This window comes from Rhizobium sp. A37_96, from assembly GCF_053521765.1.
Genome location: NZ_JBNWDS010000012.1, coordinates 1 through 56,069, shown reverse-complemented (window position 1 = coordinate 56,069; position 56,069 = coordinate 1). Strand labels below are relative to the sequence as shown.

At 60.7% G+C, this 56,069-nt stretch carries 54 protein-coding genes and 3 pseudogenes (1 of these 57 running past the window's edge); 24 read left to right on the top strand and 33 right to left on the bottom strand.

Annotated features, from left to right (window positions below):
- A protein-coding gene (locus ACQZ6J_RS24440; RefSeq protein ID WP_449085979.1) for a hypothetical protein crosses the window boundary here: on the top strand, positions 1-1,206 show its 3' portion. It extends 9 nt beyond the left edge of the window; 1,206 of the gene's 1,215 nt are visible here — the last part of the coding sequence; its start codon lies off the left edge, out of view; it ends in the stop codon at positions 1,204-1,206.
- Positions 1,207-1,423: 217 nt separating this feature from the next.
- Here ACQZ6J_RS24440 and ACQZ6J_RS24435 read toward each other — a convergent pair whose 3' ends face one another.
- The 3 genes and pseudogenes from ACQZ6J_RS24435 to ACQZ6J_RS24425 all read right to left on the bottom strand — a co-directional run.
- Complete coding sequence (locus ACQZ6J_RS24435) at positions 1,424-2,380, bottom strand: hypothetical protein (protein WP_449085978.1); 957 nt, start codon at positions 2,378-2,380, stop codon at positions 1,424-1,426.
- 182 nt (positions 2,381-2,562) lie between these two features.
- Positions 2,563-3,639, bottom strand: a complete 1,077-nt coding sequence (locus ACQZ6J_RS24430) for an RHE_PE00001 family protein (protein WP_449086140.1) — start codon at positions 3,637-3,639, stop codon at positions 2,563-2,565.
- A gap of 190 nt (positions 3,640-3,829) precedes the next feature.
- Positions 3,830-4,141, bottom strand: a pseudogene (locus ACQZ6J_RS24425) (TSUP family transporter); the annotation flags it as partial.
- A gap of 142 nt (positions 4,142-4,283) precedes the next feature.
- Here ACQZ6J_RS24425 and ACQZ6J_RS24420 point away from each other — a divergent pair.
- Positions 4,284-4,562 (top strand): HIT family protein, encoded by a 279-nt coding sequence (locus ACQZ6J_RS24420; RefSeq protein WP_449085977.1) that lies wholly within the window; start codon positions 4,284-4,286, stop codon positions 4,560-4,562.
- A gap of 30 nt (positions 4,563-4,592) precedes the next feature.
- Here ACQZ6J_RS24420 and ACQZ6J_RS24415 read toward each other — a convergent pair whose 3' ends face one another.
- Positions 4,593-5,153: a Chromate resistance protein ChrB gene (locus ACQZ6J_RS24415; RefSeq protein ID WP_449085976.1), complete on the bottom strand. Its 561-nt coding sequence runs from the start codon at positions 5,151-5,153 to the stop codon at positions 4,593-4,595.
- 54 nt (positions 5,154-5,207) lie between these two features.
- On the opposite strand from ACQZ6J_RS24415, the gene ACQZ6J_RS24410 reads away from it, so the two are divergent.
- On the top strand, positions 5,208-5,804 hold the full coding sequence (locus tag ACQZ6J_RS24410) for a cation transporter (protein WP_449085975.1): 597 nt from the start codon (positions 5,208-5,210) through the stop codon (positions 5,802-5,804).
- Between the two features lie 136 nt (positions 5,805-5,940).
- Here ACQZ6J_RS24410 and ACQZ6J_RS24405 read toward each other — a convergent pair whose 3' ends face one another.
- From ACQZ6J_RS24405 to nirK, 5 genes are all read right to left on the bottom strand, one after another.
- On the bottom strand, positions 5,941-6,150 hold the full coding sequence (locus ACQZ6J_RS24405) for a hypothetical protein (protein WP_449085974.1): 210 nt from the start codon (positions 6,148-6,150) through the stop codon (positions 5,941-5,943).
- A 56-nt stretch (positions 6,151-6,206) separates the two neighbouring features.
- On the bottom strand, positions 6,207-6,680 hold the full coding sequence (locus ACQZ6J_RS24400; RefSeq protein WP_449085973.1) for a pseudoazurin: 474 nt from the start codon (positions 6,678-6,680) through the stop codon (positions 6,207-6,209).
- Positions 6,681-6,826: 146 nt separating this feature from the next.
- Positions 6,827-7,522 carry a Crp/Fnr family transcriptional regulator gene (locus tag ACQZ6J_RS24395; protein WP_449085972.1) on the bottom strand — a complete coding sequence of 232 codons (696 nt, stop codon included), beginning with the start codon at positions 7,520-7,522 and terminating at the stop codon, positions 6,827-6,829.
- Between the two features lie 94 nt (positions 7,523-7,616).
- Positions 7,617-8,519, bottom strand: a complete 903-nt coding sequence (locus ACQZ6J_RS24390; protein ID WP_449085971.1) for an SUMF1/EgtB/PvdO family nonheme iron enzyme — start codon at positions 8,517-8,519, stop codon at positions 7,617-7,619.
- A 118-nt stretch (positions 8,520-8,637) separates the two neighbouring features.
- Positions 8,638-9,768 carry a copper-containing nitrite reductase gene (nirK, locus tag ACQZ6J_RS24385; RefSeq protein WP_449085970.1) on the bottom strand — a complete coding sequence of 377 codons (1,131 nt, stop codon included), beginning with the start codon at positions 9,766-9,768 and terminating at the stop codon, positions 8,638-8,640.
- A gap of 248 nt (positions 9,769-10,016) precedes the next feature.
- Between nirK and ACQZ6J_RS24380 the strand changes: the two genes are divergently transcribed.
- Positions 10,017-11,228 carry an NnrS family protein gene (locus ACQZ6J_RS24380; protein WP_449085969.1) on the top strand — a complete coding sequence of 404 codons (1,212 nt, stop codon included), beginning with the start codon at positions 10,017-10,019 and terminating at the stop codon, positions 11,226-11,228.
- A gap of 69 nt (positions 11,229-11,297) precedes the next feature.
- On the opposite strand, the gene ACQZ6J_RS24375 is transcribed toward ACQZ6J_RS24380, so the two are convergent.
- From ACQZ6J_RS24375 to ACQZ6J_RS24360, 4 genes are read right to left on the bottom strand one after another with little or no spacing between them, the layout of a single operon-like run.
- Complete coding sequence (locus tag ACQZ6J_RS24375) at positions 11,298-11,615, bottom strand: metal-sulfur cluster assembly factor (protein WP_449085968.1); 318 nt, start codon at positions 11,613-11,615, stop codon at positions 11,298-11,300.
- Between the two features lie 4 nt (positions 11,616-11,619).
- Positions 11,620-12,141, bottom strand: a complete 522-nt coding sequence (locus ACQZ6J_RS24370; protein ID WP_449085967.1) for a DUF2249 domain-containing protein — start codon at positions 12,139-12,141, stop codon at positions 11,620-11,622.
- The gene (locus tag ACQZ6J_RS24365; protein ID WP_449085966.1) at positions 12,138-13,499 is read right to left on the bottom strand and encodes a hypothetical protein; all 1,362 of its coding nucleotides are present in this window, start codon (positions 13,497-13,499) and stop codon (positions 12,138-12,140) included. The genes ACQZ6J_RS24370 and ACQZ6J_RS24365 overlap by 4 nt, the downstream gene beginning before the upstream one ends.
- A gap of 37 nt (positions 13,500-13,536) precedes the next feature.
- Positions 13,537-13,812: a DUF2249 domain-containing protein gene (locus tag ACQZ6J_RS24360; RefSeq protein WP_449085965.1), complete on the bottom strand. Its 276-nt coding sequence runs from the start codon at positions 13,810-13,812 to the stop codon at positions 13,537-13,539.
- 218 nt (positions 13,813-14,030) lie between these two features.
- On the opposite strand from ACQZ6J_RS24360, the gene hemN reads away from it, so the two are divergent.
- Positions 14,031-15,383 (top strand): oxygen-independent coproporphyrinogen III oxidase, encoded by a 1,353-nt coding sequence (gene hemN, locus ACQZ6J_RS24355; protein ID WP_449085964.1) that lies wholly within the window; start codon positions 14,031-14,033, stop codon positions 15,381-15,383.
- 80 nt (positions 15,384-15,463) lie between these two features.
- On the opposite strand, the gene ACQZ6J_RS24350 is transcribed toward hemN, so the two are convergent.
- The 6 genes from ACQZ6J_RS24350 to ACQZ6J_RS24325 all read right to left on the bottom strand — a co-directional run bounded on the left by ACQZ6J_RS24350 (position 15,464) and on the right by ACQZ6J_RS24325 (position 21,026).
- Positions 15,464-17,362 (bottom strand): VWA domain-containing protein, encoded by a 1,899-nt coding sequence (locus ACQZ6J_RS24350; RefSeq protein ID WP_449085963.1) that lies wholly within the window; start codon positions 17,360-17,362, stop codon positions 15,464-15,466.
- 12 nt (positions 17,363-17,374) lie between these two features.
- Positions 17,375-18,187, bottom strand: coding sequence for an AAA family ATPase (locus ACQZ6J_RS24345; RefSeq protein ID WP_449085962.1), 813 nt, complete (start codon positions 18,185-18,187; stop codon positions 17,375-17,377).
- 69 nt (positions 18,188-18,256) lie between these two features.
- Positions 18,257-19,603, bottom strand: a complete 1,347-nt coding sequence (locus ACQZ6J_RS24340; RefSeq protein ID WP_449085961.1) for a cbb3-type cytochrome c oxidase subunit I — start codon at positions 19,601-19,603, stop codon at positions 18,257-18,259.
- A 21-nt stretch (positions 19,604-19,624) separates the two neighbouring features.
- Positions 19,625-20,077, bottom strand: coding sequence for a c-type cytochrome (locus ACQZ6J_RS24335; RefSeq protein ID WP_449085960.1), 453 nt, complete (start codon positions 20,075-20,077; stop codon positions 19,625-19,627).
- Between the two features lie 113 nt (positions 20,078-20,190).
- On the bottom strand, positions 20,191-20,472 hold the full coding sequence (locus ACQZ6J_RS24330) for a cytochrome C oxidase subunit IV family protein (protein ID WP_449085959.1): 282 nt from the start codon (positions 20,470-20,472) through the stop codon (positions 20,191-20,193).
- A 5-nt stretch (positions 20,473-20,477) separates the two neighbouring features.
- Positions 20,478-21,026, bottom strand: coding sequence for a cytochrome c oxidase subunit 3 (locus ACQZ6J_RS24325; protein WP_449085958.1), 549 nt, complete (start codon positions 21,024-21,026; stop codon positions 20,478-20,480).
- Between the two features lie 118 nt (positions 21,027-21,144).
- Here ACQZ6J_RS24325 and ACQZ6J_RS24320 point away from each other — a divergent pair, with 118 nt between their 5' ends.
- Positions 21,145-21,300 (top strand): hypothetical protein, encoded by a 156-nt coding sequence (locus ACQZ6J_RS24320; RefSeq protein WP_449085957.1) that lies wholly within the window; start codon positions 21,145-21,147, stop codon positions 21,298-21,300.
- 48 nt (positions 21,301-21,348) lie between these two features.
- The gene (locus ACQZ6J_RS24315) at positions 21,349-22,041 is read left to right on the top strand and encodes an NnrU family protein (RefSeq protein WP_449085956.1); all 693 of its coding nucleotides are present in this window, start codon (positions 21,349-21,351) and stop codon (positions 22,039-22,041) included.
- Between the two features lie 43 nt (positions 22,042-22,084).
- Here ACQZ6J_RS24315 and ACQZ6J_RS24310 read toward each other — a convergent pair whose 3' ends face one another.
- Entirely contained in the window at positions 22,085-22,660 is a 576-nt protein-coding gene (locus ACQZ6J_RS24310) for a UbiX family flavin prenyltransferase (RefSeq protein WP_449085955.1), read from the bottom strand.
- A gap of 408 nt (positions 22,661-23,068) precedes the next feature.
- Between ACQZ6J_RS24310 and ACQZ6J_RS24305 the strand changes: the two genes are divergently transcribed.
- The 5 genes and pseudogenes from ACQZ6J_RS24305 to ACQZ6J_RS24285 all read left to right on the top strand — a co-directional run bounded on the left by ACQZ6J_RS24305 (position 23,069) and on the right by ACQZ6J_RS24285 (position 27,475).
- Positions 23,069-24,580 carry a UbiD family decarboxylase gene (locus ACQZ6J_RS24305; RefSeq protein ID WP_449085954.1) on the top strand — a complete coding sequence of 504 codons (1,512 nt, stop codon included), beginning with the start codon at positions 23,069-23,071 and terminating at the stop codon, positions 24,578-24,580.
- Positions 24,581-24,622: 42 nt separating this feature from the next.
- A pseudogene (gene ric / locus ACQZ6J_RS24300) lies at positions 24,623-25,306 on the top strand (iron-sulfur cluster repair di-iron protein).
- Positions 25,291-26,463: an NnrS family protein gene (locus ACQZ6J_RS24295; protein ID WP_449085953.1), complete on the top strand. Its 1,173-nt coding sequence runs from the start codon at positions 25,291-25,293 to the stop codon at positions 26,461-26,463. The pseudogene ric and the gene ACQZ6J_RS24295 overlap by 16 nt, the downstream one beginning before the upstream one ends.
- Positions 26,464-26,547: 84 nt before the next feature.
- Entirely contained in the window at positions 26,548-26,964 is a 417-nt protein-coding gene (locus ACQZ6J_RS24290) for a DUF6522 family protein (RefSeq protein WP_449085952.1), read from the top strand.
- 34 nt (positions 26,965-26,998) lie between these two features.
- Positions 26,999-27,475, top strand: a complete 477-nt coding sequence (locus ACQZ6J_RS24285; protein WP_449085951.1) for a hemerythrin domain-containing protein — start codon at positions 26,999-27,001, stop codon at positions 27,473-27,475.
- A gap of 51 nt (positions 27,476-27,526) precedes the next feature.
- Here ACQZ6J_RS24285 and ACQZ6J_RS24280 read toward each other — a convergent pair whose 3' ends face one another.
- Positions 27,527-29,704 (bottom strand): methyl-accepting chemotaxis protein, encoded by a 2,178-nt coding sequence (locus tag ACQZ6J_RS24280; protein WP_449085950.1) that lies wholly within the window; start codon positions 29,702-29,704, stop codon positions 27,527-27,529.
- A 275-nt stretch (positions 29,705-29,979) separates the two neighbouring features.
- Between ACQZ6J_RS24280 and ubiT the strand changes: the two genes are divergently transcribed.
- The 7 genes from ubiT (at position 29,980) to ACQZ6J_RS24245 (ending at position 36,061) form a co-directional block, all read left to right on the top strand.
- Positions 29,980-30,489: a ubiquinone anaerobic biosynthesis accessory factor UbiT gene (gene ubiT / locus ACQZ6J_RS24275; RefSeq protein WP_449085949.1), complete on the top strand. Its 510-nt coding sequence runs from the start codon at positions 29,980-29,982 to the stop codon at positions 30,487-30,489.
- Positions 30,480-31,457 (top strand): ubiquinone anaerobic biosynthesis protein UbiU, encoded by a 978-nt coding sequence (ubiU, locus tag ACQZ6J_RS24270; RefSeq protein WP_449085948.1) that lies wholly within the window; start codon positions 30,480-30,482, stop codon positions 31,455-31,457. The genes ubiT and ubiU overlap by 10 nt, the downstream gene beginning before the upstream one ends.
- Positions 31,458-31,459: 2 nt before the next feature.
- Positions 31,460-32,398, top strand: a complete 939-nt coding sequence (gene ubiV / locus ACQZ6J_RS24265; RefSeq protein WP_449085947.1) for a ubiquinone anaerobic biosynthesis protein UbiV — start codon at positions 31,460-31,462, stop codon at positions 32,396-32,398.
- Between the two features lie 455 nt (positions 32,399-32,853).
- A complete protein-coding gene (locus ACQZ6J_RS24260; RefSeq protein ID WP_449085946.1) occupies positions 32,854-33,399 on the top strand; it encodes an iron transporter in 546 nt (181 codons plus the stop codon).
- Between the two features lie 66 nt (positions 33,400-33,465).
- Positions 33,466-33,807 carry a cupredoxin domain-containing protein gene (locus ACQZ6J_RS24255; protein WP_449085945.1) on the top strand — a complete coding sequence of 114 codons (342 nt, stop codon included), beginning with the start codon at positions 33,466-33,468 and terminating at the stop codon, positions 33,805-33,807.
- Between the two features lie 11 nt (positions 33,808-33,818).
- Entirely contained in the window at positions 33,819-34,670 is an 852-nt protein-coding gene (locus ACQZ6J_RS24250) for an FTR1 family iron permease (protein WP_449085944.1), read from the top strand.
- A complete protein-coding gene (locus ACQZ6J_RS24245; protein ID WP_449085943.1) occupies positions 34,667-36,061 on the top strand; it encodes a 4Fe-4S binding protein in 1,395 nt (464 codons plus the stop codon). The genes ACQZ6J_RS24250 and ACQZ6J_RS24245 overlap by 4 nt, the downstream gene beginning before the upstream one ends.
- A gap of 11 nt (positions 36,062-36,072) precedes the next feature.
- Here the strand turns inward: ACQZ6J_RS24245 and mog are convergent, their stop codons facing one another.
- From mog to ACQZ6J_RS24190, 11 genes are read right to left on the bottom strand one after another with little or no spacing between them, the layout of a single operon-like run.
- Positions 36,073-36,594, bottom strand: coding sequence for a molybdopterin adenylyltransferase (gene mog / locus ACQZ6J_RS24240; RefSeq protein ID WP_449085942.1), 522 nt, complete (start codon positions 36,592-36,594; stop codon positions 36,073-36,075).
- Positions 36,595-36,637: 43 nt separating this feature from the next.
- Positions 36,638-37,111: a hypothetical protein gene (locus tag ACQZ6J_RS24235; RefSeq protein WP_449085941.1), complete on the bottom strand. Its 474-nt coding sequence runs from the start codon at positions 37,109-37,111 to the stop codon at positions 36,638-36,640.
- Between the two features lie 3 nt (positions 37,112-37,114).
- Complete coding sequence (locus ACQZ6J_RS24230) at positions 37,115-37,690, bottom strand: DUF2478 domain-containing protein (RefSeq protein WP_449085940.1); 576 nt, start codon at positions 37,688-37,690, stop codon at positions 37,115-37,117.
- A gap of 58 nt (positions 37,691-37,748) precedes the next feature.
- Entirely contained in the window at positions 37,749-38,999 is a 1,251-nt protein-coding gene (locus tag ACQZ6J_RS24225; protein ID WP_449085939.1) for a molybdopterin molybdotransferase MoeA, read from the bottom strand.
- Between the two features lie 2 nt (positions 39,000-39,001).
- A complete protein-coding gene (locus ACQZ6J_RS24220; protein WP_449085938.1) occupies positions 39,002-39,289 on the bottom strand; it encodes a hypothetical protein in 288 nt (95 codons plus the stop codon).
- Positions 39,290-39,298: 9 nt separating this feature from the next.
- Complete coding sequence (locus tag ACQZ6J_RS24215; RefSeq protein ID WP_449085937.1) at positions 39,299-40,207, bottom strand: peptidylprolyl isomerase; 909 nt, start codon at positions 40,205-40,207, stop codon at positions 39,299-39,301.
- Between the two features lie 5 nt (positions 40,208-40,212).
- The gene (gene narI, locus ACQZ6J_RS24210) at positions 40,213-40,944 is read right to left on the bottom strand and encodes a respiratory nitrate reductase subunit gamma (RefSeq protein WP_449085936.1); all 732 of its coding nucleotides are present in this window, start codon (positions 40,942-40,944) and stop codon (positions 40,213-40,215) included.
- A gap of 13 nt (positions 40,945-40,957) precedes the next feature.
- Positions 40,958-41,671: a nitrate reductase molybdenum cofactor assembly chaperone gene (gene narJ, locus ACQZ6J_RS24205; RefSeq protein WP_449085935.1), complete on the bottom strand. Its 714-nt coding sequence runs from the start codon at positions 41,669-41,671 to the stop codon at positions 40,958-40,960.
- Positions 41,668-43,194, bottom strand: coding sequence for a nitrate reductase subunit beta (narH, locus tag ACQZ6J_RS24200; protein ID WP_449085934.1), 1,527 nt, complete (start codon positions 43,192-43,194; stop codon positions 41,668-41,670). The genes narJ and narH overlap by 4 nt, the downstream gene beginning before the upstream one ends.
- Positions 43,191-46,934, bottom strand: coding sequence for a nitrate reductase subunit alpha (locus tag ACQZ6J_RS24195; RefSeq protein ID WP_449085933.1), 3,744 nt, complete (start codon positions 46,932-46,934; stop codon positions 43,191-43,193). The genes narH and ACQZ6J_RS24195 overlap by 4 nt, the downstream gene beginning before the upstream one ends.
- 15 nt (positions 46,935-46,949) lie before the next feature.
- A complete protein-coding gene (locus ACQZ6J_RS24190; RefSeq protein ID WP_449085932.1) occupies positions 46,950-49,700 on the bottom strand; it encodes a nitrate/nitrite transporter in 2,751 nt (916 codons plus the stop codon).
- Between the two features lie 248 nt (positions 49,701-49,948).
- On the opposite strand from ACQZ6J_RS24190, the gene ACQZ6J_RS24185 reads away from it, so the two are divergent.
- The 3 genes from ACQZ6J_RS24185 to moaA all read left to right on the top strand — a co-directional run bounded on the left by ACQZ6J_RS24185 (position 49,949) and on the right by moaA (position 52,927).
- A complete protein-coding gene (locus ACQZ6J_RS24185; protein ID WP_449085931.1) occupies positions 49,949-50,668 on the top strand; it encodes a cyclic nucleotide-binding domain-containing protein in 720 nt (239 codons plus the stop codon).
- A gap of 730 nt (positions 50,669-51,398) precedes the next feature.
- Positions 51,399-51,725 (top strand): hypothetical protein, encoded by a 327-nt coding sequence (locus tag ACQZ6J_RS24180; protein WP_449085930.1) that lies wholly within the window; start codon positions 51,399-51,401, stop codon positions 51,723-51,725.
- A 212-nt stretch (positions 51,726-51,937) separates the two neighbouring features.
- Entirely contained in the window at positions 51,938-52,927 is a 990-nt protein-coding gene (gene moaA / locus ACQZ6J_RS24175) for a GTP 3',8-cyclase MoaA (protein ID WP_449086139.1), read from the top strand.
- 267 nt (positions 52,928-53,194) lie between these two features.
- Here the strand turns inward: moaA and ACQZ6J_RS24170 are convergent, their stop codons facing one another.
- Complete coding sequence (locus ACQZ6J_RS24170; protein WP_449085929.1) at positions 53,195-53,473, bottom strand: DUF6522 family protein; 279 nt, start codon at positions 53,471-53,473, stop codon at positions 53,195-53,197.
- A gap of 80 nt (positions 53,474-53,553) precedes the next feature.
- Here ACQZ6J_RS24170 and ACQZ6J_RS24165 point away from each other — a divergent pair.
- Both ACQZ6J_RS24165 and metB read left to right on the top strand, forming a co-directional pair.
- A pseudogene (locus ACQZ6J_RS24165) lies at positions 53,554-54,818 on the top strand (class I SAM-dependent methyltransferase).
- On the top strand, positions 54,788-55,945 hold the full coding sequence (gene metB, locus ACQZ6J_RS24160; protein ID WP_449085928.1) for a cystathionine gamma-synthase: 1,158 nt from the start codon (positions 54,788-54,790) through the stop codon (positions 55,943-55,945). Before ACQZ6J_RS24165 ends, metB begins: the two are co-directional and overlap by 31 nt.
- The last annotated feature ends 124 nt before the right edge of the window (positions 55,946-56,069 follow it).

Below are 56,069 nucleotides of genomic sequence, written 5' to 3'. Positions count from 1 at the left end.
GAGTTCGGGCCTTTTGCCTTGGCCGCGGCAGTCGCGCGAACGGCGACCCTGCGTGATGATGCACCGGTCGAAGTGCTCGATGCGTTGCAAAGAAGTACGTTCCCGATGCTGGAGACAATGATCGCGGAAGGTTCGATCTTTGCACTGTCAGGATACTTTTCGCACCTTGCGGATACAGAGCGCACCTTGTTTGCTACGCGTGTGGGTGGCGGTATCACCGACCTCTATATGAATGCCCTGGGTTATGCTTGGCGTGCGAATGCCGTTTGCCTCTCGTCCGCTCTCGATCCTCACGCAGACTTTATCTATGATGGCGGTAACGCCAGCGGTCATGGCGTCGTCCTTGCCGAGGCGCGTGGTTCGTTTTCTGATAGCTGTACGATCAGCAGTATTCGCAGCGCTTCGAAAAACAAATACTTGCGACAGGTAAAACCCTATCTTGGAAAACCGTCACCCTTTGGCGACGTTATACACGGGTATTGTATTGCTTTTGGTTCCGCTATTCGAACGCCAGGAGCATTTCTCGGGGTTTCGGAAACCAAAATCTCAAAGGCGGGTGGTTCTGGGGAAGGCACTCGTCCGAATGGTGTCGACGGCGACGAGCCTAGTGATGGAGCTTCAGCTGCTATCGCGTTGGCGGCTCATCGCTCGAACTTCTTTCTGATGGGCAGCAATCGGGTCGTCCAGTGGATCGACTGGTTACGGAGCGTGGACCGGTCGGCCCCACCTGATACTAGCCCTGTCGTATTCCTTCGCCTTCGATACGCAGGGCGAATTTTCCTCATATCCATACCTGCAATGTGGTGGCTGGACCCGCTCCGCAATTGGTGGACCGACTTCTATGACAATGCCCGCCAGTGGCGTCCCATTCTTCGATCGGCCCTCCGACCACGCGCCACGCGGTGGCCTGACCTGGGCTGTTTTGCAATGGAAGAGAGTGCTGGCATCGCATTTCTGAAAGCTCTTACCACTATGATTGGCCCTCAAACCTTGCGCTTCCCCTCCAGCCTGCAATTGCCGCAATTCGTACCTGCCGGTTTCGGGACGATCATTGACGATTCGACCCGGGACACACCCAGAGACGCTTACAACTATGCTCTCTTTCGTGATGGCTTGGCTCTTCTGGGCGACCCCCAGCGCGGTCGTCCTGTGGGCGTGCTGGAGTGGTCTCCAAAGAACGGCGTCACCATGCAGGACTGGCATTAGCGGGGAGATTGATTGGCGCAGCAGCGGCAGCCCCGCAGCCGTTCCGTTGCAATCGCCGCTGGCTGACTGGCCGGTCTGAAAACGGCTCTTTGAAAGCATGTTCGGCGCTCATCTCAACGCATTTGAAGTGGTCATAAAGGAAGCTTGACACCTAATCTTAAGCACTGTCGGTTTCGATCTGCGCGCGTTGGGCTGACCAGCAATCCAAAGATAGCAGTTAATCTGCGCGGCTCGACACGTGGTCACAGTAATCGCAAAGGTGCGGATTGTTGACGGACTGGGTAGACACCGTCAGAGGCGCGCTACAACGGGCACACTCGTCATCGATGCTATAGTTGCAGAAGAAGCAGCCTGTGAATTCTTCCGATTCTACATAGGCCTCGACAGCACACTCGGGGCAATGATGAATCACTTGCTCGCCCCCATCCTTCACCGCGACGTAGTCGTCAGCCCCGAACAGAGACTGCACGATCATTGCGGTGGTCTCTTCAGCGGGATACTCCTCTCCACACGCTTTGCAATGACCGCGCACCATCGCAGGATCCTTATTGTCGGCGTCGCTTTGGTAGATCAGCGACGAGTTACAGGCCGTGCATTGGAAGTGGCTGCTGTCCCAGACGTGGTCCCACCAAGGCAGATTCTCCAGTGTGGCGTCGCAAGCGGCCTTCTGCCTCTCAAAAAATGCACGTTCCGCCAACATGACGTCCCATGTCCCGCCGAGCATTGCCGAGGGGCTTAGCTCCAGTATGGCGAAGAAGCCCTCGACCAGCGGGAAACATGCTGCGATGGTCTGCCGGATTGTCTCTTTCGGCGCCTTCGAGTGGTAATGCTCGAAATCGTTGCGCAGCTTCTGCAAATCCTTGATGTTGCCGTCTGGCCATTTGAGGCTGAACCCACCGAACCGCTCGCGAAGCTCTTGCAGGTCGATGGTGGTCTGACCCTTCGGACCGATCACAAGGTTGCCGTCGCCATCAAGTCGCGGCGTGTATTTGGACGCAAGGATCTCCATCGGGTCCGCATCCGGTGCGGCCTGCAGCAGGCATTCCTTCCCGAGCAGGAGCACACCCGCATAGAAGTTTCGTAATGCACTGATAGGCCGCCGTTCATCATTGGACTGGTAGTCCTCAATGCCGAGCTGGATTGAATTGATGGCGTTGTCGAGTAGTTCGCTCATGTCTTTTCTTTACACTGAAACTACAAACCACGCGATGCGGACGATTGGCAGAGAACACAATCAATTTCGACGAGTTTACATTCAGTTCTCGACGATACTCACCTAGCGACCGGAAGGATGACGATCGACCTTCTCGCGCTACGCCAGCCGACTAGCAACAGCCTTTCGCCTTCACTTCACCTCTAAAGAATGCCCCACGCCCGAAACCTCCCCCTCCCCGTCATCTCCCTTAGCCCCAGCTCTCCGACAATCCTCAGCGCCGCCCGTTGCGTCACCTTCAGCGTCTCGGCGACCATGCCGGCCGAGACGAGCGGCCGGGACATCACCAGCTCGATCAGGCCCGGCAGATTGGAGGACGAGCGCCGGCCGACCAGCCGCCGCTCCAGCATCTGCTTTGCCAGCACCAGCCGGTCATGTTCCTTCAGACCAAGTTCGGCGGCCGCGATGTTGCCGTTGACGATCGCCAGCAGCCTTGTGTCGCGCGCGTGATGCCGACGCCGGTCGACGGCAATGGATTTCAGGCCAAGATTGACGGAGCTGAGATGCGCCGCCGTCGTGAGGCCCGCCTTCCGCAGCGTCGCGGCGGCAAGCAGCCGACCAAGCCACGGCGCGTGCTGCAGGACGGCCAGTTCGTTCCAGGCATCGAGAGCGATGATCGCCTGCAACATCGGCGGCAGACCATCGGTTTCCGCCAGCACGGCCCGCCACTCCTCCAGTCGTTTGTCTTCATCCCAGTCGAGATCATAGACCAGCGGATCTTTTTCCCGAGTGCCGGCGCGTCCAGGCGCCTTTGCTGTTTCAATAGCGGCGTTCGACCGCACCAACACAGCATCGATGGCGGCAAGCTCCGCGTCGAGGAGACCGGCACCGTCATCATCATCCCCCTCCCCTTCTTCGACAGCGTCCGCTTCCAGCGTATAGCCTTTCATCTCGACGCTGCCATCGCCTCCCGATGAGAATGCCGGCCCGCCGGTAACGCGGTTGTGTCCGCGCAGCGAACGGAGACCCTCCGGGCTGAGCGCCCAGCCGGGTGGCTGCGCAGCGATGCGCCTGCGGGCTTTCAAGACATCGCGGGCGATGGTGAGTTCGTGGGTCGGAGTGCGGATATCATGGCCGGCGTCGTGCAGCACCAAGTCCTCGAGGTGAACGAGCTCGCCGTCGATCCACAGCGACGCGCAGGCATCCGCGAAATGCGTCCGTTCGAGAAAGCCAGCGCCGACCGGCGAGCGGGCAACCCGCTCGTCGAGGCGCGTCAACAGCGAAACCGCTGTGGGTTTTACTTTCTGATTTCAAACCGGAAAACGTCATACGCCGGTTAGATTTAGGCGCGAAATCGGAGTGGATTTTACGCTAACGATTTCAGTGAAATCCTCCTTTGGCCTTTATCAGTACATGTCCTCAGGATAACGTTTTTAGCCGATGGTGGTCAGCCCTGCTGTCGCAGCGTCAGCCGGCGCCGAACCATGCGCCGATCAGGTTTCCTGCGAGGAGGTTGAGAACGATCGGCCAGTTATCGGCGATGGCGCCGAAGGGAACGGTCCCCGCCCGAAAGGGAAGCGCGGTCGCAACGACGACGAGACTCATGGCCTTGTTGAGGATGACCGCCTCCAGGGCTGCAAAATTGAAGAACCCGATCAGGATCGGAAGACGAAACTCGGCGCCTCCGAGACCTATGAGGCCACCGAGGGCGCCGATAACGGCACCTCCGCCGAAAGCAGTTGCAGGATGACGGGGAAGTGATGTGTTGGCGGCGTCGGTCATGGGCGATATGTATGCACAAATATCGCGAGAGTGGACAGTCGGTATGGCAGTGGCAGAGGAAAACATAGAAAATTGTCGGTGGTGCCTTGCGAATGGTTTGGCTGGCGCGTCGCCGGCCGCAAGCAATCGGTCACAATATCTGATGCTGAAGCCGACCATGCCGAACCCGTCGGCGATGATCATTCCGTTCCGTCATGTCGAGACGCCCTTCGAGTTCAGTTCGCAGGAGTGGTCCGACCTCGGCGATATGCTGGCGGAAGCGAAGCACCGTCTCGACCAGTTCCAGCCCGAGGGGTTCACGATCGGATGGAATGTCGGAACAACCGGCGGCCAGCATATCTTCCACGCGCATATGCATGTGGTGTGCCGCTACGAACACGATCCGAAGGCTGGCCAGGGAATCCGCGACTTTTTGCGGTGATCAGCGGCACGGAGGCTTGTTCTTGCCGGGCTACGCCTCCCCTGAGGAACCACGGTTCTCCTCCTGCAGCGCGAAAACCTGATTGGCGTAAGCGTCGAGGAGCACTTCGCATTTCGCCAGCCGTGCCTCGGCCTCGGCCGCCAGCGTCGCGCCATAAAAGTCGAGCCGGCGGATTTTCTCATACCAGGACCTGAGCTTCTTCAGGTCCTCGTCGTTCTCCTCGATCTCGGCATAGCTGAAGTGGTTTGAGGTCGTCTCCTTGGCAATCTCGGCCTCGAAATCGTCGCAGCGCCCCAGCAGTTCCCTATATTCCTCGTCTCGGTCGGCCCGGAAACGAGCCAAGACCTTGTCGGCTTGGGCCTTGTCGAGCGCCACCGTTTCCAGAAGGACGGCCTCGCCCTCCATCTCGGCGATTTCGTTTTCGATGACCTTCAGCGCCCGGCGATGATCGTCGGTTTTCGGAAGCAGGCAGACACCGCTCTGCAGGTAGACCGCCCCCATGCTCTTGAGCTTGCGCCACAGCGCGACGCGCCGGCGATTGGGTTCGGCAGGAACTTTATAGGTGAGCAGGAACCATGTTTCTGTAGCCATGTATGGCAGCATAGTGTAACGGTGGTTACAAATCAATCGCTACGGAGGCGATCCATGCTGGATCGATACCTCGATACTCCTCTTCACAAAATCGTCGCGCTGGTGGCACTGCTGAACCTCGGATATTTCGGGATCGAGTTCGTGGTGGCGCTTAAAATCGGTTCGGTGGCGCTGTTTGCTGACAGCGTGGATTTTCTCGAAGATGCCTCGGTTAATCTGCTGATCCTGCTCGCGCTCGGCTGGTCTCTCAAGCGCCGGGCGCGTGTCGGAATGGCGCTTGCACTGATAGTGTTGGCGCCAGGCATCGCAACGCTATGGACGGCCTACCGTAGCTTCATTGATCCAGCCCCGCCGCACCCCTTCCTTTTGACCATCACGGGCGCGGGCGCATTGGCCATCAACCTGTCCTGCGCTTTCCTGCTTGCGGCTTTCCGTCATGAGAGCGGTAGCCTTACAAGAGCCGCTTTCCTTTCCGCACGCAATGATGCGCTCGCCAATATCGCCATCATCGGCGCGGGCCTCGTTACCGGCTTTGTCTGGCGTTCGGCGTGGCCAGATCTGATCGTCGGCCTTGGCATCGCTGCGATGAACCTGGATGCAGCGAGAGAGGTCTGGGAAGCAGCAAGGGATGAGCATCGCGCGGCGGCGTAGTTTTTCACCATCAATTCCGTAGCCGCAGAATGCGGAAGGTCGAGGCGACTTTCGGGTAAGATATACGACATCGAGGGCGCTTTCACCTGCCGGTATGCCGGGAAATGACAACGCGACGAGCCTTGCAACACGCGCTTCAGATGATCTGATGATCCTTGGCTTTTCTGATTGCCTCGGTAAGTGATTTGGCATCCAACACCAAAGTTGCTTGGTCGAGATACGTCTGAATATCCTCTACATTCCCGCCCTCGATCGCCACGATCTCCGAAAGGCTTTTTCCCTGAGAGGCCCACCGGAGATAGATGATTTCGAGCGACGAAAGTTTCGTAGGATTCTCACCGAACAAGGACGCATCCCTCACGGCTATGGGTCAGCAATGCTAGACATCGCCTTCGGGCCGGATCATAGCGCCTGCGCGTGTTGTTGCGTATTTCCGCCGATCTGGTTGATTGCCGCGTCAATGCGTTGCTGCGCCATTTTCGGCAATTTTCCCGCCTTGATCGCCTCAAGATTGACCGGGTTTTGTCCGACTACGACGAGGCCGACCATTCCCATGCCAGCATGCGGTGCGCATTTGACGACATAGGCACCAGGGATGTCGAAAGTCACCTCGATGGTCTCGTTCATCTTGCCCTTGAAGGCCTTCGCGCCGTCGGGAATCATGTCCTTGACAGTTTCCGCATTATGACCCTTGTCGGTTGGAATGAATGTGACCGTGTCGCCCGGAGCGATCTGCGTGAGTACGGGTTCGAACACCATCGCGCCATCTGGACCTTTGTTCAGCATATGGACTTCGAAATCGGCCGCCATTGCAGGTACGGTCAATAGTCCGACAAGCGTCGAGACGACTGCTAATTTCGCGAAAGGAATATACATTATCTTTCTCCTTGATGCGGAAAAGCCTGGAAATGACTTTTCTTGTCAAAGAGATAGGCCGTTACACGCCGCGCATCTTTGCGAATTGGCAAACAACAAGACTGATCCCGCCGGTTGATGCCAAACGAGGCCATGCACGACCGTCATCATTCTCTGTCGCCATCGGCAAGATGCGTAAGTCCCTCAATATCGCAAACGAGAAGCTTCTGCCGACCCCCTTCGACCAGTCCTTTCGTCTCCCAGGCACTCAATATCCGGGAAACGGTGTGCAAGGTCGTTCCCGTCATTTCGGCAATATCCTGGCGCGAGATCTGGAAATCGATGCGGACACCATTTTCCTCCGGCCTGCCAGCCTGCTGGCAGAGGCGCAGGACGGCGTGAGCGACGCGACGCTCCACCTCCTGCGTCGACATTTCCCGGATGCGGGTATGCGCTTCCTCCAGCCTCTGGCCAATGGTCTGCATTGCGCTCACAGCGAGCCGGGGATTCTGCTCGACAAATTGCGGCCAGAGTTCCGTCGGCCAGCACAGGACCACGCTTTCGGCAGCCGCGGTCGCGGTCCCCGGATAGTCGGCGCGGCGCAACGCCCTGGCAAAGCCAAAGAGATCACCCGGATGCACCATACGGACGATGATCTGCTGGCCATCCTCTGTGACCTGCGTCACCTTCAGCCGGCCATGGAGAAGAAGATAGAAGCTTTTCGCTTCCTGGCCTTGCTCGAATACGGCTTCGCTCTGCGGGACGCGCCTCGATGTCGCGTGGTTCAGCAATCGGTCGACATCGTCGTCACTCATCCTGTCGAACAATTCCAGCGTCCTGACGACAGACCGATCAATCTTCACAACAGTCCTCTGTTTCTCCCGTCTTCCGGACGGAACCCAGCCGCGTGCCATTCTTCGCAGGGTAGACGATGCCCCTACCTTGATCCAGCGCAATCTAGGTTCTGCGGAAGAGTGGTCGGAGCAGTCGAGCATACCATTTCGTCTCCTCGACAACACGGAATCCGAGATTGTCGGGCGGTGTTCCGACCGAACAACCACCGCCCTTGGGATCTCGGACAAAGGAACTCATAGGCGCGCGATGCTTGCCGACCGCGAGATAGATCCCGCAGGATTCGACATCACGCGCCGCTTCGCCTTTCCCGTCCAGATCGACGCGCCGGCTGCAGGTCGTCGTCCATTCCCAGACATTGCCCGCAAAATCGGCCAGGCCGAACTCGCTTTCGTCGAAGCTCCCCTGCCGTTGTGGCGCCGGATTGACCGATGCCTTCCGATTCGCCTCGCGCTGATAGTCGGCAAGCCAGCGAAGTGCGGGATTGCCGCTCGTGGGGTCGATGCCGAGGGCATCGTCGGAAAAGCGCGAGCCTGCGGCAAAGGCCGTCTCCTCGTCGGTTGGCAGACGCCAGAACATGCCCTTGCGGCGTGACAACCAGGCGGCATAGGCCTCCGCGTCATCGTAGCTGACGCCAACGATGGGAAAATCCTTCCGGCGCTCCGTCGTCCGTTCCGACGGCAGGCAGGCTCCATCATCGACACAAAGTCCGTATTCGTATTCGGAGATCTGGTGTTTCGTGATCGTCAGCGGCGCACGGACAAATCGCGTCAGTATCGGCCCATCGACAGCATAGCCGCCTTTATAGAAATCGCCCGGGCTGCGGTAGGAAAAGCGGTGCGGAGCAATGGTGACGGTCTGCGGCACTTCAACCAGGCTCCCTTTTTTCCCCGGCGAAAGCACGTAGAGGCGCGTAACCAGCATTGCGCAGAGAGCGGCGAGGAGAAACAAGGGCACGAGCAGAGAGAGATCGAAAATAGTGGGCTTTGTTGGAGAAATCAGTGCCATCGCGATCATCTTTTCTTGTAGGGCGGTGAACAGAGGCCCTGGATGAGATGACAAGACGATGCCCAGGTCCGAGCGTGCCTCACCCAGTGTGGCGACACGCCCAGATCGGAACGGGACATCAACCTGTTGTTGCCGAGACCGATGTCATGAGATCATCGTTCCAGTCGCCGGTGACCGTAAAATGGCCGGCAGCTCCCAGTTCGAACGCCTCGATGAGGTTATGGTTGACATAGGCGTAGATGCCTGGCTGCAGGAAAGTATAGAAAGCCGCAGCCGCCATACCACCCGGGATAAACCAGGTTTCCAAATCGCGCTCCGGCGCGTTGCGGAACTTGCCGTACATCCAGACGTAATCGCCGTGCCCGCCGATCAGATGCGGTCTGGTGTCGCGATTGGCCTGCGAGTGGACGATCAGGACTCGCTCACCGACCTTGGCCTTCAAGGCATTGTCACCAGTGAGAGCGCCGACCGCGCCATTGAACACGATATGGCTCGGCGTCAATGTTCGCATGACGGCGAGCGTGTCCGCATAGGCGTCACCAGCGGTGTCATATTTCTTGAAGTTGCCCCTTTCGTCGCGCGGAACATAAAAGTCCTGCTCGCCGACGTAATAGACACGGTCATAAATGAGTTCCTCGCCGTTGCCGTCGGTCAGCCCCTCACGTGGCAGCACCATAATAGCGCCGTTCATGCCCGAAGTGACGTGCCACGGTACCATGCCGGGAGGTGCACAATGATAGACGAAGACGCCGGCCCGCGTCGCCTTGAACCGCAGCACGCTCTTCTCGCCGGGATTGACAAGGGTGAGGCCGCCGCCGCCGAGCGCGCCGGTCGAGGCGTGGAAATCGATATTGTGCTGGAGTGTATTGGTTTCTGGATTGACCAATGTCAGTTCGACATAGTCATCCTGATGCACCACCATCAGCGGACCCGGTACCAAGCCGTTGAAGGTCATGGCATTGATCTCGGTGCCCTTGTCATCGATGACCAGTTTCTTTTCCTGGATTGTCAGAGTGAACTCGACGATCTTCGGCCCGCCTTCTGCCTTCTGGCTATGGGCATGCACGAAAGGCGGCTTGACAAGCTCGACCTTCTGGCGCGGCAGGGAACGGATATCGACGGTGGGTGCGCGCGCATTCTTCGGCTCGTCGGCATGCGAAGGCGTCGCCGCGACGATCGGTGCGAGCGCGCCGGCAAAAGCCGCACCCGCAAGCATGGTGCGACGCGTCAACTGAAACTGGTCGGTCATCTTCATTCTCCTTCTTAAAAGACGGAGCGAACATCGCCCTGTCACTGAATTCCTAGGACGGCTGCGGCGGCTCTCTTTGTCGCGGAACAAACAGGCTTCCGGCCTCTCTGCGTCATTTTGGCATCGCCGCATTTCGTCTCGCCGCCGCTTCTCAATCGTCAAATCATGCAGCCGAGCTTGTTCCTGAGCAAAGAAAAGGCCGTTCCCGGAGGTTAAAGTTGAAGATACGCAATGCGAAGGAGTGACCAATGAGCGAGATTGAACATCCGTTGCGCATCAGGCGCGCCATCCCGAGAGGTCTAGCGACGACCGGGCTGGTGATCTTCTCCTACGGTTTCAGGCCATTTTTTCTCGGGGCCGGCATCTGGGCGGCCGCCGCGATGACGCTCTGGATCATAGCCTTGATGAGCGGCCTGCAGGTCGGGGGGAGCTACGGTGCGCTGCCCTGGCATGCGCACGAAATGTTGTTCGGCTTCGCTTCCGCCGTGCTCGCCGGCTTCCTGTTGACGGCCGTGCCGAACTGGACCGGTCGCCTGCCGGTTTCCGGGCTATCGCTGGTCTTTCTCTTTGCCCTCTGGTGCGCCGGCCGGATCGCGCTTCTCGCCCCCGACTGGCTTGGCGTCGTCTCCTCGACCGTCATTGACGGGCTTTTCCTGCCGACGCTTCTGCTCATCTGCGCCCGTGAGGTCATCGCCGGCCGAAAATGGAAGGATCTCAAGGTTCTCGCCGGTCTGTTTGCGCTGTCGATCGCCAATGGCTGCTACCATTTTGCCACGATCACTGGAGACCATCCGGAGATCGCCACCCGGCTTGCAATCAGCGCCTACGTCGCACTCGTGACCATCGTCGGCGGGCGCATCCTGCCGAGCTTCACCCGCAACTGGCTGAACCGTGTCGGACGGGTTGACTTCCCGGTCCCCTATAACCGGTTCGACACGATCGCCATTGTCGGTGGCGTTGCCGCTCTCGCGAGCTGGACGGCGCTGCCCCATTCCATTCTGACCGCCTCGCTTGCGCTGGCAGCGGCCCTATTGCACACGATCCGTCTGATCCGGTGGCGCGGCTGGACGGTTCACGCGGAAAAGCTCCTGCTCGTCCTGCATGTGGCCTATGCCTTTGTCCCCCTGGGCTTCGCATCGATCGCACTGGGCGCCCTCGATCTGCTCAATGACTACTCGGTCATGCATGTCCTGACCGTCGGCGCGATCGCCTCCATGATGCTTTCCGTCATGACGAGAGCGAGCCGCGGCCATACAGGTCGGCAGCTGACGGCCTCGCGGCTGACCGTCATCTCCTATGTCTTCCTCGTTCTTGCCGCGCTGGTGCGGCCGGCGGCCGAAATACTTCCCGACTTCGCCTCGCCGATCTTTGCGGTAGCCGGGATTCTCTGGATGGCGGCGTTTTCTCTTTTCTGCTGGGAATATGCGCCGATGCTGCTGCGCGCTCGCCGCAATGCGTGACCCTCTTGCGGCATGACAAACGGCGCTCCGAAGCTTTCCGCTTCGGAGCGCCGTCGCTATTGCCGAACCTCAGGAAAACCGGCGTACCTCTTCCGTATTCCTGATCATGTCCGGGCTCCATGGCGGTTCGTATGTCAGGCGGACCTCCACAGCTCCCACGCCCGCTACCTGCCGGGCGCGATCACGCACTGCTTCCCGAAGAAAGCCTGAAGCAGGGCATCCCCTTACGGTCGTCGTCATGGTGATTTCGACGGTGCCGTTTCCCGTTTCCTGGACCCCGTAGATCAGGCCGAGATCGACGAGGTTGCCGCCGATCTCGGGATCGATGATCGTGCGCAGCGCGTCCATAACGGTGTTGCGCAGTGGAACACTCCCCTGTTCCGCCATTGTCTCATCCTCGATGTGCAGAGATCCGGATCATGATCCGGAAAGTGGAGCCGGTTTCGTCGAAATTCCCCACCCATTGATGCCCCCGCCTCTCGAGTTCGGGAAAGAGGAAGATCGGCTCGCGCGCAAGCAGGGCGAACAGGACCGAGCCCGGCTTCATGCTCTCGGCCGCCGCCAGAATACGTGTCATCGGTTCGGGGGGATCGAGATCAGTAAGATCGAGGCTGCGTTCGGGATCCGGCCATGCTTCCGGCGTTTCGGCGTCGGGAGAGGCCACGACAGGATCGTCGGGCAAGATCTTCGGGGAAAAGACAACCTCCCAGTCGCCGTCGCCGATTTCCCGCGCCTCATGGTCGAAGCCGCGACTTGCCATGAGGTCGAACAGGGGTTGCGGCCGGAAGGTTGCGAGAAGGCGAAGCCCCTCCCCCGGCGACAGCGCCGTCACGGCCTGCATGATCGCCTGGAATGGCTCTCCGCCACTGCGCAGGATTGGCCGCACATCGAGTTCTCTGTGGGATGGTGTCATGATGACCTCCTTGAAACGCGAATGGGCAAAAAGAAGTTGGGCCGCGCACCGGCCGATGCGCGCTGCGCGGGGTCGAGCTCGGCAAGCCGCCGCGTTCGCCCGAACTCGACGATCAGGCCGAGGGTCGCGGCGACCTGGCCGGTAGCCGCCGCCCTGAAGAGGTTCGTCTCCGCAAAGAGGAGCGCGAGGGTGCCCGCGGTTACGGCGCCATAGTAGAGATAGAACCAGAGGACGGCGCGATCCTCCCTGACCAGGTCCTGGACTCGCGGCGTCGGCATTCGTCCGAGGACAGGCCCATAACATTCGAGCCAGGTCAGAAATGGCATGATCTTATAAAGCTGCGCGAGGCCGAGACCGGTCAGCCAGCCGAAGACGAACAGATAGGCGAGCGGCCCGATCATGCTTGCGAGATTGCCTGTTGCCGCCAGGATTGCAAAGAGGGCGGCCGACAGAAACAGGGCAGCGAAGGCGGCAAGGCTGGCACGACCATTGAGTTCGATCACCCTGCGCTTACGCCCACGATAGATGGTCAGGACATCGCCCGCATAGAGGACGAGAGCGGCGGCCGACAGGAGTGCGGCGATCAGGAGCGCATCATCGACCATCCTGTCGTCCGACAGGATCAGAAAGACGCCGACGGCGATGAGCGCGAGGGCGGCGGTGCCAACCCACCAAAGCATGGCGGTCGCTTTCCGCATCCGCTCCGGTGCCAGTAAAAACATCGTCAACAGGCGGTAACTCACCCCCATGGCCGTAAAGGTCATCCATCCGGCGAGCCCCAGCGAAGCGTGCAGTGGGATGCCCTCAATCAGGAGCGCCGTTGCAAAGTCCCCTACAAGGATTCCCGCCAGAACCATAGTGAAAACGAGGCCCAGCAGGATGGCAACGAGAAGGGAAAGAAGGCCGCTGACCACGAAGCGGGCGGGGAGCGGCAGCGGCCTTGCCTGCTGCAGCGTCGATCCGATCATAAGCACCACGAGCAGAAAGCCGGCCACAAGCAGCAAGCCGCCGCCCGGCAGGATATGGGCTGGGGCATCCAGAAATCCACGGAGCCTCAGAAAGCCTGCCGAAAGACAGGACAGGCCCAGGATCAGCAACAGCAGCGCTGGCCCCGCCGCCCATGCGCAGCGCAATGGCCGGGCGACCAGGACGGGAACGAACTGCAGGAGCGCGCCCGTCAGCAGCAGGCCCAGCCACCCGATGGCGATCACATGCACGAGGAAAAGCGTCTCCGGCGCCGCAATCGACGCCGACGGATAACCGAAGCCCAGGGCCATCACCGTCTCGCCGAAGAGCAGAAACAGCAGCGCGGCGGCAAAATAGGACATCGTCCAGCGGGAAAGCGTGGCACCGGGCATCGTTTTCACCTCGACAGGCGGCGTTTCAGGCTTGCCGTCAATGACCGCCGCAAGAGCACTCGCAGCCCGAGCCCTCCAGCCGGCCGATTTCCACCCGCCAGACATCCGGCCCCTCCTCCAGATAGTCCCACCGAAATTCGCCGGGATGGCTCATCTGGATCTGGTAGTGCAACGGCCTCGGTTCGTGATCGCTGGTGATCACCATGGCTTCCCCGGGCGCGAGCGCATGGAGCATCCCGAAGATCGCCGGATGGCGCTCCTGGGGGGCAAGGGTGCGGATATCGATAGCGTGTTTTTCAGCAGGGTTCGACATGGTTCAGGTCTCCGTATTGTTCATTGCGACCCCTTCGCGTCGGACGGATCAGGGTCCCAGATTCCTAGCCGATCACGCCCGCCGGCAATTTGCGTATGAGCAAATAATTCGCCAAAGGCCGGGCAGCCCCTCCGTTTGCCTGCTTGAGCTTCGGCAAAGAACGGATGGGCGAACCGCTCTATGAACTCGGTCTTTCGCAATCACAGGAAGGATCGCCAATGTCACGGGATCTGACGGAAAAATACGGCGAGGCGCGGCTGCCTCGCTATACGAGCTATCCGACGGCGCCGGGATTTTCGGCCACGATCGGGCCGGGAACCTACAGCGACTGGCTGACCGAAAACCGCAGCGATGCGGCAATCTCGCTCTACCTGCACATTCCCTTCTGTCGCTCGATGTGCTGGTACTGCGGCTGCCATACGACGATCACCCAGCGCGACCAGCCTATCCTCGACTATCTCGACATGCTGCGCAAAGAGATCGGTGTGGTTTCCAGCCTGCTGCAAAAACGGCAGAAGGTTCGCCATATCCATTTCGGCGGCGGCACGCCGACCATCATGAAGCCCCAGGAGTTCATCGATCTCGTCGCCCTGCTCCGCCGCTGTTTCGAGATCGGCGCCGCCGCCGAAATCGCGGTGGAAATCGATCCCCGGACACTCACTGACGCGATGACGGAGGCACTCGGCGACGCTGGTGTGACGCGCGCAAGCCTCGGGGTCCAGAGCTTCGATCCCAGGGTCCAGGAGGCGATCAACCGGATCCAGACGGCGGAACAGACACAGCGGGCAGTGACGGGGCTGCGCAATGCCGGCGTCGAGAGCATCAACTTCGACCTCATCTACGGGCTTCCTCACCAGACCGTCGATTCCTGCATCAGGACCGTGAAGACTGCGCTCGGCATGCGGCCGAACCGTTTCTCCGTCTTCGGTTATGCGCATATTCCGGCCTTCAAGAAACATCAGAGACTGATCGATGAAAAGGTGCTCGCCGATGCGGCCGGGCGGGATGCGCAGGCGGAAGCGATAGCCCGCGAACTGGTCGCCGCCGGCTATCTGCGCATCGGCCTCGACCACTACGCACTGCCGGACGACGACCTCGCTCTGGCGCTCAGGATGGGACGCCTGCACCGCAACTTTCAAGGATATACGACCGACAGCTGCAAGACATTGATCGGCTTCGGCGCATCCGCCATCGGCCATCTCGAGCAGGGCTATGTGCAGAACGAAGTGGCGCCGGGCCTTTATGCCCAACGGATCGCATCCGGGCGGTTTTCGACGGTGAAGGGATATCGCCTGACGGCCGAAGATCGATTGCGTGCCGCTGTGATCGAGCGGCTGATGTGCGATTTTCGCGCCGATATCGGCTCGATTTCGAGGGCCCATGGCTTCGATGCCGGGCTGCTGTTCGAAGGCAACCAGAAACTCAGGATGCTGGAGGCCGATGGCGTCGTGGAGCTGAAGAATGGCATCGTCGAGGTTTGCCAGGAGCGCCGCTTCATCATCCGCGCGGTTGCGGCGGCCTTCGATGCCTATATCGACCGGCCGGGCCGCACGCATGGCAAGGCGGCTTGACCCCGGCCGGCAAGAGCAATGCAAAGAGGCCCGGCCTGCATCTCGGCCGGGCCCCTCCACCGTAATCCTTCCGACCCCGTTTATCCGGAAAGACTGCGATAAAGTGCGGGCAATGCCGCGGGAAGCCGTGCGATATGGCCGACGACGGCATAGCCGTTCTGGCCGAACATCGCCGGCACATAGGCTTTCGCGTCGCGATCCACGGTGACGGCGAACACGCTCATGCCCGCACGCCGCGCCTCGATGACCGCACGGCGGCTGTCCTCGAGGGCGAAACGGCCTTCATAGTGATCGACGTCGTTCGGCTTGCCGTCTGTCAGGACGAGCAGCAGCTTCCGGCGGTTCGGCTGCTTCTGGAGACCCGCGGCTGCGTGACGGATCGCGGCGCCGATCCGGGTGTAATATCCCGGCTTCAAAGCTGCGATCCTCGCCTCGACCTTCGAACTCATCGCTTCGCCGAAATCCTTGACCGTTTCGATCCGCACCCAGGAGCGGCGCCTGGACGTGAAGGTCAGGATGGCGTGATTGTCGCCGCAGGCGGCCAGTCCATGCGCCAGCACCAGCAGCGCCTCCTTCTCGACGTCGAGGACGCGGAGATTATCGACCCAGGCATCGGTGGAAAGCGACACGTCGACGAGGATGGTCACGGCCAGATCATGGGCCTGCGGACGGCTCATGAGGTGGATACGGTCGCTGCCTTGTCCGCCGGCGGTCAAGTCCGTGCGCGCCCGCACCACCGCATCGAGGTCGAGATCGGTACCGTCGATCTGCGCTTTCAGGAGTTCATGGCGCGGCCGCAGGACCTCGAACTGGCGCCTCACCCGGCGGATCAGGATCTGCGTGTGAGCGGCGGGATCGATGCCCGCGTCGGACGACGGGGCTGGCGAGGCCACGACCCTGCAATAATCACGCATGTAGGTGCCGCGCCGGTAATCCCATTCCGGATAGCTGAATTCGGCCATCAGCGGCGTGCGATCAAGCGCCTCCGGTGGCAGGTCGAGATCGAAGCGGAACCGCGCTGACGGCCTTCCCTTCCGCTCGCCAAGCGTCATGTCGTCCAGCTCTTCCGCGGCCTTCGCGTCATGGTCGTCGCTGTCGTCGCCCGGCCGGTCGACATTGACCATCTCGGCCATGGCGAGGATCTTCTCGAAGCGGTTGAGAATGAAGGAGCTGCGCTCGGTGTCGCGCTTCTCGGTCTTTTCGCGGATGGCGATATGGCGATCGGTTGCGGCACCCTGGCTATTGCCGGGCCGGGCCGGTTCATCCTGGTCCTTTCGCGCCTCCGTCTCCTCGCGCAACAGCGCTTCGGGCCAGAGCGGCACGGGCAGCATGGGGAGATAGCCGGGCGGCGCGCGATGGGGAAAGATCGCCGGCAGGCCGTCATCCGGCAATCCGGCACCGCCTTTCAGCAGGCTTATGGCGCGGGCTTCCACAAGCCGCTCGACGGAAGGCAGCGGGCGACCGCGGCGCTCGCGAAGCGTGGCGGTGCAGAGCCAACGATAACGCCGCTCCAGGCCAGGAAAGGCACGGATTACCGTCTTCACCGTCCTTTCGGCGCGAGCAAGGGCGGCAAGGTTGCGGCAAAGGGGATCGCCCAGCGCTTCCGGCTGCAGCGGCATGATGGCCATGGCGGCCGCAAGCCAGAGATAGAGATCGCGGTTGCGCTCCCTGTCGGGAAAGAGATCGATTTCGGCAGGAAGCATCAGAGTTGCATGGTCGCGACCCGGCTGAACCAGCTTTTCTTCACCAAGCCCGATACGCTGGCGCAGCTTCAACCGGTGCGTCGACGTGCGTCCCCAGGAGGGGGCGATCTGCACCGCGCCTTCGCCGCCGAAGCCACGAAAGCAGACGGCAAGCACCGGCTGGATGTCCGCCAGTCGGACCGCCGCACCCGGATACCGCGGCCAGGTGCGCGTGTTGCCGACAAGGCGATCCCAGGCACGGCCGACGGTTTCTTCCAGCTCCAGAAAATCGAACATCGACGTTTCCCTTCAGCGGATCACTGCTTCCGCAACTTCGACAAGCGCGGCCTTCACGTCCGGTTCGTCTGTCAAAGGCTCGATCATCGCCGAAAGCACGGCATCGCGGGTGGTCAGGCCGCTGTCGATCAGGCTGGCGCAATAGACGAGCAGGCGGGTTGACACGCCCTCTTCCAGATCGTGGCCCTTCAAGGCCCGCAGTCTTGCCGCAAGATCGACCAGCGGCGCGACACGCCCTTCGTCCAGGCCGCTCTCCCGGGATACGACGGCAATCTCCTCGGCTTTCGGCAGGAAGCCGAACTCGATGGCGACGAAGCGCTGGCGCGTGCTGGGTTTCAGCACCTTCAGGAGATTCTGGTAGCCGGGATTATAGGAGACCACCAGCATGAAGCCCGGCGGCGCCTCTAGCACTTCCCCGGTGCGTTCCAGCGGCAGGATTCGCCGGTCGTCGGTCAGCGGATGCAGCACGACGGTGACGTCCTTGCGCGCCTCCACTACCTCGTCGAGGTAACAAATGCCGCCCTCGCGCACCGCGCGGGTCAAAGGCCCATCGACCCAGACGGTGTCCCCGCCTTTCAGCAGATAGCGGCCGGTGAGATCGGACGCCGCGAGATCGTCATGGCAGGAAACCGTCGACAGCGGCAGGCCAAGCCTGGCGGCCATGTGGCTGACAAAGCGGGTCTTGCCGCAACCGGTCGGCCCCTTGAGGAGTAGCGGCAGCTGGCGTGTCCAGGCGCTTTCGAACAGGGCGCACTCATTGCCCAGGGGCGAATAGGCCGGGATGGCTGGATCGGGACGCAGTGCATCCTGCAGGACGAAATTCATGGCAAACCTCCGGGGATTATCGATGGAAAGGAAAACTGGCGGCCCCGCGACATCGTGGGGCCGCGCTGGTCATTCCGCGGGCTGGGCGATCCGGGCAGTGTTTCCCCGGCGCTCCCTGCCGGGAACGAAGATCGCCCAAAGGAACATCAGGACCGAAATCAGCACGAAGACGCCCGATCCCAGGCGGATCCAGTAGAAGAGGGCGAGCTGGTCCTGCACCTCCATGAAGCTTTCGCCGAGGACGCGCTGCAGGTGCGCCTGCAGAATGCCCGCAAAGGTCAGTGCGAAGGTCATGACCGACATTGCCGTGCACATCAGCCAGAAGCTCGCGATCGAAAGCCACTGATTGTAGGGCGCCCGCCCGCGGATCTCCGGGAAGGCATAGGCCATCATGGCGAGATTGAGCATCACATAGGCGCCGAAGAAGGCGAGATGTCCGTGGGCGGCCGTCAACTGCGTACCGTGTGTATAGTAGTTCACTGCCGAGAGCGTGTGCAGGAAGCCCCAGACGCCGGCGCCGAAGAAGGCCATCACCGAGCAGCCGATCGACCAGAGGAGAGCGGCCCTGTTCGGATGCTTGCGTCCGGCCTTCCACGTCATGACGAAGGTGAAGATGACCATGGTGAAGAACGGCGCGACCTCGAGCGTTGAGAATAGCGAACCGATCCACTGCCAGTAGCCCGGCGCGCCGATCCAGTAATAGTGGTGGCCGGTGCCGAGGATGCCGGAAAAGAGCGCCAGCCCGACGATGACATAGAGCCACTTCTCCACGACCTCGCGGTCGATGCCGTTGAGCTTGATCATCAGGAAAGCGAGGACCGACGCCATGATCAGTTCCCACACGCCTTCGACCCACAGATGCACGACATACCACCAGTACATCTTGTCCAGCGCCAGATTGGCCGGATTGTAGAAAGCGAAGAGGAAGAAGATCGCCACGCCCCACAGCCCGAAGATCAGGATATTGGTCACCGTCGTCTTGCGGCCCTTGAGCACCGTCAGCGTCACGTTGAAGAGGAACATCAGCGCCACGACGACGATGCCGACCTTGATGGGAAAGGGCTGTTCGAGGAATTCCCGGCCCTCATGAATGTGGAAGAGGTAACCGATGACCGCGAGGGCCGCGGCAATCAGGAAAAGCCAGAACTGAACGACGGCGATCTTCGTGCTGTAGAGCTCGGTCTCCGCCTCCTCCGGCAGGAGATAGTAGGTCGACCCCATGAACCCCATCAGCAGCCAGACGATCAGCGCATTGGTATGGATCATGCGCACGATATTGAACGGCAGGAGTTCGGACAGCGTATTGGGCAGAACATAGATCGTGCCGGCGAGAACCCCGAAAAGGATCTGTGCAAGAAAGAGGCCAAGCGCTCCGTAGAAATAGAGCATCGCGACCTTCTGGGTTTGGTATTTCATTTCCTTCTCCTTTGAGATCGCTCAGCCCGCGTCGTTCGGCGGCCAGCCCTGCGTCTTGATGCGGCTGGTCCATTCGAGGAAATCGGCAAGGTCGTTCAGTTCCTGGTCCGTCAGGTGGAACTGCGGCATCTGCCTGCGGCCCTCCACGCCGGAAGGCTGTGCCGCCATCCAGGCCTTCAGCGTCTCGCGCGCCCCTTCCGGATCGGTGTCCCCGCCCCAGCGCTTCCAGACATTGCCGAGCTCGGGCGCGAAATAGGCGCCCTCGCCGACCAGCGTATGGCAGTTGATGCAGGCGTTCTTTTCCCAGACTTTCTTGCCGTGCGCGACGGAAGCCGTCAGGGTTGTCTCGTCGGTAGAGACGGTTCTTATATAATAATGGCTGTGCGCCGTCAGCCCGACGAAGATGACGAAGAAGAAAATGGAGCCGCCGTAGAAGACATTGCGGGCTCCCGATTTGGTAAGGCGTTCTGTCATCCCGTGGTCCTTTCGATGCCGGGCGAACACCGTTTCGCATCCTCGGCAGAGATGTTTTGAGGCGACCGGGCCTGCCGTTCTTTGCGCATTGGCAAACAGCAGACAGATGGACGTCAGCCACCGATCCGCGCATCGACGAGGACCGCCGTTGCGATGGCGGCAAAGGCGAACAGTGCGGGCCAGGCCAGAAGTGCCATGCGCATAGGTGTCGACCTTTCGCGCATGCCGAGAAAATCAAGGACGATCAGCTTGGTCTTCAGCAGGCCGAGTAGAAAAATGGCGGAGAGCACGAGGACCGCGTCTCCGGCCAGACCGGACAGAAGGACCGCTGCACCCGCAAGGACGATGAGCTGGAAATAGACGCGGTTCAACCGCCCGGGACTGCAATGGATCATGAAGGTCAGGCCAGATAGACGAGCGGGAACATGACGACCCAGACGAGGTCGATCACATGCCACAGCGTGGTGATGAGCGTGATGTTGGACCTGCTCGGCCGCCAGGCGACCAGCAGCAAGACGAATGCACCGAATAGGACGTGCAGAAGATGAAAGCCGGTGGTGAGTAAATAGAGCTCGAAGAAGGAGCCGAACGATGGATCGCCGGCGAACGGAAGCTCGCCGGCATATTCGGCGACCTTGACGAGTGCGAAGGCAAGACCAAGCAGTGCCGCAAAGAGCAGAGCCCGCCGGCTCTGGCGGTGGGACGCCCCGGTGCGGGCAGCCAGTGCGGCCTGCCATCCGCTGGTCAACAGGATGATCGTGTTGAGGGCGGCAAGCTCCGGGTTGAGATGCAGCCGTGCGGCCGCAAAGACTGATTGTTGCAGCAGCGCCGTCACCAGGAATGCGCCGAAGAGCACCCCGAAAGCGACGAGCTCGCTCCAGACGAGGATCCACAACAGGAGTTCGTCCGCCGGATCGTCTCCAGCGTCTTGAAGGGCCGCCTGACTCATGCCTTCCTCCGTATTCGTACCGAAGGCGACATAGGCTCCTCACAGGGGAACTTCTTTGCGCAGACGCAAAGACAGGGAGCGATGCGGGACTAGGTTCGCTGCAACCATGGAGTATGACATGACGGACGCGCAAATCGGTCTTTCGATCGCCACGCCTATTATCATCATCTTCGCGCTTGGCCTTTACAGGATGGGGGTCCTTCAACGGGGCGGCGCGGTTTCGGCGGTATTGTTTTCCGTGGCGATCGCCGCCGTTCTCCTCCTGGACCGCTAGACGGCGGGCAGGTCTCCGTTACCCCGACAGCAGCAAGGATTGAGAAACATGGTGCAATTTTTGTCAGCTTTCAGCGCTTTCCTGCTGATGCATTCCCTTCCCGCCGTTCCGGCCGTGCGCGGGCGCCTCATTCGACGCTTTGGCCGACGGGCCTATCTCGGCCTGTACTCGCTGGTGTCCATTGTCCTCCTCGCATGGCTCTCCCACGCGGCGCTCGCAATTGATTACATTCCGCTCTGGGAACCGGCCCCTTGGCAGGCATGGATCACGCTCGTTGCGGCACCAGTCGGCATCTTTTTCGTGCTGGCAGGCCTATTCAGCCGCAACCCGCTGTCGATCTCCATTCGGTCGGGAGACGGGGCCGGATCGGTCACCGCCATCACCCGCCATCCCGTCCTCTGGGGTTTTTCCCTCTGGTCAGCAGGTCATATCGTGCCGAACGGCGATCTTCGCTCGTTGATCCTCTTTGGCGGGTTTACCGCCTTTTCGCTGGCCGGGCTCTTCCTTCTCGACAGGCGAGCTCGCAAACGGTTGGGGACGGATTGGAAGACCGCAGCCGCAGGCACTTCGGTACTGCCCTTCGTGGCGATCCTTTCCGGCCGCGCGCATTTCGGGATCGACGGGGCAATGACCTCCGCCGCGCTTGTAGCGGCCGCCCTGACGGCATGGTTGCTTGGCGGCGGGCACGGTCAGCTTTTCGGCGTGGAACCGCTGCTGCTCGCTCTTTCCGGTTTCCGGTGAGCGGAGCCGGCTATCCGCCCGGCGCGCCCGCAGCCGCTTGATATCAGACTCCACCCCATTCCCCTGCAAAGCGCTCCATCGGAAGATCGAGCAGATCGATGGCGCGCGCCGCAAGATGGTCCACGATCTCTGCTGCGGTCGTCGGGCAACGGTAGAACGCCGGAACCGGTGGCATGATGATAGCTCCCATTTCGGTAGCGCTGCACATGTTGCGAAGATGTCCGAGATGCAACGGCGTCTCACGCGTCATGAGAATGAGCCTGCGGCGCTCCTTGAGATGGACGTCGGCAGCCCTGACGAGGAGATCGTCTGCAACGCCGGTCGCTATTGCCGCCAATGCCCTCATGGAACAGGGAGCCACGATCATGCCCGCGGTCCTGAACGACCCGCTGGCGATCGTTGCTCCAATATTTCCGATTGCGTGGCTACGGGAGACCAATGCTAGGATTCCATCGAGCGCTTCAGGTCCGACCTCATGCTCGAGTGTTCGCCGAGCCGCCTCCGAAACCACCAAATGGATTTCAACTTGTCCCGCCTCAACCAAGAGCTCAATGATCCGAACGGCAATGGCGGCGCCCGAAGCACCCGTTATACCGACAACAACACGCGCAGGCTTCATCGGATGGCTCCTTCGAGTAGGACGGCAGCCCGGAGGCGATCAATACAGACCGGCGTCGTCATAGTCACCGGACCCCATCGGCGGTCGGTCCCGGTACACAAGGCAGATCCCCCTTCGCGAAGTGCCCGCCTATGGATCTCCGTGATGTCGTAAATGAGAGAAACCGTCGGCGATAGAAAGTGCTCTTGCTGATTGAACATGGCCATGAATTCCTGGGTATCTGAAGCGCTGGATGACGAGCGCATCATTCATGCGATGTCTCTGATCGGTAGAAGCAACACTGTCTTTGAGCTGCCGCAAACAGCCAGAGGCTCCAGTCGCGGACCTCTCTCGCCGCAATGTGGACCGAGACCAGGCTGTTTGCGGCAGCTCAAAGACGACCGTCGTCTCCTTGCGCATAGCACGGCGATGAAAGAAGATATCGCCATTCCCCGTCGCTACTCCGGTCTACGGGATTTCGTCAGCCTCCTCGAAAGCAGAGGGCAGCTGAAGCGGGTATCCCAGCCCGTGTCACTGGTCCACGAGATCACCGAAATTCATCGGCGGGTCCTGGCGGATCATGGGCCGGCGCTGCTCTTCGAAAAACCGGTCAACGCCTTCGGCAACATTCACCCGATGCCGCTCGTAGCGAACCTCTTCGGTACCCGCGAACGGATCGAATGGGGTCTCGGGCTCAAAGCGGGCGGACTTCCTGGGCTTGCTGCCTTTCTGAGTGACCTTCGCGAGCCGCGTCCGCCGCGATCGGTTCGCGACGCCTGGCTGAAACTTCCGCACCTCAAGGCCGCACTTTCGCTGAACACCCGGTCAGTGTCGCGCCTGCCCTGCCAGGAAATCGTCTGGCAAGGGCCGGAAATAGACCTCGACCGGTTGCCGATCCAGTCCTGCTGGCCGGGCGAACCGGCACCCCTTGTGACCTGGCCGCTGGTGATCACCCGGGCGCCGGATGATCCTGACGACATCAATGTCGGCGTCTACCGGATGCAGAAACTCGGCAGCGATCGCCTGATCATGCGCTGGCTTGCGCACCGGGGTGGCGCAAGGCACCATCGGATGTGGCAGGGCCTCGGCCGGGACATGCCGGTCGCGGTGGTCGTCGGTGCTGACCCCGCCACGATCCTTGCTGCGGTCATGCCGTTGCCCGACACCATGAGCGAGCTGCGTTTCGCAGGACTGCTCAAAGGCCGGCGACAGGAAATCGCAACCGCGCTGTCGGTGCCGCTCCCCATTCCAGCAGAGGCGGAAATCGTTCTCGAAGGCATGGTGTCGGCTACCGAAGTGGCGGAGGAAGGACCTTACGGCGACCACACCGGATATTATAACGCCGTCGAGGCTTTTCCGGTTGTCTCGCTTTCGGCGATCACCATGCGCCACGAACCTCTTTATCTCTCGACCTATACCGGTCGCCCGCCTGACGAACCGTCACGGCTCGGGGAGGCGATGAACGATCTCTACATACCGCTGATCAAACGGCAGTTTCCGGAGATCCGTGACCTCTGGCTTCCGCCGGAAGCCTGCTCCTACAGGGCGATGATCGTCTCGATCGACAAGCGCTATCCTGGCCAGGCACGCCGCATCATGATGGGGCTGTGGTCCACCTTGCCGCAGTTCAGCTACACGAAGCTCATCATTGCCGTGGATCCCGATATCGATGTCAGAAGCTGGCCCGATGTGATCTGGGCGCTTTCCACCCGTTTCGACGCCAGCCGCGATCTGATGGTGGTGGATAGGACCCCCATCGACTACCTCGATTTCGCGTCCCAGCAATCGGGGCTCGGCGGCAAGCTGGGCCTCGATGCCACAACGAAGATCGGCCCGGAAACAGAGCGGGAATGGGGCCGGGTTCTCGGCATGTCTCCCGAAATCGTCGCAAGGGTCGACCGGATATGGACCTCCCTCGGCCTCGGGGAGGCTTCGCCATGAAGTCCTCGAGCGATCTTGAACATCACACCCAAGGAGAAAATCATGACCGAATTTAACCTGGACAAGACAGTCGCCGCGCTCGCTGCGGAACTGCGGGAGCCACCCAGCTCTTCCAGCGCCACGATATCAGCTTCTGCGGCGGGGACATCCCGCTTTCCCAAGCAGCCAGGCAGGCAGGGCTCGCTCCCGCGGCTCTGATTGCGGAGCTGGAGGCCCCCGAGCATGCAGCCAGGCGAAACGCTGGATGAGACATCGGCGCTCATCGCCCATATCCTCATGCGATATCACGCGGCACACCGCGAAGAGCTCGCCTGGCTCATTCCCCTGGCGCAGAAGGTGGAAAGCGTACATGGCACCCATGCTTCCGCACCGGTCGGGCTTTGAGAGATACGGACAAAGCTGCAGGATAGCCTCGAAAACCATATGGCGCGGGAGGAGCAGGTTGTCTTTCCGATGATGCAACAAGGGGGAAGCCCGACGATTGCAGGTCCGATCGCGAAAATGCGGCACGAGCATGACGAGGAGGCGCAGCATCTGCAGATGATCGAACACGTCACGCACGGCCTTGCACTGCCGCAGGGCGCTTGCGGCTCATGGACCGCGCTCTATACGGGGCTGCGCAAGTTCACCGACGATCTCGTTGTCCACATGCATATCGAGAACGCGGTCCTGTTTCCGCGCTTCGAGCCGTTGCGTAGCCGGGGGAGGCCATGCCGGAAGCGATGAGATGCCTCTGGCAGGCGCCGCACCGTCCTCTGTTCCTGGCCACGGGACTCTGGGCGATTGTCGCACCCTCCGTCTGGCTCCTCCCGCGCGAGATCGTTCCCGACAAGATCGCGTGGCATAGCCGCGAACTTCTATTCGGCATGGGTGGCGCCGCGGTGGGAGGCTATCTCCTCACCGCGCTGGCCGCATGGACGAAACGCGGTCCGGTTTCGTCTTCCGTCACTCTGTTCGTCACCCTCCTCTGGTGCCTATCCCGCCTATCGACTGCATTTTCGAGACACCTGCCGCCTATCGTCGAGACGTTGGGAGCTTCAGCCTATTTCTTCGCCCTGACCGTCATTCTGGCATGTGGAATCGCCTCCGCCAGAGACCGGTGCCGCGGTCGCGCATGGGCGCCGCTCGGTACGGCAGCGCTTGGCCTGACCGCGATCCTGTCCCGTCAGGTCACAAATCCTGTGGGCGACACCATCGGTCCGAGCACGGTGCCTCTGATGTTCGTCATGCTGATCGTTCTGGTCGGTGGTCGCGCGACGCCTGCGTTTACCCGCGCATGGCTCGACCGCACAGACGTCGAAAGACCGTTTCGCGATTGGTCCGCATTGTCCTATCCTGCACTGATGGCCATTCCCGCTGCTGCGGGACTTGCAGCAGCAGGGCGACAGGCTGTGGCAGGACTTCTGCTCATCCTAGCGGGTCTGATGCTCTTCTTGCGCATGAGCGGATGGCAAAGTCTGTGTGCTCGCCGATATCCGGCGCTTTTCATCCTGCACGTCGCCTTCGCATGGACACCCGCAAGCCTCATCCTCATCGGTGTTGCGCATGTCTATCCCGGCAAGGTGCCGCTGGGTGTCGCTCTGCATGCCGTTACGATGGGAGCCATGGGAACGATGATGCTCGCCTTCATGATGCGGGCGGCGATGATCCGCCAGGGAGACGTTCTCGTGCTCAATCGCAAAATGCATTTCGCCTTTGCTTTCGTCTTCCTGTCGGCGTTGCTGCGAATCCTTGCAGGATGGATAGTCGAGACGGAATTCGACCCCATCATTGCTGCCGCCGTGTGCTGGATCGCGGGATGGGCATGTTTCCTCTGGGCTTATATACCGGCATTGCATGGTCCGGCCCCCAGACCGGTATTCAGCGCCTCTCCGGCGCATTGACGAAAGAGCAGCGCCAGCAGGCGTCAGAAAATCGCCGGCGGAAAGAAGAGCAACGCATATAGAACGCGACCCGACGGAGACGTCATGCTGGAGTCTTGTGAAGTCGCCAGTCGCTTCGGGCTGTCAGGCAAAGACTTTCGGCAACGAATACGACAGGGGCTGGTGGCAAACGCGGTCGAGCGAGGCGAAGGCGATGACAACGGCACCTGCCGGCTGAGCGTGGGCATCGGAAACCGCGTGTACGCGCTACCCTCAACAACGAGGGCAAGGTGCAGAACGAAGCCATCACGTTCGTACGTGGTGAAGCGCGACCTCCGGGATCATGGGGGAGAGAGCAGACACCGGACGAGCGACCCCCTTCCGTCCGATGGCCCCTCTCACCCTCCTGCGCCTGACCTTCTCGGTTGTTTGCGACGGCACAAAGAACCGCACGGCGACCTCCTTCATGCTGTGCGTCCGGCATGGCGACGTCGCATTCCGATTATTCTTGTGCACCGATGAAGCCCGCCGCATGCATTCCAGTGAGGAAATGGATATGTCCGCAGGCCAAAGACTGAACGCACGCGATCTCGCTGAGCTCGAAGGAAACCACGAGTCGCTGCTGGCGCTCTGTCTCACCCTGGAGGAGATCGCGTTTTCACTTCCTGGAGAAGTGGACAACGATGCCTGCCTGAGCGCGTCGCAGACGATGGTGCAGCTTCTGCGACGCGCCCACCAGATGGAAGAGCGCATCCTGTTTCCGGATTTCGACCGGAATGCCGGCTCCCATTTTGCAGCGACATTGATCGAGCGCCTGAAGGCTGAGCATCGCTGCGACGTGCTGGCTTGTGAAGAGGTATCGTTAGCCCTGAAAGCGATCGCGGAAAAGGGCAATCGGCCGCAGGGCGTGGGACAGGCTCGCTACATGCTCCAGGGTTTCCAGGAAAGTGTCCGCAGGCACGTTTTCTCGGAAAAACTCATCATCGAGACGCTCCTGGTGGCGGAGGCCGAAAGGCGCGAAGTCCTTGCCTGATTGATACTTGTGTGGTTCCTGCGGGTGGTGAAGGCGATGGCGTCGCCCGCCTCAAGCGACGGCAAGTCTCTGAGGTGCCTTGCCGGATGCAGGCTGTTGTCCAGTCCGAAACGCACCGAGCTGGATCCTGAGATCCTCGGCCTGCCCCGCAAGCGACCGGGTAGCGGCATTTGTCCGCTCGACCATGGATGCGTTCTGCTGCGTGATCTGGTCGAGCTGGCCCACAGTCGATGTGATTTGCCCTAGGGCGACGGATTGCTCGGTCGACGACCGTGCGATCGCACTGATCTGCTGGCTTATCATCTGAACGTGCCCCTCGATGCCGCCAAGCGCCTCGCCGGCCTCACCGACCAGCGCGACACCGCCTGCAACATCTCTCGATGCTTGCTCGACCAAGACCTTGATCTCTCGTGCGGCAGCCGCAGAACGTTGGGCAAGTTCACGTACCTCCTGGGCGACCACCGCAAATCCCTTGCCCGCTTCTCCGGCCCGGGCCGCCTCAACGCCGGCGTTGAGTGCCAGCAAATTGGTCTGGAAGGCGATCTCGTCGATAACTCCGATAATCTGCCCGATCTGGCTGGAGGACCTGGCGATCGCCTGCATAGCGGCGATAGTGTCACCGACGATCCTGGTCGCCTCCGAGGTATCGGAACGGGCAATGTCGACGGATTTCTTTGCCTCGTCGGCTCCATTGGCGGACATCTTCACCGCCGTTACGACTTCCTCCAAGGCTGCCGCGGCCTCTTCAAGAGCCGCAGCCTGACCGGCGGTCCTGCGGGCAAGATCTTCTGCTGCCGCATGCAGGCTGGTGCAAGCTGCGTCGATCGATCGGGCATTGTTGCCGGCAAGGAGTACAAGGCACTCCAATGCTTCGGTCGATTGATTGTATGTCAACCGAAGCGGTTCCAGGCCTGAAGCCAGTTCCTGGTCGATACGATAGCGCAGATTGCCACTGGCCAACTCCCGGAGCCCACGGTTCAGTTCGTGCAACGCCTGTTCGAGTTCGCCGGAGCGAGCAGCCCGTTCTTGCTCGACAATTGCCGCCTCCATCTGCTTTTGCGCGAGATGGCGCACCTCCTCCTCTTGCCCAAGAGTCAGCCGCAGGCGGGCTGCCTCGATGGCATGATCGACGGCGCGTGCCAATGCGCCGATTTCGTCTCGGGAGTCGAGAGCAACCGATGCTTCGTCCGCTTCCCCCTTGGCGAGCTGCTCCACCGTTTTCGTCAGCTGTTTCAACGGACGAACCACACCAAGCCCTATCGAGATCGACAGCAGCAGGGCTAGGCCGGTGGCCAGACCAAGGATGGTGCCAGCAAATATGAGGGTTCTCAGCTCGCGCTGCGCCCGGCCGGCGGCATCTGCGCGAAGGGATGCCAGCACCTTACCTTCGAGGACATGCAGGGCATCGATACGTTCGGTTGCGGCGGCATGCCATTGCGCTGCGTCCCAGCCCGAAAGATCGACGTCCGTGCCGGCGACGAGCAGGCGCCGGCGCATCGATGCCAGCGCAGTCTCGCGGTCCGGACCGACAGCCTCGATTTCGTCTGCAAGCGCAGGATTGGTCGCCCTGAATTCATCGAGAAGGATGGCCTGCCCGCCATAGAGCGACGAGAACTTTAGGATTGTGGCCGCATCGATATGCCTTGACGAGATTGCGGCATTGCCGAGCGCACGTTCCTCGCCGGCAAATTCCTTGGCGCCTGAAAGTTGATTGTAGCCGTCGATCTGCGCAGCCATCTCACCGGCTGTATCCTGCGCGGCCAGAGCATGTGAAATATCGAGAAACCGACCGATCAGGCGAGTGTAGAACAGATAGCTTTCATCCGATGTCACTGCGCCACCATCGACTTGCCGGCGAAATTCGGTCAGCTTCGTGAATTCCTCTGGACCGATGCCGGTTCGTTGGCCCCCATTCTCGAACGCCCTCCCAGTCCGAGCAACCATCGAAGCCAGCCGGTCGAAATCGAGCCGTGTGCTCTTCAAGCGATCCGATGTGCCTGCTGCCTTCCGGCCAAGCAGCGTCGCGCTCTCACCGCGTTCGGTCTGCAATTGATGGATGGCGTCGGCAATGTTCGAGATATAGGCCGTAACATCGACAAGGTGATCGGCGGTGCGGTAGGCGACGAAGCTCCGGTCGAGCCTGTCATAGGAAAGCCCCGCAACGACCAGGAGCGGCAGACAGACGGAGAGCAGAATTCTCTTCGTGATCGCGACATCGGACAAACGCATGAACGACAACTCCGCAGAATGCCGGCCTCATGCCGAGACGCCGCAATTCATTCCCGGCCGGTCCGCATTATGGCCATCGGCCTCGTCCTTCTTTGCCGCACCGCAAACAACAATGGAATTTCACCGCTGCCCGGGGAAGGTGTCTGCAATGCACGAGCGGAAAGGACACGAAGCAATTCCCTCTCCGCCAACCATCGCTGCTCTTTGCGTTGGCGCAAACACGGATGCCATCGCGGCAGATAGCCTATACCGGCGTTTAAGCAGGATATGCAACCATGGAACTTCCACGCCTCCTCGCCATTCCCTTGACTTATATGCCGCTTGCAGCAATCGAACGTGGCACGGGAATGCTTTTCCGCCGGCTCCTGAAAAAGCATCCCGAACTGTTCGAGCGCTTGGGGGAACATAGGACAAAGCGCTTCGCTTTCCTGCCGGCCGAACTGCCGCTTGTCTTTGTGGTGGAGCCGGCACGACTGGCGATCAGCGTCGTCCGCAAGCCTTTGCTGCCGAACCCTGTGGATGCATCCGTCGAAGGGCCGCTTTTCATGCTGCTGGCGCTACTCGAAGGTCGCAGCGATGCCGATGCCTTGTTCTTCTCGCGTGACCTTGCCGTCACTGGCGACATGGAAGCCATGGTCGCCATGCGCAATACGCTCGATGACGCCGGCGTCGATCTGCCGCGCGACCTTTCCGGCCTGGCAGGCCCCTTCGCGCCCTTGTTCGGAAGGTTGGCGGCGGATGTTCGCCGACGGGTCCTCGTCGAGGAGGTCTCCGCATGGAACTGATCTGTCCAGCCGGAACGCCGGCCGCCTTCCACGAGGCCGTCGATGCGGGCGCCGACGCTGTTTATTGCGGCTTCCGCGACGAGACCAATGCCCGTAATTTTCCCGGCCTCAACTTCACCCGCGCCGAACTGCGCGAAGCGATTGCCTATGCCCGCCGCCACGATGCGCAGACCTTGGTCGCCCTGAACACTTTCATGCGCGCTGGAGACGAGGACCTGTGGTACCGAGGCGCCGCGGATGCCGTATCGCTCGGCGCTGATGCACTCATCGTGGCCGACTTCGGCTTGATGGCACATGTGGCAGAGCGCTACCCCGAACAAAGACTGCATGTGTCGGTTCAGGCATCCGCCTCGAACGCCGATGCGATCAATTTTCTTGTCGACGCGTTCAATGCCAGGCGGATTGTCCTGCCAAGGACGCTCACGATCGCCGACATCGCCCGCATTGCGCCGCAGATCCGTTGCGAGATCGAGGTCTTCGTGTTCGGCGGGCTCTGCGTCATGGCCGAGGGGCGCTGCTCTCTCTCCTCCTATGCGACGGGGAAGTCGCCCAACATGAATGGCGTCTGCTCGCCGGCCGGCCAAGTGCGTTACCGCCAGGACGGCAACGACCTCGTTTCCGAGCTCGGGAACTATACGATCAATCGCTTCCCCGCCGGCGAGGCAGCCGGTTATCCCACTCTGTGCAAAGGCCGCTTCGATATTGCCGATAGTCCGGCCTATGCTTTCGAGGATCCGGTCTCCCTGGATGTGATGGGGGAGATCGATGCGCTTGCAGCTGCAGGCGTCAGCGCGTTGAAGATCGAGGGCCGGCAACGCGGCAAGGCCTATGTTGCCGAAGTCGTCTCGACATTGAGAAAAGCCCTGTCGTCGGCGCCAGCCCAGAGAACTCCCCTCCTCGCTCGCCTACGCAATCTGAGCGAGGGCCAGAAGACGACATCGGGCGCCTACGAGAAGCGTTGGAGGTGAACATGAGCCGCATCACATCGCCGTCCCTGACCATGGGACCCGTCTACTATCTCTGGGACGGGCCGAAATGGCGAGATTTCCATTTCCGAATCGCCGATGAGGCGCCGGTGGAACGGGTGGTTATTGGCGAAACCATCTGTTCCAAGCGTCAGCATTTCATCGAGGCCCATATCGCTGAAGTCATTGAACGGCTGGAGGCCGCCGGCAAGACCGTGATCCTGTCGACACTGTCGCTCGTGACCCTGGAACGGGAAAGCCGGCAGATCCGGGAACTCGTCTCGGACAGCGAGTATCCGATCGAAGCCAACGATCTCTCCGCCCTCGGGCTGCTGAATGAAAAACCGCACAGAATCGGGCCTCTGGTGAACGTCTATAATGCGGCGACCGCCAGGCTGCTGGCCGGCCGCGGCGCGACCTCCATCTGTCTGCCGCCGGAATTGCCGTTCTCCTCCGTCGAAAGGATCATTGCCGACGGTCCCGAAATCGAATTTGAGATCTTCGCCTTCGGCCGGACGCCGCTCGCCATCTCGGCGCGATGCGCCCACGCCAGATCCAAGGGCAGAACCAAGGACAATTGCATGTTCGTCTGTGGAGAAGATCCCGACGGGCTGCCGGTGAAAACCCTCGACCGGCAGTCCTTCCTGGCGCTGAATGGTGTGCAGACCGTGTCGCACACCTGTCAGTCGCTTCTTGGCGAACTCGCCAGCCTCATCGACTGCGGCGTCTCGTCGATACGTTTGTCTCCGCAGGACTGCGATATGGTGGCGGTCGCGGGGCTCTATCGCGCCGTGCTCGATGACGTACTGGATGCCGAAGAGGCGATCACGCGGTTGCGTGCAATTTATCCGACGGCGCCCCTGTCGAACGGCTTCCATCACGGTCGCGCGGGTGCAGCCTGGGTTGCTCGCGCCCGCAATACGGCGCATGGCGCAAACCCGTGAGCTGAGAGCAACGTCCTTTCCTGCTTGTCGCGGCATGATTGTTTTCGCGGTCTCCGCTGCGGCTTGAGCGATGGTTGTTCGATGATCCGGTGTTTGGGACAGTCGCTGGGCGGCTGGCGATGGGATGCTGCAATATCGCGGTGAGCTAAGATATATGACTTCTCACTGATAGGCTTCGGCCTCGGTGTGCTCTGAAACTGGCTAGAGGCTTCCCTGTCGGCGACCGCCGCGGTCCTCGCTTGCAGCTCTTCATCGCCTCGCAGCGCGAGCCGAACCGCTGACTTTTTGGCCCATTCCCTAAGGTAGAGTGACCCGGTGAAATCTCCGCTTTGTTTGCGCCAGCGCAAAGAGAAGTCCTCAACACGCCAATAATCATGACTTATGCAGTCATGATTTAAAACACGACCGCGGCCATTCGCTTCACGCCAGCAGCAGCCAAAAAAAGAGGAACTCCAATGTCCTGGTTCAAGACGCTCTCGTTCACAGCCACCACCGTCGTTCTCGCTGGAGCGGCAACCAGCTACGCGGCGGAATATCCGATCGGCGAGCCGAAGATCATGCATGGCATGGAGATTGCCGCGGTTTATCTGCAGCCGATCGAGATGGACCCGGAAGGCATGATGTTGCCCGCCGCGCAGGCCGACGTTCATCTGGAGGCAGATATCCATGCGACGGCCGACAATCGCAATGGCTTTGCCGAGGGCGACTGGCTGCCGAACCTGCATGTCGAATATGTCCTCACCAAGCTCGATGACGGCGAGGAAACGGCCGGCGCCTTCATGCCAATGGTGGCAAGCGACGGCCCGCATTATGGCGACAACGTCAAGCTGATGGGCGCCGGAAGATACAGGCTGCAACTGGCGATCCACTCGCAGCCCCATGGCGAGGCCAGCTTTGGACGCCATGTGGACAAGGAAACCGGCGTGGCTCCCTGGCCGGAGAATTTTACCGTGGAATACGAATTCACCTACGCAGGCACGGGAAAGAAGGGCAGCTACTGAGGCCCGTATGCCTTCGTCTGGAAGGCATCTCTCCCGATACCCACTTCTCCTCAAGGAAACATGTCGATGCGTATCTGCTCGATCCTGTTCGCCGCTGCCGGCCTTTTCGTCTGCGCCGGAACGGCATCGCTTCACGCTGGCGAGGACCCGGTCTTTGCGATCGAATTCAGGGACGGCGTCATAATGCCGCTGCGCATCGAGGTGCCTGCGAACGTTCGCTTTAAGATCGAACTGCACAACGCAGGATCGAGCCCGGTCGAATTCGAGAGCGTCGAACTGCGCAAGGAGAAGGTGTTGGGGCCGGGCACCACGTCCTTCATCGTCATCAGGCAGCTTGCGCCGGGAGAATATACCTTCTTCGACGATTTTCATCTCAACATGCCTCCGGCAACGCTGGTTGCGCGATAGAGGAGGTTGAAATGGCTGGACAGTTCGGACAGATCGCCTTCGTCGTCTGGCGAGAGAGCATGGAGGCGCTTCTCGTCATCGGCATTCTCGACGCATGGCTGGGGCGCAACGCGCAGGGTGCTGCCGCATCTGCGGGGCGGCGTTTCCTCTGGGCCGGCGTGGTGCTTGGCCTTGCCCTCGCCGGCATATTGGGCGCCGTCCTGCTGCTTTCATCCGAGGTGCTGGGTGACGACCAGATGGACTATTTTCAGATGTTCATGGTCTTTGCCGCCGCCGCGCTCATCCTGAAAATGGTCTTCTGGATACGCAAGCATGGCAGCGGAATGAAATCCGGTCTGGAGCGGGAGGCGCACAAGGCGACGACAACAGGCAACTGGTGGGGGCTTTTCATCCTCTGCGCGATTGCCGTTGCTCGCGAGGGAAGCGAGACCGTGGTGTTTCTCTACGGCATCTTGGCTACCGCATATGAAACAAGCCTTTGGAGCAATCTCGCCGCCGGGGCCACCGGTCTTGCTATGGCCGCTGCCGGCTATGCAATCCTGCAGGCCGGCGCAAGATGGTTTCCGTGGCCGGTCTTCTTCCGGACGACCGAAATCATGCTCCTGCTGCTTGCGGCGTCGCTGCTTGTCACCGGTCTCGATCGCGCCATCGGCCTCGATCTCGTCTCGCCGCTCTCGCCCCCGCTCTGGGACAGTTCATGGCTTCTCGACGACAGCCAGGGATTCGGCCGCTTTCTCGCCGATTTCGCGGGCTATCGCGCCCGGCCCGAGCTCCTGCCCGCCCTTGTCTATATGCTCTACTGGCTGATTGTCGCCGCAGGCCTTTTCAGGAGCATCCGCCGGCGGCCGTCCCTCGCCGCATGAGCAACCGCCTGAAAATCCGGCAGCAGGATCGCTGGCAGCAGCTCGGCGAATGGCTGCTCCGGCATCAGTCCCGTATCCGCATGGCACAATGGGCGGTCGTCGGCATCTATATGATGCTGCTGGTCACGCCCGTGCTTCTGCCTCTTCCTGACAGCACCGCCTATATCTGGAACAACGTCACACGCTTTGCGCAGTTCGCCTTCTGGGGCATATGGTGGCCCTTCGTGCTGCTCTCGACGATGCTGGTCGGACGCATGTGGTGCGGACTTCTCTGCCCGGAGGGGTCGCTGTCCGAATTTACCAGCCGTCATGGTCGCGGCGGCGCCATTCCGCGCCTTGTGCAATGGCCCGGCTGGCCGACGGTCGCCTTCATCACGACCACCCTTTATGGCCAGATGACCAGCGTCTATCAATATCCGAAGCCGGCACTGCTGGTGCTTGGCGGCTCCACGCTTGCCGCCATGTTGATCGGCTATCTCTACGGGCGGAACAAGCGGGTGTGGTGCCGCTATCTCTGCCCGGTCAGCGGCGTTTTCGCCCTCCTCGCCAAGCTCGCGCCGCTTCACTTCCGGGTCGACGCCGACCTCTGGCATCTCTCCCAACTCGGCAAGGAGAAACCGGCCGCGGTCAATTGCGCCCCGCTCGTGCCGCTTCGCACCATGCGCGGCGGGGCGGCCTGCCACATGTGCGGGCGCTGCAGCGGTTTTCGCAGCGCCATCCGGCTGGCCCGACGGTCTCCGAACCACGAGATCGTCCATGTCGCCGGCGATACCGCAAAACCCTGGGAAACCGTGTTGATCGTCTTTGGTCTGATAGGGATTGCTCTCGGGGCATTCCAATGGACGGCAAGTCCCTGGTTTATCGTGGTGAAGCAGTTCTGCGCCGGACTGCTCATCGATGCCGGGCTCTTCTGGCCCGTTGAGACCACCGTGCCATGGTGGGTACTGACCAACTATCCCGAGCGCAACGACATGCTGACGCTCCTCGATGGAGCACTCTTGATTGGCTACATTTTCACGACAGCAACCGTCGTCGGAACAACGGTAACGGCCGGCCTTGCCACCGCGGCCCGTTGTCTCGGCCCTTGGCGTTGCGCCCGTTTCCATCATCTTGCGCAGACATTGATCCCGCTGGCGGCGGCTGGTGTCTTTCTCGGCCTCTCGACATCCACAGTCAGCCAGCTCGGCGTGGATGGAATCAGGATACCTTTCGTGGGCGAACTGCGCGCCCTGCTCCTTCTCCTTGCCACATCATGGACGACCGCCCTCTTCTGGAAAGTATCCGGGCGATACGCCGCCTGCACGATCCGCCGCATATCAGCGGTTCTCCTGATAATGCCGGCTCTTGCGGTCATCGACGGTGGCTGGTTCCTGCTGTTCTGGCGCTGGTAGGCCGGCCGCCGTCACGCTGGACGGAAGGCTGCGACAATCGCCGAATTGGTTTCGATGCGACCGGCGCCGATCAGGTCCAGGCAATAGGGGATCGCTGGAAATACCGTGCCCAGGCAAAGATCGATCGACGACGGCTTGCCCGGCAGATTGACGATCAGGGTGCTGCCGCGCGTGCCGGCCGACTGGCGCGACAGGATTGCGGTCGGCACCGTCTCGAAACTCGCACGCCGCATCGCCTCGCCGAAGCCCAACAATTCCTTGACGATCACGGCGCGCATGGCCTCGGGCGTCTCGTCGCGCGCCGCCGGCCCGGTGCCGCCGGTCGTCAGCACGAGGTCGAGGCGATCCTCATCGCAGAAGTCGATCAATGCGCGGCGGACGCTTTCGAAACCATCGGGGACGATTCTCTCAACAGCCGTCCAGGGAGAGGTGACGGCCCGTTCCAGCCATTGCCGGATCGCCGGCCCTGCGAGATCCGCATATTCGCCGCGGCTCGCGCGGTCGGATATTGTGAGAATTCCGATGCGAACCATTGGAACAAACCTCCGGGTTGGGGCACATGGCGAGGGTGCCGCGTCAGAAGAAACTAAGTCCATGAGAGCCGGCAACGGCACCGAACGCCGTGACGGCCGCAAGCAGCAGAAGGAATTCGTGCAGACGGCTCACACGGCGGAAGGCAGAGTTCGGGTCCTGCCGGGCGCTCTTCTCGAATTTCCCATGGAAGAACGGTTCGATCACGAACAGCATGAGCATGAAGATCAGCCACACGCCGAACATCGCCGACATCCACCAGAAATTCGGATCGGCGAAACGATCCCAGAGCTCCACCCTGTAGGTCATCCAGAGACCCGTTGCACCCGCGAGCGGGACCGAGATGCGAACCTGCGCCGAGAAATGCCGCTCGATGCCTTCGAACAGCGTTAAGGCGTCTTCGGTCATCCGATGCGATCTGGTGAAGGGCAGCACGACGAGCGTCACGAAAGCCAGTCCGCCGATCCAGTGAATCACGGCAAGGACGTGCAGCGCGCGGGCCACCAGAATATCATCCATCACTTACCCTTTAGCGACCACCATCCGTGCCTCGCCCGCCGGCCAGAAGGCGGAGCACAGACGCCCTGCGGCCGCCAGCCGGTCGGAGACAAGCTCCGCAAGCTCGATTTCCCGTGCAAACCCGGCCGCAAACTCGCGAAACGGTAAAAGGTTGATCTCGGGAACCCCGATCAGAACGGGAACCGAAAGCTCCAGAGCCTTGGCGATCAGCGACCTGAAGCCGCCGCCTTCCACTTCGGTCTTACCGAATTTGCACAGCACCAGCAGATCGGTCTCTGCGGATAGTCCGGCCTCCGCAGCCTCGCAGGCGCCGAGCAGCCGGTCGGTATTCAGGACGCAACCGCGGGCATGGGGGCCGCGATCATCGGAGATCGCAGAGACTTCGCCTGTCGAGAGATCGCGAAGATACATATCGCATTTCGTGCGACCCGGCTTTGCCTGGCTGTGCTGAACAAGCCCGGCCAGCCGCACGCCTTGCTTCGCCATGACGGCGGTGACGTCCTGCAGAAAGGCTTCGAAGTCCGATCCCTTCGGATAGACGATCGCGGTGATGGGCAAGTCTGGATGAGTGATTTGCATATACTATCTCCTTCGCATGGAAATCAGCGCCGAATGGGCAAGTGCCGCAGCATTCCGCTCATGCGCCGAACTGCGATTGATCGAACGGAAGCACCTCAAGAACCGTGCCCGCCTCCACGGGGGTCGCTGCGCCGGGCACGATGGCAATGGCATCGGCGGACACCATCGTCATCATCCTGTGGGAGCCATCCGGTCCGCTGCGATGGGCAACCAGGCGCCCTTGCTCGACGATCAGACGAACCGGGAGCAGTTCCGTGCGATCCGGCTTGCGGGCGAAGCGGAAAGCGATCTCCGCCGTCATGGGGTCAGCTGCGGCCTGACCGAGAAAGGCTCTCGTCATCGGCCGCACGAAGGCAAGGGCCGCGAAGGCCGCCGCCTGCGGATTGCCCGGCAGCCCGACGAAACATGCATCGCCGAGCTTGCCGAACGCCAGCGGCTTGCCGGGCTTCATCGCCACCTTGACGACATCGAGCCGGCCTCCGGCCCGCGCAACCGCATTGCAAACATGATCCTCCTCTCCGACCGACATGCCGGCGGTGGTGATCACGACGTCTGCCGCCTTGCTTGCCTCCTTAAGTGCATGCGTGATCGCCACCGGATCGTCGGGAACCGTCAGCGATGCGACATGCATGTTCGGGCCCGCCAGCAGCGCGGCGAGCATGGGACCGTTGGAATCGTAGATCGCACCCGCCGGCAGCCGCTCGCCGGCGGCGTGAAGTTCGCAGCCCGTGGTGAGAACCGTGATCCGGAGGGGACGGACAACGGCAATCGTGCTGATCCCAAGAGCGCCGAGCAGTGCGACTTCCCTCCAGCTGATGATATCGCCCCGCCCGAGGACGACTGTTCCTTGTGCTACGTCCTCCCCGGCCCGTCGAATGTGGGTACCGGGTTCCAGATCCTGCCCGAGCTGTACGAGGTCGCCTCTGCGGGTCACATGCTCCTGCATCACAACGGTATCGGCGCCCCTCGGGAGTGCGGCACCCGTCATGATGCGTCGGGCCGTGCCCGGAGCAAGGACAGCGGGCGGATCGCCGGCCCTCGTGCGGCCCTTCACCGGAAGAACGGAGGGAACGCCGTCCTTGCCGGCGATGCGGACGGCATATCCATCCATGGCGGCCTGATCGAATGGCGGAAGGGGACGGGGAGCCTCGACCGGCGCAGCCAGGATGCGTCCATGGGCGCGGGCCAAAGGCACGTCCTCCCGCAGGTTGAGCGGCCGGACAGGCGCCACGGCGGCACGCCGCGCCGCTTCCAACGATATAGTTGCTTCGCGGGAGCGAAAGCAGGGATCAGCCAGGACAACAGGCATCGTCACACCTCCCCCGTCACTTCCGGCAGAACCTTGTGCAGGATGGCACGAACAGCGGCAAGACCCGGATCTTCGGCGCGATTCATGATGCCGATCAGCTGGACAAAGTGATCGTCGGAAGCCGTCTCCATGAACGACCGGACAACCGCGGCAAGATAGGCGGCCGGCTCCATGGCCTCGGCTGCCGCCGCCTTTCCGACCCGTTCCGTCAAACCTTCCATGCCGACCATTTCCATGAGGGCCGCCGCGGTCTGCGGGTTATCGAGCGAGGCGATAAGAGCTCCAAGCATTTCTTCCCCTCACTGCACCAGAGGACTGGCAGCGCCTTCGAGAACAATGCCCCGGATCTCGGCACGGCCGATCAGCAGCGAGATATACTGCGCTGTCGCCTGCCGGCGGACATGCTCTTCGAGATAACAGCCGATCCGCTTCTCAACCGCCTCGAACGGCAGGAGCGCACCTTCGATCTTCCGCACCAGCCGAATGAGATGAACACCATAGCGGGTTTCAACCGGGGCGGATATTTGCCCGGGTACGAGCCCAACGAGCGCAGCTTCGAATTCCGGTGTCGTTTCCCCCGGGCTGATCTGGCCGAGGCTGCCGCCGACTTCCCGCGACGGGCAGTCGGAACAGTCCCTGGCGAGGGCTGCAAAGCGCTCCGGCTCCTGCGCCAGAACGGCGGCGAGAGACGCTGCTTTCCCTCGCGCTTCGGCAAAGGCTGCCACATCCTCTTTTCGCGCGCCCATCAAGATATGGTCCGCCTCGAAAAGCGGCGGTGTGACAAACCGCTTGAAGTTGTTCTCGTAGAAGCGGCGCAGTACTTCCTCGTCCGCCGTCGGCGTCTGTACTTCACGCTCAAGAAGTGCGCGCAGCAATGCATCCTCGTCGGTTTCGATCCGTCCGTCCGCATCGGCCTCCGGTTCGGCGGTCATACCCAGACGACTTGCCTCCTCCAGGAGGAGGTGGCGAATGATGAGTGCGCGCGTTGCCGCGTGCCAGGCTACGCCCGGATTGACGGCCGGAAAATTCTGCGTCTCGGCGGCGATATCCTTGCGGGAAATCGGAACTCCGTTAACGCTGACCGGCGGCATGGTGACCGGCGCGGACGATGGCGCGCGAGCCGTATCGGACGCCGGCGCGTTTTCATGCCGATGATCATGGCCCTCGTTGGTACGCTCTGCGGTGCGGTCAATGATGATGGAAACCATTTTCGTCACTCCGCCGGATGCCTGTAGGAGCGGGCAGGGTGTCGGTCGCGCGTGAACCGGCTGCGCACGACCTGATAGCCCGGACGGCCGAGGTACCAGATCGGCGCGCTCCAGACATGGACCAGACGGGTGAAGGGAAAGAGCAGGAAGATCGTCATGCCAAGCAGCAGATGCATCTTGAAGATCAGGTTCACGTCCGCGACATAGGCGGCGGCGGCCGGCTGCAGGGTCAGGATGCCCTGCGCCCAATTCATGAACTTCACCATCTCATGTCCGTCCATGTGATTGAGGGATACGAAGATGGTGGAGAGGCCGAGCGTCAACTGCACCCAGAGAATGAGCAGGATCGCCATGTCGCCGAAGCTTGAGGTGGCGCGGATGCGCGGATCGAAGAAGCGGCGATGGGCAAGGAGTGATATGCCGATGAAGCAGGCGATGCCGGCCATGCCGCCAACGACGATCGCCAGCCCCTGCTTGAAACTGTGCGGGATGCCGAGCGCGTCGAAGATGAAGATCGGCGTCAGCAATCCACCGGCATGGCCGATGAAGATCACCAATATGCCGACATGAAACAGGTTCGACCCCCAGCGCAGCTGGCTGCGGCGGAGCAGCTGGGAGGACCCGGTCTTCCATGTATATTGCTCACGATCGAAGCGGATCAAGCTGCCGAGCAGAAAGACGGTGAGGCAAAGGTAGGGATACCAGCCGAAAAATACGGAGTTGATGGTCTCGGACATCGTCGTTCCTCCTTCAAGGGGTATTGGTGCGCACGTCGCGATGTGCTGCCCGCATACGGGTCTGAAGCCGTTCGCTGGAACAGCCGTCCATGCCGGCGCTTCCCGGTCCGAAGGTGACAGCCGTCTCCTCCCATTCGGCATCAAGCGCGGCAAGATCACCTGCCGGTGTTTCGGCTACCTCCTGTCCGCTCGAGGTTTCGAGGGACCCGCCGGCGATGAGGCGAATCGCGATCAGAACCGCGGCATAGGGAGAGTTCCGGGAAACAAGCCGTTCTTCGAGCGCTGCCAGGATATGCACTGTATCAGAGAGAAGGTTCAGCGCCTCCTCCAGCGGCCTCGTCGACAGATATTCCAGGAACAGCGGCAGATAGTCCGGCAATTCATTGGCGGAAAGTTCCAACCCGCTTTTCTCGTAAAGCGCGGCGAGATCGACCATGGCCTGGCCGCGATCGCGGCTTTCGCCATGCACATGCTCGAAGAGATGCAGCGAGAGGCGCCGCGTCCTGTCGAAGAGCTCGACATAACGCTCCTGCAGCTCGAACAGTTCGAGCGAGGCGAAATCGTTGAGCAGTGGCCGAAGCGCGGTGGCGCCGGAAGGCGGCACGAGCCGCTCGGAGGCGATCGCAATCGCGATTTCCGGCACCGCAGCGCAAAGCTCTTCGGACGGATAGGTCAGAAGCGCGGAAAGCGCCCGGAAAGTCAGACTTCCCTGTCCCTGGCCCATCATGCGATCTCCATCGGGTTTGAGGCCTTCTTCGTCTGCTTCGTGCCGAAGAGATTGGTCTCGCTGGTGCCGCCGGAGCAGCCGTTGCCGAAGGAGAAGCCGCAGGAGCCGCGCAGATCATAGGCGTCCTCGCTCCATTCGCGGTGCGCCGTCGGGATGACGAAACGATCCTCGTAATTGGCGATCGCCATGATCCGGTACATGTCCTCGATGTCGGCGCCGGTCAGTCCGACCTTTTCGGCGATACGTTCGTCGATGCGCCCGTCGATCGACTTGGCGCGCATGTAGCCACGCATGGCGAGCATGCGTTCGAGCGCCAGAGCCACGGGCTCCTCATTGCCGGCCGTCAGCAGATTGGCGAGATATTGCAGCGGGATACGCAGAGAACGGACATCCGGCATGTCGCCGTCGAGCCCCATCTTGCCGGCAGCCGCCGCCGACTGGATCGGCGAAAGCGGCGGTACATACCAGACCATCGGTAAGGTGCGATATTCCGGATGCAGCGGGAAGGCCACCTTCCAGTCCATCGCCATCTTCCAGATCGGTGATGTCTTTGCCGCCTCGATCCAGGCTTCAGGCACGCCGTCGGCACGGGCTTGGGCGATCACGTTGGGATCTTTCGGATCAAGGAAGAGATCGAGCTGCGCCTGGTAGAGATCTTTCTCATCGGGTGCGCTTGCCGCAGCCTCGATGCGATCGGCATCATAGAGCAGCACGCCGAGATAGCGGATGCGTCCGACGCAGGTTTCCGAGCAGACGGTCGGTTGGCCGGCCTCGATGCGCGGATAGCAGAAGATGCACTTCTCCGATTTGCCGGACGACCAGTTGTAATAGATCTTCTTGTAGGGACAGCCAGAAACGCACATCCGCCAGCCACGGCACTTGTCTTGGTCGATAAGGACGATACCGTCCTCTTCGCGCTTGTAGATGGCACCTGACGGACAGACGGCCGCGCAGGCCGGATTGAGGCAGTGCTCGCAAAGCCGCGGCAGGTACATCATGAAGGTGTTTTCGAACTGGCCGTAAATGTCCTTCTGGATACCTTCAAAATTGACGTCCTTCGAGCGCTTCTCGAACTCGCCGCCGAGGATTTCCTCCCAGTTCGGCCCCCATTCGATCTTTTCCATGCGCTCGCCTGATATGGCCGAACGCGGCCGCGCCGTCGGGAAGGCTTTCGATTCCTTCGCCGTGTGCAGATGCTCATAGTCGAAAGTGAAGGGTTCGTAGTAGTCGTCGATTTCCGGGAGATCCGGATTGGCGAAGATATTGGCAAGGATGCGCCATTTCGCGCCGATCTTCGGCTCGATCCTGCCGTTCCGCTTGCGCCGCCAGCCGCCGTTCCACTTCTCCTGGTTTTCCCATTCGCGGGGATAGCCGATGCCGGGTTTGGTCTCGACATTGTTGAACCAGGCGTATTCGACGCCTTCGCGGCTGGTCCAGACGTTCTTGCAGGTGACGGAACAGGTGTGGCAGCCGATGCACTTGTCGAGATTCAACACCATTGCGATCTGGGCACGGATCTTCATTCTGCGGCCTCCTTCGGTGCATCGATTGAAAGCGGCTCCTCGAGCCAGTCGATCTTGGACATCTTGCGCACGACGATGAACTCGTCGCGGTTGGAACCAACGGTTCCGTAGTAGTTGAAGCCATAGGCAAGCTGGGCGTAGCCGCCGATCATATGCGTCGGCTTCAGCACGGTGCGGGTCACCGAATTGTGGATGCCGCCGCGGTTGCCGGTGAGCTGCGAGCCGGGCGTGTTTATGATCTTTTCCTGGGCGTGATACATCAGCATCATGCCCTGCTTGATGCGCTGGGAGACCACCGCGCGGGCCGTCAGCGCACCGTTGGCGTTGAAGACCTCCACCCAGTCATTATCGACGATGCCGGCGGATTTCGCATCCACCTCGGAGATCCAGACAACCGGCCCGCCACGGTTGAGCGTCAGCATCAGCAGGTTGTCCGTATAGGTGGAATGGATACCCCACTTCTGATGCGGCGTCAGGAAATTGAGGACGATCTCCTTGTTGCCATTCGGCCGGCGATCCTTGACGACGGCGATCGTCTTCAGGTCGACCGGCGGCTTCCAGGTGACGAACCCCTCGCCGAAAGCCCGCATCCAGAGGTGATCCTGATAGAGCTGCTGGCGGCCCGTCAGCGTGCGCCAGGGGATGAGTTCATGCACATTCGTGTAGCCGGCATTGTAGCAGACCTTCTCGCTCTCGATGCCCGACCAGGTGGGCGAGGAGATGATCTTGCGCGGTTGCGCCTGGATGTCGCGGAACCGGATCTTCTCGTCCTCCTTCGGAAGGGCAAGATGAGCGTGTTCGCGACCGGTGAATTCCGACAGGGCCTCCCAGGCCTTCACGGCGACCTCGCCATTGGTTTCCGGCGCCAGCATCAGAATGACTTCGGTCGCATCGATATCGCTTTCGATCTTCGGGAGACCTTTTGCCGCGCCGTCTGCATGGATGCCGTTCAGCGCGCCCAGCGCCTCGACCTCGTGGCGGGTGTTCCAGGCAATACCCTTGCCGCCATTGCCCACTTTCGTCATCAACGGGCCGAGGGCCGTGAACTGAGCATGGATGTTGGGATAATCGCGGGTGACGACGATCACGGAAGGCATCGTCCTGCCGGGGATCGGTTCGATCTCGTCAAGCTTCCAATCCTTGACGTCGAACGCCTGGGCGATCTCCGCCGGGCTGTCGTGCTGGATCGGGGTGAGCACCGTATCTTCTTCGACGCCGAGAACCTCGGGCGCGATCCTTGAGAAAACCTTGGCAAGCCCCTTGTAAATCTCCCAGTCCGAACGCGACTCCCAGGCCGGGTCGACTGCTGCCGACAGCGGATGGATGAAGGGGTGCATGTCGGAGGTATTGAGGTCGTTCTTCTCGTACCAGGTGGCTGTCGGCAGCACGATGTCGGAATAGACACAGGTGGTCGACATGCGGAAATCGAGCGTCACCACCAGGTCGAGCTTGCCGCGCGGCGCTTCGTCATGCCAGGCGACCTCCTTGTTGAGCACCGCCCCCTCGTCGCCGAGGTCCTTGCCCATCACGCCGTTTTCGGTGCCGAGCAGGTGCTTCAGGAAATATTCGTGCCCCTTGCCGGAAGAGCCGAGCAGGTTCGAACGCCAGATGAACATGTTGCGCGGCCAGTTTGCCGGGTCGTCTGGATCGTGACAGGAGAGCTCCAGGTCGCCCGATTTCAGTGCCTTGGCCACATAGTCCTTCGGCGCCAGCCCCGCCGCCTTCGCCTGAGCGGCGATACCGAGCGGATTCTGCCTGAGCTGCGGCGCCGACGGCAACCAGCCCATGCGCTCGGCCTTGACGTTGTAGTCGATGAAGCTCCTGCTCCAGTCGCCTTCCGGCGCCGTCGGCGAGAGGATCTCTTCGGCCGTCAGCGTCTCGTAGCGCCACTGATCCGTATGGGCGTAGAAGAAGGACGTCGAGTTCATATGCCGGGGCGGACGGTTCCAATCGAGCCCGAAAGCAAGCGGTGTCCAGCCGGTCTGCGGCCTAAGCTTTTCCTGTCCGACATAATGCGACCAGCCGCCGCCCGACTGGCCGATCGCGCCGCAAAATACCAGGAGATTGATGATCCCCCGATAGGTCATGTCCATGTGGTACCAATGATTGACGCCGGCGCCGAGGATCACCATCGAACGACCATTGGTCTTTTCCGCATTGGTGGCGAACTCGCGGGCAACGGTGATGATCGCGTCACGCTTGACCCCGGTGATGTTCTCTGCCCACGCGGGCGTGAAGGGCACGTCGTCATCATAGCTGCTGGCGACATTGGCGCCGCCGAAGCCGCGGTCGAGGCCGTAATTCGCCATCATCAGGTCGTAGACGGTGGCAATCTTGATCACCTTGCCATCCGCGCCGGTGATCGTGCGGACGGGCACGTTGCGCGTGAGGATTTCGCCATGCGCCGTCGCCACGAAATGCTCTGTCGCACGCCCACCGAAATAGGGGAAATCGACTTGCCTGATTTCCGCGTCCTCCCCTGCGAGCGAGAGCTTGAGGCGGGTATTGCGACCGTTGCCGTCCTTTTCCTCCAGGTTCCACTTCGCCTGCTCGCCCCAGCGGTAGCCGACGGAACCGAGTGGGGCGACCAGGTCGCCTGTATTCTCGTCGATGGCGACCACCTTCCATTCCGGATTGTTGGTCTCGCCGAGGACATCTTCCAATTCCGAAGCCCGAAGCATGCGTTCGGGCACCAGCTTGCCGTTCTGCTCGACAAGCCGAACCAGGAACGGCATGTCGGTATAACGACGGGTGTAATCGTCGAAATAGGGAACCGAACGATTGAGATGATATTCCCGCAGGATGACGTGGCCCATGGCGAGCGCCAGCGCTGCGTCCGTTCCCTGCTTGGGATTGAGCCAGATATCGGCGAATTTCGTCGCCTCGGCGTAATCCGGGCTGACGACGGCGCTCTTGGTGCCCTTGTAGCGGACCTCGGTGTAGAAATGCGCATCCGGCGTGCGTGTCTGCGGCACGTTCGAACCCCAGACGATGATGAAGCCGGCATTGTACCAGTCGGCCGATTCCGGCACGTCGGTCTGCTCGCCCCAGGTCTGCGGGCTTGCCGGCGGCAGGTCGCAATACCAGTCGTAGAAGGACATGCAGACGCCGCCAAGGAGCGACAGGTAACGCGAACCGGCGGCATAGGAGACCATCGACATGGCCGGGATCGGCGAGAAGCCGATGATGCGGTCCGGACCATGGGCCTTGATCGTATAGGCATTGGCCGCGGCGATGATCTCGTTCACCTCGTCCCAGGTGGCACGTACGAAGCCGCCATGGCCACGAATGGAAGTGTAGGACTTGCGCTTTTCCGAATCCTGGACGATCGAGGCCCAGGCTGCCACGGGCGGCATGGTTTCCCTCGCCTTGCGCCACAGCTTCAGCAACCGACCGCGGATCATCGGATATTTCACCCGCGCACCGGAATAGAGGTACCAGCTATAGGAGGCACCGCGGGCACAGCCGCGCGGTTCGTGGTTCGGCAGATCCGGTCGCGTGCGCGGATAATCCGTCTGCTGGGTCTCCCAGGTCACGATGCCGCCCTTGACATAGATCTTCCACGAACAAGAGCCCGTACAGTTCACCCCATGGGTGGAGCGGACGATCTTGTCGTGCTGCCAGCGCTTGCGGTAGCCGTCCTCCCAGGAGCGATCTTCGCTGGTGACGATGCCGTGGCCATTCGAGAACTGACCGACATTCTTTCGGAAGAAGGTGAGCCGGTCGAGGAAATGAGACATGTATTTCTCCTGGTCTTATTCGGCGGCAGCCGCGTTGCTGGCAGCTCTGCGCTTGTCGCGCTCGATATCGTGGAGCAGGCCGCCCTTGCGGGTATAGGCGGCCCAGGTAAGGACAAGGCAGCTCACATAGAAGATGAGGAAGGCCCAGAGCGCCGCTTCGGCCCCACCGGTGAAGCTGATCGACAGGCCGTAACCCATCGGGATGAAGAAGGCGCCGAAGGCGGCGATCGCCGAGGTGAAGCCGGTGATCGCGGCCGACTCCTTCTCAACCTGCAGGCGACGAGCCTCCGGGTTGGCGTCGGGCATCAGCCGGACCATTTCCTTGCCCATGATCGCGGGGATCATCTGGAAAGTCGAGGCGTTGCCGACGCCAGTCGCGAAGAAGAGGACGAGGAAGGAGACGAAGAAGCCCCAGAAAGCGCCCGGCTGATCCTTGGCGGCGATGAACCAGAGCACGCCGCCGGCGCCGACCATCATCAGCACGAAGACCCAGAAGGTGACCCGTGCCCCGCCGTAGCGATCGGCGAGCCAGCCCGTTCCCGAACGGGAGAGCGCCCCGACGAGCGGCCCCAGGAAGGCGAACTGCAGCGCATTGACGTCAGGAAACAGCGTCTTGGCAAGCAGCGGGAAGCCGGCCGAATAACCGATGAAGGAACCGAAGGTGCCCGTATAGAGCCAGCACATGATCCAGTTGTGCCGGCGCTGGAAGATGACGGCCTGTTCGGCGAAGGAAGCCTTGGCCGAGGCGATGTCGTTCATGCCGAACCAGCAGGCGAAGGCCGAGATGGCAATGAAGGGTACGAAGAAGAAACCGGCATTCTGCAGCCACAGCGGGGCAGTACCGGCCGCCGCCTTCGTCATTGCCGGATCGCCGCCCAGCCAGCCGAAGATGCCGGCGGTGATGACGAGCGGAACCACGAACTGGACGACACTGACGCCGAGATTGCCGAGACCGGCATTGAGTGCCAGTGCATTGCCCTTCTCCGACTTTGGAAAGAAGAAGGAGATGTTAGACATGGAGGAGGCGAAGTTGCCGCCGCCGAAGCCGCAGAGCAGGGCGAGCAGAAGCAGGACGATATAGGGGGTCTCCGGATTCTGCACCGCAAAGCCGATGCCGAGTGCCGGAATGATCAGCGACCAGGTGGTCAGCGTCGTCCATAGCCGCCCGCCGAAGATCGGCACCATGAAGGAATAGAAGATCCGGAAGGTGGCGCCGGAAATGCCGGGAAGTGCTGCCAGCCAGAAAAGCTGGTCGGTGGTGAAGGTGAAGCCGACGAGCGGCAGTTTGGCGACGACCACGGACCAGACCTGCCAGATGGCGAAGGAGAGCAGCAGGGCCGGAATGGAAAGCCAGAGGTTCCGGCGGGCGATACGGCTGCCCTTCTGCGCCCAGAAGGTCGGGTCCTCCGGCCGCCAGTCGGTCAGCACCGCTTCGCTGCGACGCGGCTGAATGACCGGCATAGGCATGCCCTGCATTTCCGGGAAGGGCGGCAGGACATCGAGCGTCTTCTGCGTCGCATTGCGCTCCATCTGGCGGATGGAAACCTGCATCCACAGCAGGGCGACGACGACTAACAGGAAGAGCGCCATAAAGCAGCTGGTCCAGAGCCCGGTCAGGTCCAGCAGAATGCCGAAGAGGATCGGCAGCACGAAGCCGCCGAGGCCGCCGATCATCCCGACCAATCCGCCGACGGCACCGACATGGTCCGGATAATAGACGGGAATGTGTTTGTAAACGGCCGCCTTGCCGAGCGCCATGAAGAAGCCCAGGATGAAGAGGACGACGGTAAAGCCCACCAGCCCCATCTCCAGATGGAAGGCGGCCGGACCGCCAAGCGTGCGGACGACATAATCCGTCGGCGGATAGGCAAGGATGAAGGTTGCGACGACCGAGACGAAGAACGTCCAGGAGAGCACCCGCCGCGCACCATAGATGTCGGAGAGATGGCCGCCATAGGCGCGGAAGAGACTGGCCGGCACGGAGAAGAAGGCCGCGATCATGCCGGCGGTGCGGATATCGAGACCATAGACGCCGATGAGATATTCCGGCAGCCATAAGGACAGCGCGACAAAGGCGCCGAAGACGAAGAAATAATAAAGCGCGAAACGCCAGACCTGTACGTTCTTCAGCGGTTCAAGCTCGAGCCAGGCGCTCTTTGCCTTCTGGCCGGTGCGGCGGCGTTCGGCATGGACCGGATCGTCCTTGGTCATGAACCAGAAGATCAGCGCCATGACCACCAGCGCCGCCGCCCAGATCTCGGCGACGGCATGCCAGCCCCAGGCGACCAGGACCAGAGGGGCGAGCAGCTTGGTGACGGCCGATCCAACATTGCCGGCGCCGAAAATCCCGAGGGCCGTACCCTGCTTGTCGGGCGGATACCAGCGCGATACATAGGCGACACCGACCGCGAACGAACCGCCGGCGATGCCGACGCCGAGTGCGGCGAGCAGCATCTGGGGGTAGGTTTGCGCATAGATCAGCAGAAACGTCGCAAGCGCGGCCGCCAGCATGGTCGTCACGAAGACGACGCGCCCGCCGTAAATATCGGTCCAGATGCCGAGCACCACCCGGATGAGGGATCCCGTTAGTATGGGCGTTCCGACCAGAAGCCCGAATTCGGTTTCCGTGAGCCCCAGTTCCTGGCGGATTTGAATGCCGATGATCGCGAAGATTGTCCAAGCCGCAAAACAGACCGTGAAGGCGACTGTGCTTGCGGCAAGCGCGCTGCGTTGTTCTCTGCTATCGACTTCCTGGAAAGCAGGCATGAGCATATTCCGTTCGTGACAAGATGATCCGTCTTCAGTCTCGACATCGGGAATAACTGCGAATTTATGCAACGACTTTGATTTTGATCAAATAGAACTGTGAAATGACAATGATGTCAAAGGTATAGAAAGAATTTTTTGATGATTGATGAATATCGTTTCATGAATTTACTGATTTATACGTCTGAATTGATAAATTTCGTCTGGATAGTATAAATCCATCAATCAGAAGGCGGAGAACACGCACGATGCGATTGGAAAATGCAGCCGCGATCCGGAAACTGGAGCTGTTCAGGGATGTGCATGACGATACGTTTCATGCGCTTGTCGAGACGAGTTTCCTGCAACGATTTCCTCGCGGCGTTACCCTTATTCGAGAAAGCGAACCAGCGGACTTCCTTCATGTCGTCGTCGACGGATTGGTCGAAATGTTTGCCGCAACGGAGATGCGAGAGACCACACTGGAGATTATTGCGCCGGTCGGCGTCTTCATTCTTGCCGCTGTCCTCAACGACGAGATCTATCTCCAGTCCGCCCGGACGCTGGAGCCTTCCAATATCCTGATGATCCCTGCCGGAAAGGTCCGTCTTGCCATGGAGTCCGATCCCGCCTTCATGCGCGCGATCGTCATGGAGCTGGCCAGAAGCTATCGCCGTACGATCAAGGATCTGAAGGGCCAGAAATTGCGCACGGGCGCCGAGCGGCTGGCAAACTGGCTCTTGCGTGCCGAAAAGGATCAGGGACATAGCGGCCTGGTCGAAATCCGCATAGAGAAACGCATCCTGGCTTCCCGCCTCGGCATGACGCCGGAAAACCTGTCCCGTGCGTTTTCGGCCTTGAAATCGTATGGCGTCAAGGTGGAGGGATCCCGCGTTGAAGTCTCGGAGCGAGTAGCCCTGATCGATTTCGCAAAACCAAACACACTTATCGACGACCCTGAGAATACGTCTCAACCGGTTGCGAATTGACCTGCTCGCCATTCTCGCTGGATATTCAAGTGCTCGCTCCGCCTCTCTGGAATCACCGTGCTCTATCGAAGCAACGTCCCGCGATACGATACCATACCACTGACTCTCGCCTTGGGATCGGACAAGAACCGTATATTCCCCTTAGCCCGATAAACGGCCGCGATCGATGTGGAACGTTTCGTCCAGATTGACCAGCTGGGCAGCGATATCCTGATCGTTGAACCCAGCGCGGTGATTAGATGGCAGGTTGGTAGTTCCGCGAATATTCTCCGATGCAGTCACAACAACATGGGCGTAAGACCGCCGCGAGAGCCTGTGAAACACCACGAGAATGCGGGAATTTGAGGCGACCGGGACAACTGTGAAGAGCCCCGCGGTCTTCGTGACGACTGGCCCGTCGGCCGCCGTCGTCAGGGCAGCGGCGGCGCCAGACGGATGACGTGGCAGTATGGTGAAAGATTGCCTCGAGGCATCTGGGATATTCCATTGTCTATGGCTTGGAAGTTGCCCGGACATCCTGACTGACCGCGGGTTGGATTTGATATCATGTCTGTTTTCATCTGGGTTATGGCGTTGAATTTGCGCTAGAACATATTCCGACCACTCACCTTTGAGTAGATAGTACCTGATGGATGTTGTCGTCATGGAGAGTTGGGTGCGGTTTCGGAAGGTTATTGAACAGTTTCCTGAAAGCAGGACGATGTCCGTTTCCGCGGGGCTCTGAAGAGAAATGTTTCTTGATCTGCTCAGATTGACATTTCTCGCCCTCTCAATCGCATTGAGTTGGAATCATTTCATTCTGATCTTTTTGCGCGAAACCCCTGTCGCCGTGCAGCTATCGATTGGCATCAGTGTCGCATCGAGCGTGGCAATCTCCGCAGCGGGCCTCGCCTTCTATCTTTACGGCGCTGCTGTTGGGAGTGTCGTATTCGCTTCGGCTCTGCTTATCTCGCTGCTGCTTAGAACCTACCACATGACTCGACCATCGATGATATTGCTCTCGGCAATCTGCTTTCTTGCCTATCTCGCAACGATGGGTCAATTCGCGGCAAGCTAAATTCCTCTATTGGCAGCCCGTGGAGAGAACTACTCATCGAGATCCTAAAGGTCGCGAACGCAGGATCTCCCGCGAACTCGTCAGAACAGAAGGAGGTGGAGTTTGACCGAGGACAAAAAGCGATCAAATAGGCTGGAGGCTAAGGAATACACGTGAGTCTCGAACACACCACACTGCCTAACATAACTCCACCTTCATCGAACACCAACATCATGATCGATCCGTTCGGGCGGGCGGTGACCTATCTGCGCGTCTCCGTGACCGACCGTTGCGATTTCCGCTGCACCTACTGCATGGCGGAGAATATGACCTTTCTGCCGAAGCGGGATTTGCTGACGCTGGAAGAACTCAACCGGCTCTGTTCCGCCTTCATCGCCAAGGGCGTGCGGAAGATCAGGCTGACCGGCGGCGAACCGCTGGTGCGCAAGAACGTCATGTTCCTCGTCCGCGAACTCGGCAGGCATCTGCACGACGGCCAGTTGGACGAATTGACGCTGACGACCAACGGCTCGCAGCTCGCCCGCCATGCCGAGGAGCTCTACGATTGCGGCGTGCGCCGCATCAACGTCTCCCTCGACACGCTCGACCCCGACAAATTCCGCGCCATCACCCGCTGGGGCGATTACGCCAAGGTCATGGAAGGCATCGATGCCGCCCAGAAGGCCGGCTTGAAAATCAAGCTCAATGCCGTGGCGCTGAAGGACGTCAACGAGGCCGAGATACCGGAAATGCTGCGCTTCGCCCACGATCGCGGCATGGACCTCACCGTCATCGAAACCATGCCGATGGGCGAGATCGAAGAAGACCGCACCGACCGCTACCTTCCCCTGTCGAAGCTGCGCACCGATCTGGAGCGTCAGTTCACGCTCACCGACATACCCTATCGCACCGGCGGACCGGCGCGTTATGTCGACGTGAAGGAAACCGGCGGCCGTCTCGGCTTCATAACGCCGCTCACCCATAATTTCTGCGAGAGCTGCAACCGCGTCCGCCTGACCTGCACCGGAACGCTCTACATGTGCCTCGGCCAGAACGACGCCGCCGACCTGCGCACGGCGCTGCGCGCCTCCCCCGACGACGCCCTGCTCCATTCCGCCATCGACGAGGCAATCACCCGCAAGCCCAAGGGCCACGATTTCATCATCGACCGTGTCCACAAGAAACCGGCCGTCGCCCGCCACATGAGCGTCACCGGCGGATAGTTTTCGCAACCCGATCGCATATAGTTTCGAAGATCATCAGCCGTCATTCGTTGTCAGCTCCTCAACGAATCAGGGCAGATGTTCGATGACAATCGTCTCAGGTTTCAGAACTCTTCGGATAAAACCGCCTCGACCTTGAGCGATTTAAATCATTGAAGCCAGGGCATCCGAATGGATAACCGGGCTCGAAACCGGTGACTGCAGGCACCACAATCTAACGACACCAGTGGCAATCGCACTGCCCTATCGAGGGTGGACTGTGTCCGTTTAACGTGATGACCCCGTGGATAATTTTCCGCGAAGAAAAGTCATTTCGTCATGCTGTAACTTGTTTTCATGATCCAGAATCGCACGCCACACCCGGTTGCCACATCGTAGGGATAGACGTCTCGTACCTTCGTGTTCGCCGGTTCCTTCCTCGACCGAACTGATGATCAAGCCAAGTTGCATATATCGTCGAAAGTCTATGAGAGAGAACCCGAACCGGTCGGCAATCTCTGCGGAATCCACGATAAAATCCCCGTTCTCCGCTCTCTCGAAAACCACTGCTTTACTCCCATACTGCGTCCCAGATGGTTATATCAAAAAGCTGAAATCGAGAACGATAATCTGTTGTCATTCCTAAAATGGAAATTATAGTCGATATCGATAGGACCACTGAGTGCCATTGGCACGATGCCGGTCAGCAAATGGCAGAAGGCGAATACCTCATGATTCTAGAAGCGGCATTGTCCAACCTCATCAAAATCGGAACCCTGACAGTCACTTTTCCTGACGGACCCAAGCAACGCTTCGGAACCGGCGGAGATCCGAAAGCAGCGCTCGTGATCCGAACCGGACGCGCAAGACGCCGTCTGCTGCTAAACCCGGCCCTTGCGCTCGGCGAAGCCTACATGGATGGCGAACTGGAACCGGCCGAGGGCAGCCTCTTCGAGGTAGTCGATTTTCTAGCCATGAACTCGATGGACGGTGGTCGCCATTTCGTCGACAAGTTCATGGAAAAGGTACGGTGGTTTCGCCGTCATCTCGACCAGTTCAATCCCGCCGATCGCTCGCGAAAGAACGTCGCGCATCACTATGATCTTGATGACAGGCTTTATTCGCTGATGCTGGATGAGGATCAGCAATATTCCTGCGCCTATTTCCCCGATGGCGATGAGACCCTCGATGAAGCCCAACTCAAAAGAAGCGCCACATCGCCGCGAAGCTGAAACTTGACCGCCCTGACCTCGACATCGTCGATATCGGCTGCGGCTGGGGCGGAATGGCTCTTTACCTCGCCCGCGAATTTGGTGCCCGGGTCACCGGACTGACGCTTTCGACCGAACAGTTGCAGACCGCCACGCGACGTGCCAAGGCGGCTGGACTCCAGGATCGTGTTCGCTTCAAGCTGATGGATTACCGCGACTGGAAAGGACAAGTAGACCGCATCGTTTCCGTCGGGATGTTCGAGCATGTCGGCGTCAACCACTACAAGACCTTCTTCGAGACGGTGCGCGGAATGTTGAAGGACGATGGTGTTGCCGTGATCCACGCAATCGGCAGGGCCGATGGGCCGGGAAGCACCAATCCCTGGATCGCGAAATACATTTTCCCCGGTGGCTATTCACCGGCCTTGTCGGAGGTCCTCGCAGTGGTCGAACGATCGGGTCTCTGGACGACGGATATTGAAATCCTGCGGGTTCACTACGCCAAGACGCTGGAGACGAGCGGCAATCGTCTCCACGAGCGCTGTCGGCAGTCCCTGTTGCGCCTGCGTTCGTATCTCAGCAAGAGGAGCAGTCCGTCGTTCACTCAAGCCGTTGAAGAGACCGCATCTCCCAACCCTGCTCCGCTCCAACCGATGAAAGGCAATCCGCAATGTCGCAAGCGAAGAACATTAGGACGATAGCTGCTGCTAACGGAATTGCAGCCGATACGGCATTTAGCGCCGTTACCCCGCCACTGTACTTATCGAGCAACTTTGCGTTTCGCGCGTTCGAACAAGCCCAGGAGTATGAATATTCTCGTACATCCAATCCGACCCGCAACCTTCTCGCTGAGACGCTGGCTAAGCTCGAGGGCGGTGTGGGAGCCGTGGTTACGTCGTCCGGAATGGCCGCTGTCAATTTGGTTCTCAGTCTTTTAAAGCCGGGGGATCGCGTCATCGCGCCCCATGACTGCTACGGCGGCACCTATCGACTGTTGGCTGCCTTGGCGGACAAAGGTCATTTTGAGGTAGACTTTGTCGATCAGCAAAACGACGAAGCGATGAGGGTGGCCCTGGCGTCGGGAGCGTCATTAATTTTCGTCGAAACGCCGAGCAATCCGCTGATGCGCCTCGTTGATATCAAGGCGATCTCGCAGCAAGCAAAATCCGCAAAAGCTCGCCTCGTCGTCGACAATACCTTCCTATCGCCGGCGCTGCAGCAACCCATCGCCCTTGGTGCCGACTTCGTTATTCATTCGACGACGAAGTACCTGAACGGCCATTCCGATGTTGTGGGCGGAGCCGTCATTGCGGCAAATTCAGGCGACATCGATAACCTAAAAAACTGGGCGAACATTCTTGGCGTAACGGGGTCACCTTTTGATTCCTACCTCACCATTCGCGGTGTGCGGAGCCTGTTTCCACGGATCGAGCGACAACAGATCACAGCCGCTGCCGTAGCCGAGTTTCTCGACCATCGGCCGGAGGTTGACATTGTTCACTATCCCGGTCTCCCAACGCATCCAGGACATGATCTCGCCCGGCGACAGCAGTCCGGCTTCGGCGCCATGTTGAGTTTTGAACTTGATGGAGGATTGGAAGCGGTGCGCCGTTTTGTGGCAGCCCTGCAGATCTTCACTCTGGCGGAGTCGCTCGGTGGTGTCGAGAGCCTCGTCGCTCATCCTGCGACCATGACCCATGTCGGGATGGGAGTCGATGCACGCCGCGTGGCCGGCATCAGCGATGGGCTGCTGAGAGTCTCGATCGGACTGGAAGCCGCCGAAGATCTCTTATCTGATCTCGCTTCTGCTCTGACTGCGATTGGATAAGGCACCGGTCGCAGTGGATGTCCGTCCTCAGGCCGCGACCGCACCATCGTTTCTTGGAAGCAGCCGGGCAACCGCACTCAGGAGATCTGTCTGCGAGATCAGACCGAGAATGCGGTGGTCCGAG

Coding starts and splice junctions, on each gene's coding strand:
- ACQZ6J_RS24365 (WP_449085966.1), bottom strand. CDS start 13,499: ATGCCCGGTGCCACGCTTTCCCGCTGGACGATGTCCTATTTTGCCGCC.
- ACQZ6J_RS24360 (WP_449085965.1), bottom strand. CDS start 13,812: ATGTCGAACCCTGCTGAAAAACACGCTATCGATATCCGCACCCTTGCC.
- ubiT (WP_449085949.1), top strand. CDS start 29,980: ATGGAACTTCCACGCCTCCTCGCCATTCCCTTGACTTATATGCCGCTT.
- narH (WP_449085934.1), bottom strand. CDS start 43,194: ATGAAGATCCGTGCCCAGATCGCAATGGTGTTGAATCTCGACAAGTGC.
- ACQZ6J_RS24245 (WP_449085943.1), top strand. CDS start 34,667: ATGAGCAACCGCCTGAAAATCCGGCAGCAGGATCGCTGGCAGCAGCTC.
- ACQZ6J_RS24320 (WP_449085957.1), top strand. CDS start 21,145: ATGACGGACGCGCAAATCGGTCTTTCGATCGCCACGCCTATTATCATC.
- ACQZ6J_RS24345 (WP_449085962.1), bottom strand. CDS start 18,187: ATGAATTTCGTCCTGCAGGATGCACTGCGTCCCGATCCAGCCATCCCG.
- ACQZ6J_RS24340 (WP_449085961.1), bottom strand. CDS start 19,603: ATGAAATACCAAACCCAGAAGGTCGCGATGCTCTATTTCTACGGAGCG.
- ubiV (WP_449085947.1), top strand. CDS start 31,460: ATGAGCCGCATCACATCGCCGTCCCTGACCATGGGACCCGTCTACTAT.
- narJ (WP_449085935.1), bottom strand. CDS start 41,671: ATGATGGGCCAGGGACAGGGAAGTCTGACTTTCCGGGCGCTTTCCGCG.
- ACQZ6J_RS24310 (WP_449085955.1), bottom strand. CDS start 22,660: ATGAAGCCTGCGCGTGTTGTTGTCGGTATAACGGGTGCTTCGGGCGCC.
- ACQZ6J_RS24220 (WP_449085938.1), bottom strand. CDS start 39,289: ATGCTTGGAGCTCTTATCGCCTCGCTCGATAACCCGCAGACCGCGGCG.
- ACQZ6J_RS24315 (WP_449085956.1), top strand. CDS start 21,349: ATGGTGCAATTTTTGTCAGCTTTCAGCGCTTTCCTGCTGATGCATTCC.
- ACQZ6J_RS24295 (WP_449085953.1), top strand. CDS start 25,291: ATGCCGGAAGCGATGAGATGCCTCTGGCAGGCGCCGCACCGTCCTCTG.
- ACQZ6J_RS24255 (WP_449085945.1), top strand. CDS start 33,466: ATGCGTATCTGCTCGATCCTGTTCGCCGCTGCCGGCCTTTTCGTCTGC.
- ACQZ6J_RS24250 (WP_449085944.1), top strand. CDS start 33,819: ATGGCTGGACAGTTCGGACAGATCGCCTTCGTCGTCTGGCGAGAGAGC.
- ACQZ6J_RS24415 (WP_449085976.1), bottom strand. CDS start 5,153: ATGGCTACAGAAACATGGTTCCTGCTCACCTATAAAGTTCCTGCCGAA.
- ACQZ6J_RS24260 (WP_449085946.1), top strand. CDS start 32,854: ATGTCCTGGTTCAAGACGCTCTCGTTCACAGCCACCACCGTCGTTCTC.
- ACQZ6J_RS24370 (WP_449085967.1), bottom strand. CDS start 12,141: ATGACACCATCCCACAGAGAACTCGATGTGCGGCCAATCCTGCGCAGT.
- ACQZ6J_RS24235 (WP_449085941.1), bottom strand. CDS start 37,111: ATGGATGATATTCTGGTGGCCCGCGCGCTGCACGTCCTTGCCGTGATT.
- ACQZ6J_RS24305 (WP_449085954.1), top strand. CDS start 23,069: ATGAAAGAAGATATCGCCATTCCCCGTCGCTACTCCGGTCTACGGGAT.
- ACQZ6J_RS24225 (WP_449085939.1), bottom strand. CDS start 38,999: ATGCCTGTTGTCCTGGCTGATCCCTGCTTTCGCTCCCGCGAAGCAACT.
- ACQZ6J_RS24185 (WP_449085931.1), top strand. CDS start 49,949: ATGCGATTGGAAAATGCAGCCGCGATCCGGAAACTGGAGCTGTTCAGG.
- ACQZ6J_RS24195 (WP_449085933.1), bottom strand. CDS start 46,934: ATGTCTCATTTCCTCGACCGGCTCACCTTCTTCCGAAAGAATGTCGGT.
- mog (WP_449085942.1), bottom strand. CDS start 36,594: ATGGTTCGCATCGGAATTCTCACAATATCCGACCGCGCGAGCCGCGGC.
- ACQZ6J_RS24285 (WP_449085951.1), top strand. CDS start 26,999: ATGTCCGCAGGCCAAAGACTGAACGCACGCGATCTCGCTGAGCTCGAA.
- ACQZ6J_RS24325 (WP_449085958.1), bottom strand. CDS start 21,026: ATGAGTCAGGCGGCCCTTCAAGACGCTGGAGACGATCCGGCGGACGAA.
- ACQZ6J_RS24400 (WP_449085973.1), bottom strand. CDS start 6,680: ATGTATATTCCTTTCGCGAAATTAGCAGTCGTCTCGACGCTTGTCGGA.
- narI (WP_449085936.1), bottom strand. CDS start 40,944: ATGTCCGAGACCATCAACTCCGTATTTTTCGGCTGGTATCCCTACCTT.
- ACQZ6J_RS24190 (WP_449085932.1), bottom strand. CDS start 49,700: ATGCCTGCTTTCCAGGAAGTCGATAGCAGAGAACAACGCAGCGCGCTT.
- ACQZ6J_RS24335 (WP_449085960.1), bottom strand. CDS start 20,077: ATGACAGAACGCCTTACCAAATCGGGAGCCCGCAATGTCTTCTACGGC.
- ACQZ6J_RS24280 (WP_449085950.1), bottom strand. CDS start 29,704: ATGCGTTTGTCCGATGTCGCGATCACGAAGAGAATTCTGCTCTCCGTC.
- nirK (WP_449085970.1), bottom strand. CDS start 9,768: ATGACCGACCAGTTTCAGTTGACGCGTCGCACCATGCTTGCGGGTGCG.
- moaA (WP_449086139.1), top strand. CDS start 51,938: ATGATCGATCCGTTCGGGCGGGCGGTGACCTATCTGCGCGTCTCCGTG.
- ACQZ6J_RS24410 (WP_449085975.1), top strand. CDS start 5,208: ATGCTGGATCGATACCTCGATACTCCTCTTCACAAAATCGTCGCGCTG.
- ACQZ6J_RS24215 (WP_449085937.1), bottom strand. CDS start 40,207: ATGGTTTCCATCATCATTGACCGCACCGCAGAGCGTACCAACGAGGGC.
- ACQZ6J_RS24420 (WP_449085977.1), top strand. CDS start 4,284: ATGCTGAAGCCGACCATGCCGAACCCGTCGGCGATGATCATTCCGTTC.
- ACQZ6J_RS24350 (WP_449085963.1), bottom strand. CDS start 17,362: ATGTTCGATTTTCTGGAGCTGGAAGAAACCGTCGGCCGTGCCTGGGAT.
- metB (WP_449085928.1), top strand. CDS start 54,788: ATGTCGCAAGCGAAGAACATTAGGACGATAGCTGCTGCTAACGGAATT.
- ACQZ6J_RS24330 (WP_449085959.1), bottom strand. CDS start 20,472: ATGATCCATTGCAGTCCCGGGCGGTTGAACCGCGTCTATTTCCAGCTC.
- ACQZ6J_RS24290 (WP_449085952.1), top strand. CDS start 26,548: ATGCTGGAGTCTTGTGAAGTCGCCAGTCGCTTCGGGCTGTCAGGCAAA.
- ACQZ6J_RS24435 (WP_449085978.1), bottom strand. CDS start 2,380: ATGAGCGAACTACTCGACAACGCCATCAATTCAATCCAGCTCGGCATT.
- ACQZ6J_RS24375 (WP_449085968.1), bottom strand. CDS start 11,615: ATGGCGGAACAGGGGAGTGTTCCACTGCGCAACACCGTTATGGACGCG.
- ACQZ6J_RS24180 (WP_449085930.1), top strand. CDS start 51,399: ATGTTTCTTGATCTGCTCAGATTGACATTTCTCGCCCTCTCAATCGCA.
- ubiU (WP_449085948.1), top strand. CDS start 30,480: ATGGAACTGATCTGTCCAGCCGGAACGCCGGCCGCCTTCCACGAGGCC.
- ACQZ6J_RS24380 (WP_449085969.1), top strand. CDS start 10,017: ATGAGCGAGATTGAACATCCGTTGCGCATCAGGCGCGCCATCCCGAGA.
- ACQZ6J_RS24390 (WP_449085971.1), bottom strand. CDS start 8,519: ATGGCACTGATTTCTCCAACAAAGCCCACTATTTTCGATCTCTCTCTG.
- hemN (WP_449085964.1), top strand. CDS start 14,031: ATGTCACGGGATCTGACGGAAAAATACGGCGAGGCGCGGCTGCCTCGC.
- ACQZ6J_RS24230 (WP_449085940.1), bottom strand. CDS start 37,690: ATGCAAATCACTCATCCAGACTTGCCCATCACCGCGATCGTCTATCCG.